The sequence below is a fragment of the Acidithiobacillus ferridurans genome (assembly GCF_003966655.1).
Lineage (GTDB): Bacteria > Pseudomonadota > Gammaproteobacteria > Acidithiobacillales > Acidithiobacillaceae > Acidithiobacillus > Acidithiobacillus ferridurans.
Map to the genome: position 1 here is coordinate 1957607 of NZ_AP018795.1, position 56042 is coordinate 2013648.

Annotated in this window: 58 protein-coding genes and 3 tRNA genes (2 of these 61 running past the window's edge); 26 read left to right on the top strand and 35 right to left on the bottom strand. The window is 56.4% G+C overall.

Annotation, left to right across the window (positions count from 1 at the left end; translation table 11 throughout):
* The 3 genes in view from fabG to AFERRID_RS10120 are tightly spaced (at most 12 nt apart) and all read right to left on the bottom strand, a layout consistent with a single transcriptional unit that may run on beyond the window.
* On the bottom strand, positions 1-587 hold the beginning of the coding sequence (gene fabG, locus AFERRID_RS15665; protein ID WP_232027509.1) for a 3-oxoacyl-ACP reductase FabG. Its footprint begins 625 nt before the window's first position; 587 of the gene's 1212 nt are visible here — the first part of the coding sequence; the start codon lies at positions 585-587; the stop codon falls past the left edge of the window.
* Positions 578-1393, bottom strand: coding sequence for a beta-ketoacyl synthase chain length factor (locus AFERRID_RS10115; RefSeq protein WP_126605140.1), 816 nt, complete (start codon positions 1391-1393; stop codon positions 578-580). The genes fabG and AFERRID_RS10115 overlap by 10 nt, the downstream gene beginning before the upstream one ends.
* 12 nt (positions 1394-1405) lie before the next feature.
* Positions 1406-2599, bottom strand: a complete 1194-nt coding sequence (locus AFERRID_RS10120; RefSeq protein WP_126605141.1) for a beta-ketoacyl-[acyl-carrier-protein] synthase family protein — start codon at positions 2597-2599, stop codon at positions 1406-1408.
* 307 nt (positions 2600-2906) lie between these two features.
* Here AFERRID_RS10120 and AFERRID_RS10125 point away from each other — a divergent pair, with 307 nt between their 5' ends.
* Positions 2907-3173, top strand: coding sequence for a phosphopantetheine-binding protein (locus AFERRID_RS10125; protein ID WP_113526985.1), 267 nt, complete (start codon positions 2907-2909; stop codon positions 3171-3173).
* Positions 3174-3246: 73 nt separating this feature from the next.
* On the opposite strand, the gene AFERRID_RS10130 is transcribed toward AFERRID_RS10125, so the two are convergent.
* The 10 genes from AFERRID_RS10130 to AFERRID_RS10180 all read right to left on the bottom strand — a co-directional run bounded on the left by AFERRID_RS10130 (position 3247) and on the right by AFERRID_RS10180 (position 12863).
* Positions 3247-5601, bottom strand: a complete 2355-nt coding sequence (locus AFERRID_RS10130) for an MMPL family transporter (protein ID WP_113526984.1) — start codon at positions 5599-5601, stop codon at positions 3247-3249.
* On the bottom strand, positions 5598-6314 hold the full coding sequence (locus AFERRID_RS10135) for a LolA-related protein (protein WP_225981959.1): 717 nt from the start codon (positions 6312-6314) through the stop codon (positions 5598-5600). The genes AFERRID_RS10130 and AFERRID_RS10135 overlap by 4 nt, the downstream gene beginning before the upstream one ends.
* Before the next feature lie 17 nt (positions 6315-6331).
* The gene (locus AFERRID_RS10140; protein ID WP_226832921.1) at positions 6332-6946 is read right to left on the bottom strand and encodes an LpxL/LpxP family acyltransferase; all 615 of its coding nucleotides are present in this window, start codon (positions 6944-6946) and stop codon (positions 6332-6334) included.
* A gap of 63 nt (positions 6947-7009) precedes the next feature.
* Positions 7010-8332, bottom strand: a complete 1323-nt coding sequence (locus AFERRID_RS10145) for an IS701 family transposase (protein WP_070807692.1) — start codon at positions 8330-8332, stop codon at positions 7010-7012.
* 480 nt (positions 8333-8812) lie between these two features.
* On the bottom strand, positions 8813-9223 hold the full coding sequence (locus AFERRID_RS16220; RefSeq protein WP_113526982.1) for a 3-hydroxyacyl-ACP dehydratase FabZ family protein: 411 nt from the start codon (positions 9221-9223) through the stop codon (positions 8813-8815).
* Positions 9120-10481, bottom strand: coding sequence for an AMP-binding protein (locus AFERRID_RS10160; RefSeq protein ID WP_126605142.1), 1362 nt, complete (start codon positions 10479-10481; stop codon positions 9120-9122). Before AFERRID_RS10160 ends, AFERRID_RS16220 begins: the two co-directional genes overlap by 104 nt.
* A 27-nt stretch (positions 10482-10508) precedes the next feature.
* The gene (locus AFERRID_RS10165) at positions 10509-11084 is read right to left on the bottom strand and encodes a COG4648 family protein (RefSeq protein ID WP_225981961.1); all 576 of its coding nucleotides are present in this window, start codon (positions 11082-11084) and stop codon (positions 10509-10511) included.
* A gap of 314 nt (positions 11085-11398) precedes the next feature.
* Positions 11399-11731 (bottom strand): hypothetical protein, encoded by a 333-nt coding sequence (locus AFERRID_RS10170; RefSeq protein ID WP_126605144.1) that lies wholly within the window; start codon positions 11729-11731, stop codon positions 11399-11401.
* Between the two features lie 126 nt (positions 11732-11857).
* On the bottom strand, positions 11858-12022 hold the full coding sequence (locus tag AFERRID_RS15670; RefSeq protein WP_232027517.1) for a GH3 family domain-containing protein: 165 nt from the start codon (positions 12020-12022) through the stop codon (positions 11858-11860).
* A gap of 202 nt (positions 12023-12224) precedes the next feature.
* A complete protein-coding gene (locus AFERRID_RS10180) occupies positions 12225-12863 on the bottom strand; it encodes a penicillin acylase family protein (protein WP_225981962.1) in 639 nt (212 codons plus the stop codon).
* Between the two features lie 343 nt (positions 12864-13206).
* Between AFERRID_RS10180 and AFERRID_RS10185 the strand changes: the two genes are divergently transcribed.
* Both AFERRID_RS10185 and AFERRID_RS15190 read left to right on the top strand, forming a co-directional pair.
* Positions 13207-13980 (top strand): DUF481 domain-containing protein, encoded by a 774-nt coding sequence (locus AFERRID_RS10185; RefSeq protein ID WP_113526978.1) that lies wholly within the window; start codon positions 13207-13209, stop codon positions 13978-13980.
* Between the two features lie 33 nt (positions 13981-14013).
* Positions 14014-14328, top strand: coding sequence for a hypothetical protein (locus tag AFERRID_RS15190; protein WP_172959365.1), 315 nt, complete (start codon positions 14014-14016; stop codon positions 14326-14328).
* Between the two features lie 201 nt (positions 14329-14529).
* On the opposite strand, the gene AFERRID_RS10195 is transcribed toward AFERRID_RS15190, so the two are convergent.
* The 3 genes from AFERRID_RS10195 to AFERRID_RS10205 form a co-directional block, all read right to left on the bottom strand.
* Positions 14530-15927: an MFS transporter gene (locus tag AFERRID_RS10195; RefSeq protein WP_126605145.1), complete on the bottom strand. Its 1398-nt coding sequence runs from the start codon at positions 15925-15927 to the stop codon at positions 14530-14532.
* 188 nt (positions 15928-16115) lie between these two features.
* Complete coding sequence (locus AFERRID_RS10200; RefSeq protein WP_126605146.1) at positions 16116-17501, bottom strand: chloride channel protein; 1386 nt, start codon at positions 17499-17501, stop codon at positions 16116-16118.
* 13 nt (positions 17502-17514) lie between these two features.
* Complete coding sequence (locus AFERRID_RS10205) at positions 17515-19362, bottom strand: chloride channel protein (RefSeq protein ID WP_113526975.1); 1848 nt, start codon at positions 19360-19362, stop codon at positions 17515-17517.
* Between the two features lie 177 nt (positions 19363-19539).
* Here AFERRID_RS10205 and AFERRID_RS10210 point away from each other — a divergent pair, with 177 nt between their 5' ends.
* The 6 genes from AFERRID_RS10210 (at position 19540) to AFERRID_RS10235 (ending at position 22247) form a co-directional block, all read left to right on the top strand.
* A complete protein-coding gene (locus AFERRID_RS10210) occupies positions 19540-20019 on the top strand; it encodes a hypothetical protein (RefSeq protein WP_226858166.1) in 480 nt (159 codons plus the stop codon).
* A 153-nt stretch (positions 20020-20172) separates the two neighbouring features.
* Positions 20173-20865: a heavy metal translocating P-type ATPase gene (locus AFERRID_RS10215; protein WP_172959366.1), complete on the top strand. Its 693-nt coding sequence runs from the start codon at positions 20173-20175 to the stop codon at positions 20863-20865.
* A 27-nt stretch (positions 20866-20892) separates the two neighbouring features.
* Complete coding sequence (locus AFERRID_RS10220) at positions 20893-21288, top strand: DUF302 domain-containing protein (RefSeq protein WP_126605148.1); 396 nt, start codon at positions 20893-20895, stop codon at positions 21286-21288.
* Between the two features lie 61 nt (positions 21289-21349).
* Positions 21350-21556, top strand: a complete 207-nt coding sequence (locus tag AFERRID_RS10225; RefSeq protein ID WP_126605149.1) for a CopZ family metallochaperone — start codon at positions 21350-21352, stop codon at positions 21554-21556.
* 4 nt (positions 21557-21560) lie between these two features.
* Complete coding sequence (locus AFERRID_RS10230) at positions 21561-21800, top strand: glutaredoxin family protein (RefSeq protein ID WP_113526971.1); 240 nt, start codon at positions 21561-21563, stop codon at positions 21798-21800.
* Positions 21801-21824: 24 nt separating this feature from the next.
* Positions 21825-22247 carry a c-type cytochrome gene (locus AFERRID_RS10235; RefSeq protein ID WP_225981964.1) on the top strand — a complete coding sequence of 141 codons (423 nt, stop codon included), beginning with the start codon at positions 21825-21827 and terminating at the stop codon, positions 22245-22247.
* 366 nt (positions 22248-22613) lie between these two features.
* Here the strand turns inward: AFERRID_RS10235 and AFERRID_RS10240 are convergent, their stop codons facing one another.
* The 5 genes from AFERRID_RS10240 to AFERRID_RS10260 form a co-directional block, all read right to left on the bottom strand.
* A complete protein-coding gene (locus tag AFERRID_RS10240) occupies positions 22614-23576 on the bottom strand; it encodes a lysylphosphatidylglycerol synthase transmembrane domain-containing protein (RefSeq protein WP_126605150.1) in 963 nt (320 codons plus the stop codon).
* A 111-nt stretch (positions 23577-23687) separates the two neighbouring features.
* The gene (locus tag AFERRID_RS10245) at positions 23688-24410 is read right to left on the bottom strand and encodes a hypothetical protein (RefSeq protein ID WP_126605151.1); all 723 of its coding nucleotides are present in this window, start codon (positions 24408-24410) and stop codon (positions 23688-23690) included.
* Positions 24411-24452: 42 nt separating this feature from the next.
* Positions 24453-26942: a plasma-membrane proton-efflux P-type ATPase gene (locus tag AFERRID_RS10250; protein ID WP_126605152.1), complete on the bottom strand. Its 2490-nt coding sequence runs from the start codon at positions 26940-26942 to the stop codon at positions 24453-24455.
* Positions 26943-27504: 562 nt separating this feature from the next.
* Positions 27505-28458 carry a sigma-70 family RNA polymerase sigma factor gene (locus AFERRID_RS10255; protein WP_126605153.1) on the bottom strand — a complete coding sequence of 318 codons (954 nt, stop codon included), beginning with the start codon at positions 28456-28458 and terminating at the stop codon, positions 27505-27507.
* Positions 28452-28751: a hypothetical protein gene (locus AFERRID_RS10260; protein ID WP_225981965.1), complete on the bottom strand. Its 300-nt coding sequence runs from the start codon at positions 28749-28751 to the stop codon at positions 28452-28454. Before AFERRID_RS10260 ends, AFERRID_RS10255 begins: the two co-directional genes overlap by 7 nt.
* Positions 28752-28841: 90 nt before the next feature.
* On the opposite strand from AFERRID_RS10260, the gene AFERRID_RS10265 reads away from it, so the two are divergent.
* Positions 28842-29735, top strand: coding sequence for a LysR family transcriptional regulator (locus AFERRID_RS10265; RefSeq protein ID WP_126605154.1), 894 nt, complete (start codon positions 28842-28844; stop codon positions 29733-29735).
* Between the two features lie 156 nt (positions 29736-29891).
* Here AFERRID_RS10265 and AFERRID_RS10270 read toward each other — a convergent pair whose 3' ends face one another.
* The 3 genes from AFERRID_RS10270 to AFERRID_RS10280 all read right to left on the bottom strand — a co-directional run bounded on the left by AFERRID_RS10270 (position 29892) and on the right by AFERRID_RS10280 (position 33305).
* Complete coding sequence (locus AFERRID_RS10270) at positions 29892-32321, bottom strand: plasma-membrane proton-efflux P-type ATPase (protein WP_126605155.1); 2430 nt, start codon at positions 32319-32321, stop codon at positions 29892-29894.
* Between the two features lie 374 nt (positions 32322-32695).
* Positions 32696-33013, bottom strand: a complete 318-nt coding sequence (locus tag AFERRID_RS10275) for a HigA family addiction module antitoxin (protein ID WP_126605156.1) — start codon at positions 33011-33013, stop codon at positions 32696-32698.
* 16 nt (positions 33014-33029) lie between these two features.
* Entirely contained in the window at positions 33030-33305 is a 276-nt protein-coding gene (locus AFERRID_RS10280; RefSeq protein ID WP_113526787.1) for a type II toxin-antitoxin system RelE/ParE family toxin, read from the bottom strand.
* Between the two features lie 389 nt (positions 33306-33694).
* On the opposite strand from AFERRID_RS10280, the gene AFERRID_RS10285 reads away from it, so the two are divergent.
* The gene (locus AFERRID_RS10285) at positions 33695-33979 is read left to right on the top strand and encodes a hypothetical protein (RefSeq protein ID WP_126605157.1); all 285 of its coding nucleotides are present in this window, start codon (positions 33695-33697) and stop codon (positions 33977-33979) included.
* On the opposite strand, the gene AFERRID_RS10290 is transcribed toward AFERRID_RS10285, so the two are convergent.
* The 8 genes from AFERRID_RS10290 to AFERRID_RS10320 form a co-directional block, all read right to left on the bottom strand.
* On the bottom strand, positions 33969-35507 hold the full coding sequence (locus AFERRID_RS10290) for a heavy metal translocating P-type ATPase (RefSeq protein ID WP_232027960.1): 1539 nt from the start codon (positions 35505-35507) through the stop codon (positions 33969-33971). The genes AFERRID_RS10285 and AFERRID_RS10290 overlap by 11 nt on opposite strands.
* Positions 35504-35962, bottom strand: a complete 459-nt coding sequence (locus AFERRID_RS15675) for a hypothetical protein (RefSeq protein ID WP_232027519.1) — start codon at positions 35960-35962, stop codon at positions 35504-35506. Before AFERRID_RS15675 ends, AFERRID_RS10290 begins: the two co-directional genes overlap by 4 nt.
* A gap of 168 nt (positions 35963-36130) precedes the next feature.
* Positions 36131-36394 carry an SHOCT domain-containing protein gene (locus AFERRID_RS10295; protein ID WP_126605158.1) on the bottom strand — a complete coding sequence of 88 codons (264 nt, stop codon included), beginning with the start codon at positions 36392-36394 and terminating at the stop codon, positions 36131-36133.
* 283 nt (positions 36395-36677) lie between these two features.
* Positions 36678-37430 (bottom strand): MBL fold metallo-hydrolase, encoded by a 753-nt coding sequence (locus AFERRID_RS10300; RefSeq protein WP_126605159.1) that lies wholly within the window; start codon positions 37428-37430, stop codon positions 36678-36680.
* Positions 37431-37483: 53 nt separating this feature from the next.
* Positions 37484-37825: a DsrE family protein gene (locus tag AFERRID_RS10305; RefSeq protein WP_113526783.1), complete on the bottom strand. Its 342-nt coding sequence runs from the start codon at positions 37823-37825 to the stop codon at positions 37484-37486.
* On the bottom strand, positions 37822-39099 hold the full coding sequence (locus AFERRID_RS10310) for an MFS transporter (protein WP_113526782.1): 1278 nt from the start codon (positions 39097-39099) through the stop codon (positions 37822-37824). The genes AFERRID_RS10305 and AFERRID_RS10310 overlap by 4 nt, the downstream gene beginning before the upstream one ends.
* On the bottom strand, positions 39096-39452 hold the full coding sequence (locus AFERRID_RS10315; RefSeq protein WP_113526781.1) for an ArsR/SmtB family transcription factor: 357 nt from the start codon (positions 39450-39452) through the stop codon (positions 39096-39098). Before AFERRID_RS10315 ends, AFERRID_RS10310 begins: the two co-directional genes overlap by 4 nt.
* Positions 39449-40189 carry an MBL fold metallo-hydrolase gene (locus AFERRID_RS10320; protein ID WP_113526780.1) on the bottom strand — a complete coding sequence of 247 codons (741 nt, stop codon included), beginning with the start codon at positions 40187-40189 and terminating at the stop codon, positions 39449-39451. The genes AFERRID_RS10315 and AFERRID_RS10320 overlap by 4 nt, the downstream gene beginning before the upstream one ends.
* A gap of 938 nt (positions 40190-41127) precedes the next feature.
* On the opposite strand from AFERRID_RS10320, the gene AFERRID_RS10325 reads away from it, so the two are divergent.
* The 3 genes from AFERRID_RS10325 (at position 41128) to AFERRID_RS10335 (ending at position 43467) form a co-directional block, all read left to right on the top strand.
* A complete protein-coding gene (locus AFERRID_RS10325; protein ID WP_226858168.1) occupies positions 41128-41361 on the top strand; it encodes a hypothetical protein in 234 nt (77 codons plus the stop codon).
* Between the two features lie 828 nt (positions 41362-42189).
* Positions 42190-42972: a sulfite exporter TauE/SafE family protein gene (locus tag AFERRID_RS10330; RefSeq protein ID WP_113526779.1), complete on the top strand. Its 783-nt coding sequence runs from the start codon at positions 42190-42192 to the stop codon at positions 42970-42972.
* Positions 42973-43137: 165 nt separating this feature from the next.
* A complete protein-coding gene (locus tag AFERRID_RS10335) occupies positions 43138-43467 on the top strand; it encodes a 4a-hydroxytetrahydrobiopterin dehydratase (RefSeq protein WP_113526778.1) in 330 nt (109 codons plus the stop codon).
* Between the two features lie 252 nt (positions 43468-43719).
* Here AFERRID_RS10335 and AFERRID_RS10340 read toward each other — a convergent pair.
* Positions 43720-43796, bottom strand: a tRNA-Arg gene (locus tag AFERRID_RS10340).
* Positions 43797-43931: 135 nt separating this feature from the next.
* Here AFERRID_RS10340 and AFERRID_RS16360 point away from each other — a divergent pair.
* From AFERRID_RS16360 to AFERRID_RS10370, 7 genes are all read left to right on the top strand, one after another.
* The gene (locus tag AFERRID_RS16360) at positions 43932-45062 is read left to right on the top strand and encodes a DEAD/DEAH box helicase family protein (protein ID WP_269149201.1); all 1131 of its coding nucleotides are present in this window, start codon (positions 43932-43934) and stop codon (positions 45060-45062) included.
* The gene (locus AFERRID_RS16365; RefSeq protein ID WP_269149202.1) at positions 45014-45958 is read left to right on the top strand and encodes a helicase-related protein; all 945 of its coding nucleotides are present in this window, start codon (positions 45014-45016) and stop codon (positions 45956-45958) included. Before AFERRID_RS16360 ends, AFERRID_RS16365 begins: the two co-directional genes overlap by 49 nt.
* 101 nt (positions 45959-46059) lie before the next feature.
* A complete protein-coding gene (locus AFERRID_RS10350; protein WP_126605708.1) occupies positions 46060-47109 on the top strand; it encodes an NAD(P)-dependent alcohol dehydrogenase in 1050 nt (349 codons plus the stop codon).
* A 166-nt stretch (positions 47110-47275) separates the two neighbouring features.
* On the top strand, positions 47276-48913 hold the full coding sequence (locus tag AFERRID_RS10355) for a CTP synthase (protein WP_113526775.1): 1638 nt from the start codon (positions 47276-47278) through the stop codon (positions 48911-48913).
* On the top strand, positions 48910-49755 hold the full coding sequence (gene kdsA, locus AFERRID_RS10360; protein ID WP_113526774.1) for a 3-deoxy-8-phosphooctulonate synthase: 846 nt from the start codon (positions 48910-48912) through the stop codon (positions 49753-49755). Before AFERRID_RS10355 ends, kdsA begins: the two co-directional genes overlap by 4 nt.
* Entirely contained in the window at positions 49752-51032 is a 1281-nt protein-coding gene (gene eno / locus AFERRID_RS10365) for a phosphopyruvate hydratase (RefSeq protein ID WP_126605161.1), read from the top strand. The genes kdsA and eno overlap by 4 nt, the downstream gene beginning before the upstream one ends.
* A complete protein-coding gene (locus AFERRID_RS10370; protein WP_225981967.1) occupies positions 50986-51453 on the top strand; it encodes an FtsB family cell division protein in 468 nt (155 codons plus the stop codon). The genes eno and AFERRID_RS10370 overlap by 47 nt, the downstream gene beginning before the upstream one ends.
* Before the next feature lie 52 nt (positions 51454-51505).
* Here the strand turns inward: AFERRID_RS10370 and efp are convergent, their stop codons facing one another.
* Positions 51506-52066, bottom strand: a complete 561-nt coding sequence (gene efp, locus AFERRID_RS10375; protein ID WP_113526773.1) for an elongation factor P — start codon at positions 52064-52066, stop codon at positions 51506-51508.
* A gap of 90 nt (positions 52067-52156) precedes the next feature.
* On the opposite strand from efp, the gene AFERRID_RS10380 reads away from it, so the two are divergent.
* From AFERRID_RS10380 to AFERRID_RS10400, 5 genes are all read left to right on the top strand, one after another.
* Complete coding sequence (locus AFERRID_RS10380) at positions 52157-52459, top strand: gamma-butyrobetaine hydroxylase-like domain-containing protein (protein WP_113526772.1); 303 nt, start codon at positions 52157-52159, stop codon at positions 52457-52459.
* Between the two features lie 32 nt (positions 52460-52491).
* The gene (uvrC, locus tag AFERRID_RS10385) at positions 52492-54363 is read left to right on the top strand and encodes an excinuclease ABC subunit UvrC (RefSeq protein ID WP_113526771.1); all 1872 of its coding nucleotides are present in this window, start codon (positions 52492-52494) and stop codon (positions 54361-54363) included.
* Between the two features lie 2 nt (positions 54364-54365).
* A complete protein-coding gene (pgsA, locus tag AFERRID_RS10390) occupies positions 54366-54956 on the top strand; it encodes a CDP-diacylglycerol--glycerol-3-phosphate 3-phosphatidyltransferase (RefSeq protein WP_113526770.1) in 591 nt (196 codons plus the stop codon).
* 22 nt (positions 54957-54978) lie between these two features.
* A tRNA-Gly gene (locus tag AFERRID_RS10395) sits at positions 54979-55053 on the top strand.
* A 40-nt stretch (positions 55054-55093) separates the two neighbouring features.
* Positions 55094-55167 (top strand) — tRNA-Cys (locus tag AFERRID_RS10400).
* A gap of 535 nt (positions 55168-55702) precedes the next feature.
* Here AFERRID_RS10400 and AFERRID_RS10410 read toward each other — a convergent pair.
* Positions 55703-56042, bottom strand: the 3' portion of a protein-coding gene (locus AFERRID_RS10410) for an ANTAR domain-containing response regulator (protein ID WP_113526769.1). The gene runs 239 nt beyond the window's last position; 340 of the gene's 579 nt are visible here — the last part of the coding sequence; the start codon falls outside the window, past its right edge; it ends in the stop codon at positions 55703-55705.

A 56042-nucleotide genomic window follows, 5' to 3' on the forward strand; every position in this document is an offset into this window, starting at 1 on the left:
GTATGGATAATGACCTGGAGACCATCTGCGGCGAGTTTTTTGCAGATGGCAGCACCAATGCCGCCGCTACCCCCAGTGACCAGGGCCCGCTTAGGCATGCGGCTCCCCCGGATCTCCGCAAGGGCGACAGGGGTATACATCGCTGCAGACGAATTGGTGTCTAATAAAAGTGCTGCGCGGCCATCCAGCAGTACGCGGCCCTGGCCTAGAACAGCGAAGCGGTATAATAGATTGTGCTGGCCGGCCAGCTTTTCTGCCGTAATCGTGAGGTCGCCGTCGATATCATCAAGGCGCGATACGCGCAGGACAACATCGCGCACGCTGATGAGATAGCCTACCTTAGCTGCGTCCCCCCTTTCCGTTGCGGGACACAATAATGCGCCATGTACGGCCATGGCCTGTGCCGCATATTCAATACCGCAGGCGGCACCGAGCCGCCCGTGGGCGCGTAGCGGCAATGTTTCCCATCGGTGGCTGGTGGCCGTGCAGGTAATGGTGCTTTCATCCCATCGCTCTACAGCATCGAGCAAATGCATGCTTCCCTGGTGCGGTATTTGTCCGGCAATCCACTGGCGGTCTAGCTGCATGGTGCTACATCCACTGCCAAATGCGGAGGATTCACGTAATCCAAGACGATGCGCCTGGCCTCGCTTCTCGCTATGGCCTGAAGCAGAGGGAGGCAGCGTGCGGCAGGAATGGATTGGCGCAAGGCTTCCAGGGCGATGTCATCCATGGCTTGCACTGCAGAGTCCGTAAATAAGTCATCTCCGCAAAAACGGAGTTGCGCGATCGTTTTCCCGGGATGAGGGGTAGCCGTCAGTAACAGCGCCACGGCAAAAGTATCCGGAACGGGGCGGGCGTCGTACAGAGGTTGGGGATAGTCGCTATCGCAGGCGATCAATAAGACGGGACGCTGCTCGCTCACCAGCAGCGTCATCGCTTCCAATAACCCGGCGGAGAAGCTCCCATCATAGGCGCTGACCACGGAGGAGGGCGTCATGGCGCCTGCCGCAATGCCCCAATACCCGGAAATGGCGTTGTGTACGGAATTATGAAACTGAGTGGGAGAAATCATGGTATCTCCTGACGCCAGTGCCGAACAGATGGCGTGGCAGATGCGGCCATCCCCTCCCGAGGAGGCAAATACCGATGCCGGATCTGCGGGGTGAACACCGGCCATGGCGCAGGCTTCAAGGCCCACCTGAAGGGCCGCCATGACTCCCGGACTGGCACGGCGCCGCTCCGCGGGTGGCAACGACGCAGGCGGCGATAATACGGTTTTCTGCTGTTGGTAGGGTGCTTGCCCGGCAAGTATGGCTAAGCCTTGCGGCCAGTTGGTGACGCCAGGGCCGAGCAGCCCCACACCTTCAAGGTATGCATTTAGCAAAGTCATGGCCTCGATTCGCTAGGTGGAACGGCCAAAGACCAGACTGCAGTTGCTGCCACCAAAGCCGAAGGAATTGCTTAATATATGGGAAACCCTTTGCCGTTGGTTTGACATGAGATATTGAATGCCAGTCGTGGTATCTCTCTGGCCGGCTTCCGGACCTGCCGGCATCAGGTCATGTTGGATGGCGATGGCACAAATGACGGCCTCCAGCGCTCCGGCGGCACCCAAGGTGTGGCCGGTAGCACCTTTGGTAGAGCTGCACGGTGTTGTGGCACCGAAGACTCCGACTACTGCTTTGGCCTCGGACGAATCATTGTTGAGAGTGGCGGTGCCGTGCAGATTGATATAGTCAATACTTGCAGGGCTCAACCCGGCCGAGGACAGCGCCTGCTCCATGGCTATACGCGCTCCCAGTCCCTCGGGATGGGGCGATGACATATGATAGGCATCGCTGGATTCACCCACACCCAACAAAAGCACCGCATCGCCGTCGGGACTGTCCGGCATGCGCTCTAGCAGCAGATAGGCGGCGGCCTCACCGAGGGAGATACCCTTACGATCGTCGCTGAACGGTCGACAGGGGCCGTCGGCCAGCAGCCCCAGCGAATGAAAACCGTAGAGGGTGGTAGCGCATAAGGAATCTACCCCACCGACCACAGCGGCATCAATCAGCCCGGCGTCCAGCATACGTTTTGCCGAAGCGAGGGCCTTGGCGCTGGAGGAGCAGGCGGAAGACACCGACATGGCGGGACCTTCGAGCCGCAATTTGCGGCGGATGAAGTCGCTTAGAGAGTATGGACTATGGGTTGCGGCATAGACAAAATCCGCTGGCAGGCATCCACTAACGGGGTCGCGGCGCCGAAACGCCCACTCGGTCTGCAGAATGCCCGCGGTGCTGGTCCCCAGAAAAACGCCGATCCGCTTCCGGCCCCATCTGCTGGCGGCAGCATCCACTGCCTCGGCAAATCCGTCCTGGCGCAGGGCTAACTGCGCCAACCTATTGTTACGACAGTTGAAATCTTGCAGACCCGGTTCCATTTCCTCATCGTCAACCGCATCCACTTCGCCGACCCAGGTGTTGATGTCGATTCCCTGGAAGGCGCACTGCTTCAGCCCGCTTTGGCGATCAAGCAGTGCAGCAAAGGTTTGGTCCAGACCGCGTCCGATACAGCTTGTCGCGGTGAAACGTGATACGAGCACCGGTGGCATGTGTCTTATAAATCATAATAATAGATGATATGAACATTGTGATTGGGCGACCGATGAATGTCAAACCGAGCTCAACGGCTGCCTATAGGGATGGTAGGGAGGCACAGCAGCGCGGATGGATGGGCTGCCTCGCTTGGGGGCAGTATCCACCGATTGTGAACCAAGTAGCAATCTGGGGTAGAATTATAAATAAAAGTGGAACCGAGCGGGCACCTCTGTCCTCCTGCCGGAGGCGCTGGATCGTATCGCCCGGGGCGTATCGTTACCTGGTGCGCTGTTAAACATAACGCAATGGAGACTATCAAATATGTACAGCCTTACTCCCCAGGAACTGGAATTAAGTGCTTTAATAATAGCGGCACTGAATCTTCCCGTGGATCCGCAGGACATTGATCCTGAAGCGCCATTATATGGTGGAGCATTGGGGCTTGATTCCATTGATATTCTGGAGATATCCATGGTCATAGGAAAAAAATACGGATTAATGATATCAAGCGACAACGACAACAAGGTGGAAATATTTAGTTGTTTGCGCAACCTCTGCACTTATGTGCAGGCGCATAGGTCCAACTAGAAAATCCTTTCCGCGCCCGCCGTAAGCGGGGAGCATCTGGCGTTTGGTCCGGAGCGCTTTGGGAAGCTAGGGATCAAACGGTCGTGTGTTGGGAAAAACTGGCAGAGAATAACAACGCTAGAACGACACCGGGTGCAACGGTGGCACCGATGGCCTGTAGTACAGGAACCCCGGAAAAAGCGAGCGGCCCAAATCCCATGACGGTGGCAATATTGGCGATGACCAGGGAGGCCAGCGTACGCGGGGCGATCTCCCCATGGACCTGCCTGTCACCTTGATCAAAAAAGAGTGCATAGTTTGATCCGACAGCGACGATCAGCATAAGCCCAATCAGGTTCATAATATTTAGCTCATATCCAAGCAAGACAAGCCCGGCGGCCACCGTCAGGACGGCTGCAATTAAAGGTAGCAGTATCCTCGTGACCCGCATCGGGGAGCGCAATACGAGCAATAATAGTAAGGCAATGGAAACGACTCCCGCCAATGATAGCTTAATCCCATTTATCAGATAACTTTTATACAATTGATTCGATGCGCCGGACAAGTCGACGAGCATGGCACCTGTGATATGGTGCCGGGCAAGGCTGGCACGCACGCGCTGCGCGTCCACTATGCCCGAAGCGGGTGCTTTGAGTGGTAGAATGGCGTCCCACCCGTGGCCGTGGCGGATAAGCATGCTGTTTACCACCATCCCGATACTGGTGCCGCGCAGGTCGGCAAGGGTTAGGGGCGTGAGTGTGCGCTGCACCTCGGATTCCTTGATGAACGGCGTGAACAGCGAAGCTTTTACTGGTAGACCAAGCAGGGCTTTACGCAAACGCCTTTCCAGCACGTCTTTTGGTGGGATCGCCGCTTGCCGCTCCTGTTGCAATGTGACGCTCGGCAGGTACCGGGCGGGACTCTCATAGCCGGCAATGACGTGATTTTCTACCAACCCCTGTAGCGCATTGCCGGTCTTTTCGGCCACAGCCAGCGTAGCGTTGACGGTGGGTGCAGAAACGACGACCAGATAACCGCCCTCGGATACGCCCAGGTCAGCGCGCATTTGCGTATAGAGTCGTTGCGCTGCCGCCGGGACGGGGCTCAGCGCAGACAGGTTGTAGTTCCAAATCTTGTCGCGATGGCTGACGAGGACAGCGCTCGCCGCGATCAGTAGCAACACGACGCCAGACCGCAGGGTGAAAAGGGTTCGTGTCAAGCGCAGCAGATGTTCGCCAATACTGCTTAAATCCCGTGATTTAAAATTGCCGGGTAGCAGAGTTGGTAGTACCAGCCGGGTAACAATTGCCGCAGTGAGAAGCCCGGCAATTGCGTAAAGGCCGAGTTGTGCCAGTCCCGGTAAATTTGAAAACAGCAGACTGGCAAATCCGATGATCGAGGTAAGTACCCCTAATCTGATGGTCGGCCAGTACTTGCGTATCCATTCGTCATTTCCTGTTGCAGATTGTCCGGACTGCACAAAAAAATAAATGGAATAATCTACCGCTTCGCCAATTAACGCCGTTCCAAAACCCAGAGTGATATCGTAGACAACAGAGAAACCAAGCGCTACTGCGGAAATTCCGACGATTATTCCGGAAAATACTGGTAAGAGACCCAGAATAAGCACTATTCCGGAGCGGTATACGAGCAATAGCAGTATAATTATAAGCGTTATACTGATGGTGGACATCCACTCGGCTGCATGGACGATGGCGTCGCGAGAGGCTACCGAAATCACCCCGACGCCGGTCATCATCAAGGTGGTGTTCGCGGCTACGGACCCCGCTTCCGACTTCGCGACGGCGAATGCCGTCTGTATGTCGTTGATTGCTGCCTGCTGGGCATTCATAGCGGAACCGGAAGCTCGGGTTTGTGCCAATATCAAGACACTTTTGCCGGAACGCGAGGACCACACTCCGTCGCGGGTCACTGGTCTCACCCCGCTTCCCATGGACCGGATCATCTGCACAGTGGCCCCGGTAGGATCACTAGGGAGCAACGACTGAACCATCTCTCCGCCTGGAGTGGCCAACATGTCAATGGAATCGGCAATGGCATTGTGTAGTCCGGCAACTGTAAAAAGTGTCGGGTTGACGGTGGGGCTCAACAAGTAACGATGAGAAAAAATATAATGAAATATTTTGGTATCACCATTGCTGCTGCCGTTGTTGAGGGACAAAAAGGCGGTGTTACCCTGAAGCTTCCGGACCATCTCATTGGAGAGCTTGGCGCGTATGGCAGCATCACCGCCATCAATGCGGATCATGATTTGGCGTGATAGGATGCCCTGACGTAATTGTTCGTTCAGGACCGCTTGCTGCGTGGTGGGCGACCGAGGCAGAAATTCCGAAAGATTTGCTGTGAATTTGGTGGTGCTGATCAATAAGCCACCGGCAAGCAAAATAGCCAGCCATGTTGCAATGATGAAAACGCGGTTTTTCCTCACGGCGAAGGTGACTTGGTGATGGTGATCAGGGAACGATCGCGATTCGTTTTCAATGTTTCGATGCTGGTTACCGAATTGTTGCTACCGTTGACCTGAATATATTGAACCAGATCCGCCAACTTTTTTTGTCTGGGCAGCATCGTCAGAGTCCAGTTTCCCTCGCTGCCGCTCAAAGAAAGACGAAAGAATTGCTTCAGCATCTGCTGGTTCCCGGTCAACGTGCCACGTATGCTATCGATAAATGCCAATAATTCCGGATGATCCTGCAGATGGATATCCTGGTGGTCGATGGTGAGCACGTCGCCTTGTATGAGCATAAGCTCATTTTTTGGCTTGAGGGTGTGCATCTCCAAGCTGTCCGGGGCTATGAAACGTAGCCTACCAGATGATTCTATGGGTTTCTCCAGCATGGTCAGGAATTTTTTCTCGACGAATGTGGCGCGGCCGGGTTTGGTATGTGCCAAGGACTGCATCAGATGATCGATATTCCATTCCGATGCCTGAGCTGCAGCCGTCGTCAGCATCGTACTTAGGCCCAGGAGCATCAGCAGGGTCACCGCCCCGAAATGGAAGGAGGTCCGGCCAGAAGCTGCCGCGAGTGGGGGTGTACTGCGTAACGTCTCCTGGTCCTTGAGAACGCCCTTTCCCAGGTGCGCCACGAGTATTCCTAGCCGGGTGTCCGGCAGTTGCCGGAGCACTTTAGATATGGCCATCAGACTGCTCCCTAATCTTATTGCCAGAAGTCAAAAAAATTAAACCAGTTATAAGGTGCCATATGACAGTACTTCTCCAACAGGCTGACGTACTTTTCCATCGCGCGATGCACGACTGCTTCCCGTTCGTCTCGTTCGACCTCAGTGAAATCAGCCAATTGTTCAAGAAAAATTTCATATTTCCCCGGTCCGGTATGCAGCCCGACCATAAAGAAAATCGGTCTGCGCAAGATCACCGCCATCCGGAAGGGCCCGCTGGGCCAAAGGGCGGGCTTGCCCAGGAAGGTGATGGACTGCACCTTCTCCTTACCAAAAGAGCGATCACCCAGCAGACCAACCAATGCGCCGTTTTCCAGTTCTTCTTGAACGCGGATCATCGAATCCATACGGCCAGGGGGTATGATATTTTGTTCGGCCATCGGATTGATGGCTGAAAGCATCGCATTTAAACGCTGGGCGTTTTGCTCATACATCACCATGACCACGCGGGGACCAGGAGGGTGCCGCTGGCCAACCCCCCTTAGCACCTCAAAACTGCCGAGATGTGCCCCAAGAAGCAATACCCCTTGTCCGGCGGCAACGGCCGTGTCGATAGCCTCTAGCTGATGTACATGTATCTGAAGTTTAGACATGCAGCCTCCTCGCCAGCTTCTATGTGTGGCGATATGGCGTAGTAAATGTGGAGCAGGATTGAGTCAGGCGACCTTTTTGCGGGGTGGGTCATCGGTATCGGCCCAAAAGGCGGGGGCGGGGCACTGGAATTTCCCGGACTTCGGGTCGTAGCCCTTCCAGAATGGAACCCGCAGAAATTGCAGATGAAGCCATTGGGCCATGAGTCCTGCGGTGACAGGAGTAGCGATACGCCAGGGCGCTACTGCAGTCATGGGGAAATCTTCGGATAGGGTTTCGGCGAGGAGTTGCACCATGGACCAAGCGATGCAGCGGATTTGCATCCAGCGTTCCAAGACGGTGCGTTTTTGCTGCCAGAGGTTATGGATGCCCCACCAGCGTTTGAGATTGTGGAAGATCGGTTCGATCTGCCAGCGGTTGCTGTAGAGGACGACGATTTCGCTGGCGGTGAGATCCGTCTCGGAAGCGAGATAGAGGCGGGTGGGAGACCACCGATGATGCTTTTCATCGTAGATCGCACTCCATACGGCACGGACCGGATGGCCGTTCAGGAATCGTGCATTGGCGATGATGGATTGAAGACGGACCTTCTGCCGTTTCCCATAGAGATCCAGAGAGACGATCTCGGTGGGCAGCGCAGCCATGTCTTCCACGGTGTACTTGTTTCCATATATCCGAGGACGCCCGCGTTGGGATGTCCTCGGCGGTGGGTCGCGGAGCAGTACAGTATCTTTGCGCACCTGGCCGATGAACTGGCCTGCCGGCTGCAGGCCGTGCTGACGCAACAGGGGCAAGAGCAGGCGCCGCCGCATGAACCAAGCATCGGTGAGCAACCGGACGGGTACGGGGATGTGGGGTATAAAGGCGCGCAGCAATGCTCCGGCGATTTTCAGCTTGTGGGTGTTGCCGGTACTGGGCACCAGGCGCAAGCGGATGGGAAAGGAAATGGCTTTGCCGGAACGGGTACGCAGGGTCAACGCCAGACCCACCCAATTCTGGGCGAGGACATAACTGGGGCGGTTGTGCTTATGACTGTGGTCGAAGCGGATGGCCGCGCCTGGGGCCTTGGTAGAGTGCCGCAGGACCATCGTGTCGTCGACGACTAACTCGACGATCAGGGGCTTGGGCAAGGACTGCAGGAGCCAGCGTACCTGGGTTATGGCCAACGCCTGTGTACGCAAGGACGCACGCTCCAGGAGTTTGTAATAGGTGGTCCAGTGGCAGCGGAGGGAGATGCTGCTGAGGGCGCGGGTGACCCAGCCTTCGGGCGAGATCAGGCAACCGCAAAGCAGCTCCACAAAACTGCGCCGCGAGCGGGGCGGCACGACCGTCAGAAAGTAGGAAATCCACTCCGAGAGGCGGAGGGCAACGAGACGATGAAAGGGCATGACAGTGATTCCGAGAAGCCTAAAACGCTTCTCATTGGCCGACCCTTTTTTACAAGGGTCGGCCGCACGGCACTATCACTGTGTCAAGCACTTTCGTAGCAAAAATAGAAAAAACCCGGCGGAGCCGGGCTGTATGTCTAAACTTCAGTACATGTATGTCAAAGAGATCGAAACGATTGTTGAGCAAATCAACGCGATCATGGATCGTTGCAGAGAATGTTAGAAAATGGCGATATATTTGCCAGATATGTGCGGGTCGGCCGAGCACCCGCGTGAGGTACGCTCGAGATGATCGCCTGGCCGTTGGCGCAAACAAGAGAAAGTATCCGGCGATCAGATGCAATATGACGCGGGCCTGGCGGCGGCCCAGCTTCATGGAAATCCAGGTGATTACCCGTAACATGGCCGTGCTTCCGCGCTCCGGATACTGTGCCCAGGATGGCTGGTTCGGGGGTATGGACGCCTGGTCTGTGGGGAGCATCAGCAGGTTGAGGTCTTTGCGGCAGGAGATAGATCACCAGCGGCTATCCTGCGGTTGTTCGCGCGGATCTCAAAGGCGATGGACGCATCTGCTCCCGTATCGAAACATAGTGTCAGCACCTCCCCGGGAGATGCAGGGCTGTAAAATTTGGCCATGGTAATATGGCCCCCTGTCATCATCGCTTGCCCAGTCGTAGACTCCACCGTATGAATGACCTCGTCAATAAGCATTACGCCGGGAACGATGGGATGCCCCGGGAAATGACCAGCAAAGACCGGATGTTGCGCGGGGATGCTGAATAAAACTTCATGGTGTGCCAGGATTGTTCTCCTCTTTATGATGGAGCGCAGTGACCAGCAACTGAAGCGCTTCGTGCGGTAATTTTCCGGTATTGTTACGCGGTAGCGCATCTACAATCTGTAGTGGCCGGGGAAGAAATGCCGGATCGATGCGCTCACGCAGCCTGGCGTAAATCGAATGAGCATCTACTCCCGGTGCCACAACAAATGCAATCAAGCGCTTTACGCTGCCCGCAGCGCCGTCGTCGGGCATAAAAAATACACCATCTTGCACCTCTGGGATGGAATTAAGCTGATGGTTTAGATAAGCCAGAGAGCTGCGTTTGCCCGCTATATTGACAAGGTCAGCGGTTCGACCATGAAGAAGAAAACGCTCATCGTTAATAATCTCCAGTCTGTCGCTGAGTTCCGTTGCTTGTTCCACATGCCCACCGCTTGCCCACACGCGCCCAAGTTGCGACGTCAAGCGCAGTTCTGGCAATAACGACCATTCATCGGTTTCCGCACTGCGCCGGGTGGCAATCTGGCCCGTTTCAGTGGATCCGTAGATTTCCTGCAGAGGGGCATCGAAGCGGGTTTCCGCCTCTCTGGCCAGGTCTTGAGTCAATGGAGCCGTAGCGGAAATCAGCAAGTCGGCAGGTGGCAAAGGAGAATCCATACCCAATAAAGCGCGGAGGTGAATTGGTGTGCTCACCAGTAATCGTGGTCGTGGCAGCAATGAAAGTTCAGCGCAAATATCCGCAGGGTAAAAATATTGCGGCGCACTGAGCGCACCTCCGCATTGTAAAACGATCAGTATGGTTGATTCGAAGCCGTACATATGTTGTGGTGGAACGGTACCAAGCACCGCATGTGTACGGCCATCAAGTAAGCCCAGACGCTGGGCTTCGGCGCGGACGCTTCCTACCAGTGCGCCCCAGGTTTTCAGATGGGGAACCGGGCTTCCGGTGGATCCGGAAGTGAATACATAACTTACCGGTAGGGTTTCCGGAAGGAGGGGGATCGGCAGATTGTGATTTGCCGCCGATACGGGCGGGTCTTCAGGTAAGGAAAGTTGAGGTAGATCTATATCGTTATCACCATCGCTGAGGCAAAACACATCCGGAGCGAAGCGGACCATCTGACGGATGGTTTCGTCTGTATATGTAGACGGCAACAGGCTTATTTTGTTGGCAGTCATGGCCGCAGCAAGACCTACCATGAAGCGGTAACGGTCACGGCAAACGTTAAGAACATGTTTCCCCGGAAGAAGTATGGCACGAAGCTGTGCTACGTCCGCTAAGAATTGATGTACGGTAATTGCTTCGCCATGACGAAATGCTACGACATCGCTCGCGGATTGATGGGTCATCAAGGGGAGGCGGTTCATGGCCGGAGGTTGCCCATTGACTGAATATTACCGTAGTGGACTGGGTTTGTTATTGCGCGATTGCTGTTTGCTCATCGCGCTCTTGCTGGAATAATGGAAATAGGCACGAAGTCCTTCCACCATTCCGGAACGCTCCCCTGCAGGGATGGTGCAACAGCGAACGATGTACTCAACCAACAACATGGATACCACCAGCGTCAGGGAAATGGTATTAGTCAATATGAATAATAATTGATGTGGCGAAAATATAAAAATAATCGGGGGCAGGGCTGTCATCGTGGCGAAGAGAAATGTCCAGGCCATGGTCACATGTCGAGTATAGCGCGCCACCTGTTCACTCAGGGGTCCATGAACCAGGTCGGCAATTCGCGATATCATGGGGGTGCGCCCGGGAAGCAAAGTGACACCGAATACCATAGCGAATAGTGCGAAAATGCCACTCCTTTGAATCAGGTACGTCCAGTTTAAGTAGTGCACAAGAATGGTTTGGTAATGCCACAATGCCATACATCCAGCAATGACAGAGATGAGGCCGATAACTCTGTAACGCATGCGCCACGATATAAATAAAAAAACAATAATGACGGGTGCGAAGGTGGACACCACTACCAATCCACCCGGGTGGGCCGAAGAGATCCCCCGGTAAGTGAGTATTTGGTAGCCGACAAAAACAAATAAGGAGAGCGCTACGCTCCCGTACTTTGCCAACCTGCTGGTTGTCAAATTCCGACAAAATAGTTTAACGGTTTGGTTGCGCAGAGGTTTCACCTATCTTGATTTCTCGATCGTAAAAATAAATGTCCGCTACCAGAATCTACCGTTATTGGTTTTTTGAATTTGGTTGTTGGCTGCTCAATGGATGTATCCCCAGGGAAATGGATGAAGCGCAACCCGGAGCCGGATCTATCTTGAAGCTGTTATTTTTGACTCTGTGTACTTCCTGTAACGGATGGCTTACCCCCCTTGGCTGCTTCCCAAAATCCGATGGCTCCTGCCTTCACCGCGTGACCGATATCAACCGCCTCATGGGCGATGCCAAGCCCCACCGCCTTTCCCGCCTGGCCGATCTTGTGGACGGTTGAACCAACTGTCTGGCCCGCCTGCTCAGCTCCTTGTTTGAGACCTGTATTTTCTGCATATGCTGTGTCCGGCGCCAGGAGCGAAACCAGAAATACGCAGGCGTACGCCGGAATCACTGCGTTTACCATCTTTGCCTTGAGGCTGTTGTCCGTCACCTTGTGTCCATGCATCGCATGCACCTCCTTACCACCCCCGTAATCCTACCCTAGAATTAGAGTCGCTTCCAACCGAAGTGGTTCAGAAACTTACCAGCTTAACGGCCAGCTATTCACAGGAAATTACGAATACCTCCAAAATCACTCCTTCTGGGCTGCCAACGCATGGCGTTTCAAATCCGCAAGCGCCTGGTCATTGATCACCCGCGGCACCTTGTTCTGATCGCCCAGTCTGCCGCGGGTGCGCAGCCAATTCGCAAAGGTCCCAGGGTCGACGAGGATGATCCGTGGGGCATCCAGTTGCACATCGTTTCGCCGATGTTCCCGGTAGTCGGCATTCCGTCCCCATGCTGAAATCGGTGACCTGCATTTTCAGGTTCCATGCCGCTTCAGCGACCGCTCCCTCGATTTCCTCGCCGATCAGATGTTCGTCAAAGGCGGACATCATGTTGGAAAGACGCCCGGTGATCAGGAGGCGGGGCGAAGGCCATCCCGCCGTGAGCGGGTTTTATGGGGGTTTCCCGGGAACCGTCCGCGGGGAATCAGGCCAAGCGGAAGGCCTTGCCCAGAAAGGAAGTCCCCCCAGCCAATGAGCCGCACCCAGGCGGTGCATATCACCCCAGACCGCATAACGCCCCGCCCGTCTTGCCGTTTTACGCAACACCTGGCGGAAAAGCCTTGCCCGCCGCGTCGGCGACAACGCCTCCAGATCAGGGATCAGGTATTTCGTGAGGAAACCCCACTGACCGAGCAGGGCGCTCGCCTGCCGCCGTTCGTCGGTGTATAGGGCAGGGACGAGATAATACAGCAGGATCTCGAAGGTGGCCGCGGCAGCGGAATCCGGCCGGTAGTCATCGTCCCAGGTGTCGAGGCGTCCGGATGATCCCCATCCAGTGGGTGCGCGGGTCCGCGGGATCGCGCAGTTGGTCGTGATAGCTCGTCTCCTCCCGCGCCGGGATGGCCGTAGCGAGAATCTGGAGGATGTCCCCCGGCTACCGGCGCAGAGCAGATTTTGCCCGGGAACGCCGAATTCGGTGAAACTCGCGCGGAATTCTCCGTAATGGCGGGCGCGGGCCGCCGCCAAAAGGGCGCTGATTTCGTCGCTGGGATGATGCCCTACCGCAGGAGAGGGAATTAGACGAGCCAATTCACGTCGGCCCCCATGAGGCGGCGATGGTGAGCACGTCCGCCACCGTCCAGGATTCATGCCGCAGCCCGTTTGGGTCTGCTATCGGCCATTTCATTATCCTTGGTATTCATGGGTAAGATTGTAAGCGAAATGCCACTTGACCCAGATCGCCGAATAGCTCAATAATCGACCTATTTGCGAGATCTTCAGTCCTATTGGCTGCTAGGAAACTGCTGGGATTTCGTAGCACCAGCAGGAGTGGTGACCCCGCTAACCGTAGGGAATCGGCAACGGAACTGCCCGCTGCGGCATTTGGTTCCACGATTCAACCAGACAGCTTCCGCCATTGATTGAGGAACCCATGGCATTTTTATCCAAGAATTTTTTTGTGTGCAGCATTCTGGCGGCTTTTTTCGGAGTTTCTTTGTCTGCCATGGCGGATGAGCCCAATATTGCTCCTGCGGTGATCTCGCTGGATAAGTTCGCTAAAAAACCCGAATGGTCGGGGACCGTCGGATTGGGTTTCAGCAGCAGTACCGGCACCAGTCAGGCGCTGAACCTCAATACCGATGATACCTTGCTTTGGCATCGTGGACCCTGGTTGAATCAAAGCCTGTTACTATACAACTATGCGACATCTCAGGGTACAGTCAATGCGGATCGCCTGGATGTCAGTAATCAAACCCGTTACGATATTGCCATTCAGCAATATCTATTTGGCCATTTGAGTTATCATCGCAATCACTTTGACGGCTACTATTTTCGTGCGGACGAAACTGTAGGTTATGGCCATTATTTTAATCTGAGCCGAGCTTCATTGCTGACCTTGGAAGCCGGTGTCGGTGCGCGGCAATCTCATCCGATTGGCGGTGACTATTCCACCCGTCCTATTGCTCGTCTTTATGGAAAGTACCTCTGGAAATTTTCTCCACATGCGCATTTGTCGGAAGCAATAGCGGCTATCCTCGCGAATAATGGGGCCAACACCTACAACTCAATTCTTTCTGTGGTAAGTCCATTATATGGTGCATTCAACTTGCATCTTGCCTTTATCGCCACCTATAATACGAAAGTTCAGTACGGTTATCAGCCATTGAATACATTAACTACGATCAATCTGGATTACGACTTTTAGATCATCACGCGGGAAAAGTGGTATGTAAATTCCATGATTGAAAAGAGCTTCCGCTTCCCGGACGCGGTTGGCGACGCGGATCAGACCAGCGCCCACAACTTATATGGAAATCAGCCTTCTTTAGCCTTTTTAAGGACGGTGATAACTACTCCGCCAACAATAATCTTCACAAAGAGAATCAATATCAACAAATATATAATGTATTTAAAAGCGATATCTATCCCAAAAAATTTAAATGAAAAGTATACGAGTATTCCGACTGCTGGCGTGATGCTAAAAAATAAAAAATACTTTATTGCCTTTATCATGGATTTTGACATTTTCAAGTTTCCCCCAATTATCTGCTGAGTGACAACGCTCATATGGTCATTGGTGGCACTCATTTAACGACCGCAACAAAACTTCTAATGTCTATCATCTGGGTGACCTGATTGCTCCAAAAAAATCGGGCGACAGCCAGGATCACCTCGTACCTGATGTAGGATGGCAGCTGAAACGTGAGTGACCAATCCAATAAACCCATGCTCCGTCTTTCGTTATTCGTCTCATCTATGTTTGGCTTGCATATCCAATAATGGATCGCACCCGCTCGTCATCGTATATTTTGCTCTCTACCTTGCAATACACTGCATTCTCATCCGGAAAAATCGCCACTTCCACCACTCCAGGCAATTGCAGAAGTTGCCGGGTGAGTTGACTGTTGTCCTGGCTATCGGCAGGAAGAGGAAATATCCTGGTGGCGACATAGCGTGGCTGCTGCATCGTGAGTGCCACTATCAACCAGACCAAATAGATGGCCGCTACGGCCCAAAAGACATCACTGTAGTTGTGTTGACCGGGCAGATAAAGTAATCCTCCCAACAAACCGCCACTAAATGCCCCTAGAAACTCCGCCGTGGTATATACGCCAGTGGCCGTTCCCTTGGCGCCAGGATGGCAGAACTTGGCCACCAGAGAAGGTAAGCTTGCCTCCAGCACGTTGAAACCCACAAAAAACAGAAACAGCGCGATGGCAATGGACCAGATGCTGTGATTGGAGAGCGCCATCCAGACGACAGCAGCCAACAGAATCGCGATCGCCAGCACAAAGACTTCTCGGAGGCGATGCTTGGCCTCACCGACGATGATAAAGGGGATCATTGCCACGAAAGAAAGCAGCATGACGGGGAGGTACAACATCCACTGATCCGCCTCAGAGAGGAGCGGATGCTGCGGATCAATAAGTACCAAGGGTAGCACTACGAAGAGCGCCGTTAGCCCTGTATGGAGTGAAAATATACCAAAGTCCAAACGGAGCAGGTTGGGATTCCTCAGTACGTCCTTCAGCGCCGCAGGATTCATTTCGGCATCGCGATGAAAGCGTGCTGGGACCGCCGGGATCACCTTGTAGAGCACGCCGATGGCGAGGATGGACAGCGCCGCCGTCAACCAAAAGATCCCTTGCACCCCGATCCATTGTGCTAACGGCGCGGATAACACCAGCGACACGCTAAAGCTGATGCCAATGGTAATGCCAATAGTGGCCATAGCCTTGGTCCAGCGTTCTTCGCGCACCAGATCCGCGGTGAGCGCGATAATGGCGGCGGCCACGGCACCTGCACCTTGTATGATTCGCCCTACCAGCAACCATTCGATGCTGGTGGCCTGTGCGGCGATAACGCTGCCAATGGCAAAAATGAGGAGCCCCACCGCAATGACGGGTTTCCTGCCCCACTTATCTGACAGTCTGCCGAAGGGGATTTGAAAAATGGCCTGAGTCAGACCGTAAGCACCCAGAGCAATGCCAATGAGTACTGGATGGCGCATTGCCCCATGCAATCCGTGGGCATAGACGGAAAACACCGGTAATACCAGAAACAACCCGAGCAGGCGTAAACCAAATATTCCGGCCAAGGCAATAATGGATCGGCGTTCGCGTCCGTCCAGGGCGTTTTGTGAGGTAGTCATACTCATCCTTATCTAGGGTTATTTAGGCCATTATTAATAAATTATCGGTTACTTATTGATTGAATTTAAAACATTATCATGGTTCCCATCCCAATCTATGGACAAGATATGAGGTTGTTGGTTCCATTGTCATCTCAATGCGGTAATTTATTTCACCAAATGAAGCTTGGATGTATGGGATGTGCGGATTATTTGTCATCCATTTTCTCTTCGACGATATAATGGTTCTCAGGAACGGGAAGCCCCTCGCGATGCAATGGCAGGGTATAAATGCTGTCCTGCAAAAACACACGGCGTACGGCAAAAGCAGTCAGGGCCGTCACCATGGCCGGCAGCAGAACATGGTAGTTTCCAGTTAACTCCACCACCATCACGGGCGCACTGAGCAAAGCCCCGGTGGTGGCCGCCACCATGCCGGCCATTCCACACAGGGCGAACAAGGCCGCCAGATGCGGAACACCGATAACAGGTTCCAGAAGCATTCCTAAACAACTGCCAAGTGCGGCCCCCATAAACAGGGAAGGCGAGAAAATCCCCCCGGAACCACCGGTACCGATCGTCAAACTGGTAGCCACCGCCTTCAGGACCAGCAAAATCAGCAGAAGCAGTGGCCATTGAATCTGCTGGACCAGCACATCGGATATCCCCGCATAACTGCCGCCGATCAAATAGTAATGACCCGTAAGACGATCGGTCAGATAAATCAGAATACCGACCAGCAGCATGCCGGACATGTGCCGTGTGTAAGGATTTTGCAGTAGTTGCCGACTATAGGCGTCAACACCATCCATCAGCCGGATAAAACCGATACTCATCAGCGCCATGAAGCTGCCCAGCACGGCGAAGGTCGGCAACATGAGGCTGCCATTCCAATGGCTGATGTCGGCGTGGGCAAAGAGATGACCGTTCCCGAACACCTCCTGTGTCACCCAACTGGCAGAGGCTGTTGCCACGAGTGTGGATAGAACGGTCCAGGGCCGCCAGTCGGGCACGATCACTTCCATAGCCAGAAACCATCCACCCAGAGGTGCATTGAAGACGGCAGCGATACCGGCACCGACACCACAACCCAACAAATGGATGCGCCGGTGATCCGGCACCCGAAAAAGATGCCCTACCATGGCACCGATAGCGGCACCGAACTGCATGGCCGGGCCCTCGCGGCCAGCAGAACCGCCCGTGCCAATGGTGATGGCTGTCGCCACCGGCCGCATGATCGCAATCACCGGCCGCATCTGGCCCCGATCGGCATGCACCGCACGTAGTACCTGGCTGACACCGGCACCCTGTGCTTCCGGTGCGAAGTTGCGCACCAGCACCGTTACCAGCAGGGCGCCGACCACCGGCACAAGAATAATCCATGCGCCCCACGGGGAGACGGGAGTATGTTCCCGTGCGTTTTGCACGATACCGTAACTGCCTAAAATCGCTGCATTATGAATGCCCGCAATTAAATAATGGAAAAGTACGGCACCCAGCCCGGCCAATAAACCCACTCCGGCGCCCAGCAAAATCAAACCAGGACCTTCGTGATGCGGCCCAAAACTGCGATGAAACCATGCGGAAGGTTTCAATCAACACGCTCCATCATTGCGCCGCATGAGGGCGTAGCAAGCGCATGGGCAGGGAGGTGTAGGCCAGCACATCCTCAATCGTCACAATAGCGATAACATCTTCGTGATGTAGCGGGGGATCGATCCGGCAGAGTAGCGCACATTCCTGATGGGTGGCACGGAATCTGGCGACCAAGTCATATATTTGGCAATCCACAGGAACACTAAACCAATCCTCGCTGGCAAAATTCTCTATGGGGGTGGAGGTTTGTCGGTGTCGCAGCAGCTCACGCACGCGCGGGGCGGTCAGTACCGCACGGGGTTGTGTCCCTTCGAGGACCAGGATATGTGGTATTTCACGGCCGCGATGGAGCAGTACCGCGATATCTGCCAGCGTTCGGTTACCTTTTACCCGGATCAGCGGAGTCTCCATAAACTCTCCGGCCGGACGCATCAGGTAGAGGTTGCTGTGCCGCGCCTCAGGGATAAAATGACCGCGGCGGATCAGTTTGCGCGTGTAAATCGTCTCCCTGGTGATCAATCGACGGACTCCAAAGGCCAGAGAGGCAACGATAATCAAGGGGATGATAATGTGGTAGTCGCTGGTCATTTCAAAAATCATCACGGCACCAGTGACGGCGGCACCGGTAGATGCGGCGACCATCCCGGCCATCCCCAAGGCGGCCGCGATGGTCATGCTGATCCCGATTCCCGGCAGTAAATGATTGGCGATGACGGCATATAGCCCGCCCAGGACTGCCCCGACATACAGTGAGGGAGAGAATACACCACCCGACCCTCCGGAACCCAGTGTAACGGAAAAAGTCAGGATCTTCAGTAAAAGCAGGAGCAGGAGAAAACCGGGCTGTGTAATGACGCCGTCGAGAATATCCTGAACCGTCGCATAACCCACGCCTTCAACGTAGTAATGACCGGTAAAGGTGATCATGAAATAAATGACCAGGCCTACGCCCAGCATGCCCGCGGCGTGTCGTGCGTAGGGATTTTTGATCCAGCGCTCGAAGCGAGCCTCCGTCCAATATAGACTGCTTGTAAACAGCAAACCGGCCCCGCCCGCCAAAAGACCGAGCAGAACATAGGCGGCATAGGCACCGGCGCTTTGGTGCATGGTCCGGTTGATGATGTGCTGAGAGATGATAAACGACGGATAATCACCCAGAAACAGGCGTGATACGAAGGCGGCGGTGCCTGTGGCGATCATGACCGGAACAAGGGTTCGCGCACTGACTTCCACCAGCATGAGCTCGATCGCAAACAATATGCCGCCCACCGGTGTGTTGAACGTCGCGGCAATACCGGCGCCCGCTCCCGCCGCAATCAGCCCCAGTCTCTGCCATTCTTGCAACCGCAGCCACTGGGCCAGGCTGGAGCCGAAGGCGGCTCCAATCTGAATAATCGGCCCCTCCCGTCCTACCGATCCGCCACTGCCGATACTGATGGAAGACGCGAGCGCCTTCACCAGAACCACCACGGGCCGAATAACGCCGCTCCCATAATAAATGGCATCCATAACTTCGGGTACGCCGTGCCCTTTGGCTTCTGGCGCAAAAGTCCGGACGAGCCAGACCACCACCAGTCCGCCGAGAACAGGGACCAGCACTACCCCTAAACCCCAGAAGCTGGCTGCGGAATGCTGCAAGTCATCAAAGCTTGAGGAAATCTGACCGAAGAAGAAGGCATTATGCATCAGACCGATCAGGCGCCGGAAAGCGACCGCACCCAAGCCCGCGACAATCCCCACAAAGAACGCCAGCACCAGATGAAAGGCCGGGTTCGTCCGAAACACCCCCTGCCATCCCTGGACGTTGCGTTCCATAACGAGGGTATCCATGTTGGCAGGCAGGGAAGCATCGTTGACCATCACTACACTCCGGGGACTCTTTTTTTGAAACTATGCTATTCTTGTTGCCAAAGCAAATCGAGTTAATCGAAAACAATATCGGAGGACCCGATGAAGATAGATGCCGAGCAGTTGCTCACCCTCCTCGCGGTTGCAGAAACAGGCAGTGTCAGCGAAGCCGCACTATGAACCGCCGTTTTGGTATGGTGCGCCCGGCAGGGCGCACGCAACCGCAAAGAGCCGGGCGTGGCGAAGGACTCGGACGTCGAGACATTCTGCGCCTTGCGGCTGTTCATCGACTCGTGGCGCTGGCAAGGGGTGCCGTGGTACCTGCGTTCCGGCAAATGTCTGGCAGCAACAGCGGCGGAGGTTCTGGTGGAACTGAAACCGCCACCGCAAAGACTGTTCGACGATTCGGCGCCGGTGGACGGCCGGGCCAATTATCTGCGCTTCCGGCTCTCTCCTAACTCAGCCGTTGCCCTCGCCGTGCGCGTCAAGCGCGCAGGCAAGGAGTTCGTCGGCGAGCAGCGCGAACTCTACCTACTGAATGAACAGCCAGGAGAGGAAGCCCCCTATGAGCGACTGTTGAGTGACGCCATGGCAGGCAATGGAGCACTGTTCACCAGTGAGGAGGCGGTTGAGGCCGCTTGGGTGGTGGTCGATCCTGTGCCCGGCTAGTCCGGGAGGAAGCGACCTAAGCACAAAAAATCGCTCTTGACATTACCCTTGGCTTCAATGTTTATCATGGACATATGGTCGGTTATAGCTAGGCTGTCAGCAGCCTCCGTAAACGTGACCTATAGCTGGCTGTGCCGCGAAGAGGTGCATTTAATGGACGACAAAACCGGTGGACACCTAGAGATTGGCATAGACGGGATGACCTGCGCCTCTTGTAGCACGCGGGTGGAGCGGGCGCTGGGCAAACTGCCCGGCGTGACCTCGGCCAATGTGAACCTGGCGACCGAGCGCGCCGAGGTGCTTTTCGACCCACAGCAACTCGATGCCGCACGCATCGCCGAGGCGATCCGCGAGTCTGGCTACACACCGGCCGAGGTGCTGCCCCAGGATAAGGCGAAAGTCGTCACCCAATTGCAGGAACAGTGCCGCCGGGTCGCCTTCATCGGCGATGGCATCAATGACGCTCCAGCGCTCGCACAGGCTAATGTCGGCATTGCACTCGCTTCAGGCACGGACATCGTCATCGAAGCAGCAGAGGTGACCCTCTCACGCAGACAACTCGGCGAGGTGGTCACGGCACTGACGGCGGCACGGCGCACCCTGAGCAATATCCGCGGCAATCTGTTCTGGGCCTTTTTCTACAATATTCTACTGATCCCTGTTGCGGCTGGCGTGGCCGCGCCTATCGGCATCCATCTGAATCCGATGGTGGCTGGCGTAGCCATGGGGCTGTCCTCCGTCTTCGTGCTCAGCAACAGTTTGCCCCTTAAACGGCTCAAGGCTTATGTACCAACGGTAACGCCGGGTGCTGTACAGAATACCGCACTCGAACCTGCTCATTCCTGAGCGATCGTTCAAACGAGGAGAATCCTAATGAGTCAGTTCGTTTTCAGCGTACCCGCCAAGGGCGATTTTGAAACCACCGTGGCGCAGGTCACTGCGGCCCTCAAGGTGGAAGGCTTCGGTGTGCTCACCACGATTGACGTGGCCGCGACGCTCAAGGCCAAACTGGGCATTGAGGGACAGCCCTATGTCATTCTCGGGGCTTGCAACCCGCACTACGCTCATCAGGCGTTGGAGGCCGATCCCGACATCGGTGCCTTGCTGCCCTGCAACGTGGTGGTGCGCACCGAGGCCGATGGCAGCGTGAGCGTGGTGTTCATGGATCCCGCAGCTGTACTCGGCATGGTGGACAGGCCGCAAATTACCGCCCTCGGCATCGAGGTGCGCGACAAACTCCAGCGTGTGGCTGATGCCGTGCGCGGTTGAATAATACCTATACGAGCGTATTGAATATCCCTTTTACTTCATTCCCAACAGGAGAAAACCCATGAGCGAGACCCATCTGAAGATCACCGGCATGACCTGTGGGCATTGCGTGCGGGCCGTGACGAAGGCGCTGGAAGGCGTATCTTGCGTTGAAAAGGCCGATGTCGCCCTCACGCCAGGAGAAGCTGTAGTGCATGGTCAGGCGAGCGCTGCCGCATTGATCGCAGCGGTCAAGGAAGAAGGCTACGACGCGGCTGTGCAGGACTGAAGCCATGGCGAAGGTGCTACTCTACACCAGTCCCGGCTGTCCGGACTGCGCCGCTGTCAAGCGCTACCTCGAAATGCACGGTGTCGCTTTTGACGAACGCGACGTCACCGCGCCGGGCGTGGCCGAAGAAGCGAAATCCCGCTACGGCGTGCGCGTCGCGCCGATCACCGTGATCGACGGCGGGGCGCTGTACGGTACTTTTGCCGAACAGAAATCGCGGCTCGATGCTGCATTCGGTGGTTGAATGCAGTGTATCAGGAGGCTTGAAATGGACCGGAAAACCATCAGGCGTTTGGGTCTTGCCGCAGCGTGCGCGGCATTTATTGTTTCGCCCGCCTTCGCACAGGGCATGATGGGCGGCCCCGGCATGATGCCACACATGCCGATGGTGGCGGTTCAGCATAGTCTTCCACGCCAAGCACCCGCAGCGATTTCCCGCTACGGCTGCATGAGTTGTCATGCGGTGGGGCATGGTGTCGTCGGACCTGCCTTCGAATGGGTGGCCTGGAAATATCAAAAGCAGCCCGATGCCCTGGCGCGGGTTTCCTCCTTCATAGAGCACGGCGGAACATCCACATGGGGCGGCATGATGCCTGATCTAAACGTACCCGATGCAACCGCCCGGGATATTGCGCAATGGATACTTAAACTCAAACCCGTACAGCCGCCGCAGACGCAGGGAGAGCACTGAACTGGGTTGACATGAAGGTTCGCATGTATTTTTCGGCGCCTCGGGTTGGGGGCCAGTCGTGGTATTCTTGGTTATGCTGGCGGTGCTGCTCACCGTGGCACGCTCGGCCTGGGGATAACGCACCATGCAACCTCCGGGGCGGGCTCATTAATAGGGCGGTTAGAATTCTCGAAAACCATTCTCAAAAACTAATGGGTTATAGCCATAATAATTTCGAGGACATGGTGGCCAAGCTGCCGAACGGTCGCTTACGCTGTCCTGCCGCTGTTTGAGCCCAGATGGCTGGTAGCAGTAGAGGATTGTTTGATGCCTGACTGTGCCCTGGTATGCAACTGCCGACGTGCTCCGTTCCGGGCGATTGCCGCTTCAGCCCTGAAAACCCGATTTTAACTCCAGGAAAAACCATGGGGCTCCCACCAACAGATACCAGTAATAGGTAAAAAAACGCCAGCCCAAGAGGCTGAATCCCACGTCGCCCCTTGCCATGGTGCTGCCAAACAAAAGTGCGTAAGCTGCGCCTACAGTTCCGGCACCGCCCGGCAGGATGCTAAGTTGTACGGTTAGGTTGAGCAGGGTTTGGCTTACAATCAGGTAAGGGACGCTCACTACGACACCGGCGTAGGCCATGAGTATCCATAAGATCAGATACCGGGGGAGCCAATAGCCTGCGGTGCTGCCAAAGATCAACCAGCGGTGGCGCCAATTCATGGTTTTGATCAGCCCCGCCGCTCGGGCGAAACGATGAACGGAACGTGCAACGGAAAACCGGTGACGACGATACCAGCGTACCTGCCGCAGCAGATAGTCGATCCATAACAATAAGCGCCGATGCTCGATGTGCCAGGCCAAGATCGCGATGATGAAAGTAGATAATACCGTAATAAGCAGCGTGACAAAGGCGCTCAGATTGGGAACATGGCGTGACGCAGAAACCATGATGAGGGTGGCGCCGGAGAATAATAGGATAATGAACAATAGGTCGAAAATGATGATGAGCACCAACAATCCGCCGGAATGGCCTATATCCACTCCCCGGCGGCGCAAAAACAGGATATAGGCGACGCCCATACCGGATGCCGCCGGTGTGGCCGCTCCGGCAAATTCCGCAGCCATGACGATACCCATGGACCTGTGCAAGGCCAGACCGATATGTAAAAGGCTGCAGAGAATGCGCAGTCGCGCTCCCTCAAAAATCCAGCTGATCAACATCAGTGTCACCATTACTAACAAAATCAGTGGTGGAATATTCAACAAGAGCTGCAGGGTCTGTCTGTTGATGAAGAGGAACAAGGGTATCAGAGATACCCCAAGCGCAATGACGAGAATTATCCAGAATTACCGGTGCATGGAGGTAGGTCCTGTTGGTGAGGTGCTTGGGGGCTGCGCTATGCAATCAACACTCTCTATTTCAATCATCGGTTCGGCAGTGGGCGATTTCGGTCAACGGAGATCCTTGGCGACGCAGATATTGAATACCTCTTCGCTAACGCTACCTGCAAATATCGTTGTCTTTATCCGATCATGGACCCCCAGACCGTAGCGTTGGTATGCGTGTTCCGGATGATGGTTTTTGCAGGAGAACAATTTGCCATAATAGCGCGGATGATCTGTTTTTCTCAGGCGCTCTTCGAAAGCCCGCCACAGGCAGCGGACAAGGCCATAACCGCGAAACCCGGGTAATACATTAAAATGCATGTGGGCGGCCTGCCGGGGGCGGCGGGGCCGTTCGCGAAAGCTGTGGGTAAGTAGCCATTCCACGAATTGCGAACTGCGCGGGTGATGCGCATAGGCCCCGGATACGGATTTGAGCAGCATGCGCAATGTGGCTGCCGAACCCGCATAGACCAGATAGCGATCAAAAGAAGGCGGCGCTCCCAGCAAATAACCGACAACCCGGCCGTTATGCGTGGCCACATAGGCCCAATCCTCGGCATAATCCAGATAGGGATTGACCATAAGATCGGCGAAAAGCTCGCGATCGCAGAATATGGCATCTATTGGGTTGCCGAGGAATCCCGTTTCGCAACAGATATGTCTGATTTTCGCTCTGTCGGCATTCCGATAGGGGCGGATGCTGAACCCGGCAGATTTCCCTAACCAAAAGCCGTTCGTAATGATCGAATCTTCGGGCATGTCGGCATAAGCGGGGTGAGATCCTGCCATAATTGCTTTTTCCTCAGAGAATGCAGCGAATATCTCTCCCTGTCATCGGCTGGAAATCGGCCCCATCAGAGGTTGGTTTAGGCGATCCACGAAATCGCGATGTCTCGGTGTATCGAACTCCAAGTGCTTATAGACCCTGATCTTGGCCCAATCCTCAATGAATATCCAAAGAATGCAATAGATCCATACTGCACCGGCCTCCCCCCAGGTGATAGAGGGCACCAGCCCCATGGGATAGACTACAAACAATGTCGCCGCGGCTTTGGTCAGAATGGCAGACCAAAGGAGTATCGCTGAGGGATAGGGTTTCTTCAAAAAAGAGCTACGCGTCCGCGCAATGAACAACGTCAAATGCCCGGCAACGGCAAGCTTGAGGAAAATCAGGGTTTGCAGATGCGGGATGCCCATGTGAAAGTAATCTTTGGCGATGAGCAGCATGCCAAAGGTTTCCACGACGCCGATGAGCCCCAGTACGGTGGACACCGTTAGGACGCGGTGCATGTCCCAGCGCACTGGTTTGGGATCCAGCCAGGTGTTATCGGTGGCGATAGCCATGATCGGCACATCATTAAAGAACGCCAGCAGGATGATCATGATGGCGGTGATCGGATAAAAGTCGAAAATCAGCATGGCCAGCACGACGAAGACCATGATTCGGATGGTTTCTACGATACGGTAAATCGCGTAGCTGTTCATGCGCTCGAAGATGCGGCGAGCCTCCTCCACAGCCCTGATGATGACATTCAGGCCTGGTGCCATCAGTACCAGAGCGGCGGCAGCCCTGGCGGCATCCGTGGCACCGGACACTGCGATACCCACGTCCGCTTGCTTGAGTGCCGGGGCATCGTTGACGCCGTCTCCGGTCATGGCCACCAAATAACCGTCGCTTTGCAACGCCTTGACGATGTCATACTTGTGTTCCGGAAAGACCTGGGCAAAGCCATCGGCGTCGGCGATTCTCTGCCGCAGTTGCGGTGGAAGATGGCCCCCATCCATCCTTTTGCCAAAAACCTCGTCGGCCGGAAGGATGTTCGTACCTAACCCCAATTGTCCGGCGATCTCCTTGGCAATGGCTCCGTTATCACCGGTAACCATCTTGACGTGAATGCCGTGGGCCTCGGCTTGGGCGATGGTGTCCCGGGAGTCCTCCCGGGGTGGATCGAAGAGCGGAACGATACCGAGGAACTGCCAGTCCTCCGACCCTGATTTGCGGGCCACACCCAAGGTGCGGTAACCCTTCCCGGCCAGGGCCTGCACACGCCCTTGCGTTTGCTGGAGCAAAGGTTTGGACAGATGGCAGAGGCCTAGGATCACCTGGGGCGCCCCCTTGGTCACGGTCCACTCCTGGCCGGAGGAGTCCTTCACCTGAGCTTCGGTGCGTTTGCCTACTGGATCAAAGGGGGTGAAGTGCGTTTGTTCCCAGCCCGCGAGAAGTTGGGGATCCTGGACCGCGCCGAGCACCGCCAGATCGATAGTGTCCTGATCTTCCGCCTTGGAGGCCAGTGCCGCCGCGCGCAAGACGTCTTCTTCTCCAATACCGGCGGTCGGCTCCAGGGGGCCGAGGGTGAGTTTATTCTGTGTAAGGGTCCCGGTTTTGTCCGAGCATAGTATCTGCGCCCCGGCCATTTCCTCGATGGACTGTAGACGGGTGACGATGGCTTTCATGCGTGAGAGCCTTAAGGCGCCCAGGGCCATGGTCACGGACAGTACCGCAGGCATGGCCACCGGGATGGAGGCTACCGTCAAAATGAGGGCGAATTGCAGCAAGGTGAGGAAGGCTTGACCGCGGAACATCTCCACAGTAATGAGCACGGCTACCAAGCCCAGAGCGATATAAATAAGGTAATCGCCGATCCGCAAGACGGCCTTCTGGAAATGGGATACGGCGCCGGCTTTTTGGACAAGGCCCGCCGTCTTGCCAAAAAAGGTATTCATCCCGGTGGCGGTGATCACGGCCACCATCTCGCCTTGCTTGACGATGGTGCCGGAATACGCCACGTCGGCCACCTTCTTGCTCACTGGCAGGGATTCTCCGGTCAGCGCCGACTGGTCTGCGCTGAGATAATCTCCTTCCAGCAATTGTACATCCGCAGGGATGATGTCTCCCAGGCGGATACGGATGACGTCGCCAGGTACCAGATCCGCTGCCAGAATCTCTTGCCATTGGTTGTCCCGTAACACACGGGCTTTGAGGGCCAACTGACTCTTGAGCGCCTCCAGGGCGCTACTGGCCTTGTATTCCTGCCAAAAGCCAATGCCTGCGTTAAAGAGTAGCAGCAATGAAATAATAGTCAGGTCGGCCCAGTGGCCCACCGCGGCGGACAGAATGGCCGCCACCTCGATCATCCAGGGTATCGGGCCCCAGAAGTAATGCAGAAAGCGCATGAGAGGACTGACTTTCTTTTCCTGGAGGGCGTTTGGTCCGTATTGCTGCAAACGCTGTTGTGCTTCGTTGCTTGTCAGCCCGGCTGGACTGGCGTGCAAATCGGCCAGAGTCTTTTCGATAGGCGGGGTCTTATCCGGATCGGTCACGGCGTTCTCCTGTGAAGATGGTGCAGATACATTCGGCAAATTTTAAATTGTCCGAAAAATTTTCATCGTTCTGTGATGCCTCGGTTAGCCCATCGCGGCAATGACTTGGAAGGAGGCCACTGAGCCGTGTCGGGGAAAATGATCTCCTCGTATAGCACAAGGGAACCTTGGGGCGGATGCTTCCGCCACTGCGTCCCAGTCGACTAACGCTATGGAAATAATGGCCATTATGTGCCTTCCGGTCGATGGATATCGATGTTCTTCCCCTGGACGCGCGCCAGATCATCAGCTGATATGATGTGGTTGGCCAGTACAATAAAAAACTTGCGCAGGAACCGGATGGACATCGAATTAATTGCCCAGGCTGCAAACCAAGAAGGATTGTGTGGTCTGATCTGGTCCGGGTCTGGGGTCTGGGGTCTGGGCGATGAGAAAACTACGATTATCTAGAGCCTGCGAGGCACATGCCATGTAAGGGTTCGCAGAGTCCGGGGCCGGGTGATGTGCTAGTCTGTTTATGACAGACGCGTCGATGGTTTCCATAAAAATTCTCCCGGAGGATTTACTGCAACTCAGCATATTGGCGCAACAGCTCCAATGCCTCCTCCTGAAGCTGTCTGACCCGTTCGTGACTTACGCCCAACTCTTTGCTGATTGCGGATAATGTCTCCCCTTCTTCGCCGTCCATACCAAAACGGCGGATCAGGACGGTACGATGTCGCATGTCCAAACGCAGGAGGGCTCGCTGAATCTGTCTCTGGACGTCCTGTTCCTCCAGGGAGGTCTCCAGGCCCGACTGATCGGCATCCACCAATGTCTGAGCCAAAGATGGGCTACCCTCCCATCGGGAGGGCGCATCCAGACTGACCATATGGCGGTCCTGCTGGAGACAGTCTTTTACATGGGCGACGGACTTGCCCATGACCTGCGCCACTTCCTCTACGCGAGGTTCGCCCTGCATCGTTTGTGCGATTTGCCGGGAACTGCGCAGCACCGCGCTGAGATTTTTGATGATATGGATCGGCAAACGTACCACCCGCGACTGGTTCATGATGCCGCGCTCGATTCCCTCGCGAATCCACCAGGCGGCATAGGTGGAAAACCGAAATCCCCGCGCCGGATCAAATAATTCCGCAGCACGGATCAGTCCGAGATTCCCCTCTTCAATGAGATCGAGGAGCGGAAGGGTGTGCTGCCGTTGGTAGCGGCGCGCAATGCGGACGACGAGACGGAGGTTGCATTCCACCAGGCGATTGCGTGCCGCGAGATCGCCTTGTTGTATCTTGAGGCCCAGGGAGACCTCCTCCTCCGCCGTGAGCAGGGGGTTGTGGCCGATTTCCTGCAGATAGAGTCTTATGGCGTCAACATGATCGGGAGGTCCGGCTTCCCAGGCAAGGTCGGCTGTTGAGTCGAATTCCGGTGTTTCAGGCCTGAGGCAGGCTTCGCCCTGTCCAACCTCGGTTATTTCTTCTTCAAGAGTGTCCGGAATGTCCCAGTCGGTATCCCCTGTCAACATGGCCAATCCTTTGCGCTGGATTCAGGCCGTCGTTGAGGAAGACACCGTGATGCGCGCGATATTCGACCCGCGCTCCAGACCGAAGAGGAAATCTGACCGAAGAAGAAGGCATTATGCATCAGACCGATCAGGCGCCGGAAAGCGACCGCACCCAAGCCCGCGACAATCCCCACAAAGAACGCCAGCACCAGATGAAAGGCCGGGTTCGTCCGAAACACCCCCTGCCATCCCTGGACGTTGCGTTCCATAACGAGGGTATCCATGTTGGCAGGCAGGGAAGCATCGTTGACCATCACTACACTCCCGGGACTTGTTTTTTGAAACTATGCTATTCTTGTTGCCAAAGCAAATCGAGTTAATCGAAAACAATATCGGAGGACCCGATGAAGATAGATGCCGAGCAGTTGCTCACCCTCCTCGCGGTTGCAGAAACCGGCAGTGTCAGCGAAGCCGCGCTACGCCTGGAGCGAGGACAACCGGCCATCTCGGAACGCCTGCATAAACTGACGCGGGAAATTGGCGAGCCTTTATATGTCCGTGAGGGCGGTGGCATTCAGCTGACGCCCGTCGGCCAAGCATTGATTCCCGATATCCGGCAGTTGCGCGCCAAGTTACAAGATATTGAGAATCTGCTCCTGCGCCAAAAATCCTTGCAAGCGGGAGAACTTCACATCGCTTCTACCAGCCTGATTGCTAATTATTTACTACCGCAATATTTGCAAAGTTTTCAAAGCCAGAATCCAGGAGTCAATCTCTACATAAAGAGCGGCGTGACCTATTGGGGAGACATCAATCTTTCCAAACTGGACGTCTTCTTTTTTGAAGGAGAGATGGATATACCGCATCTACCCGATAGTTATGAAATACAACCGTGGTTGACCGGAGAAATCGTTGCGGTCATGCCCAAAACCCATCCGCTGGCGTCAGTGTCGGTGCTGAGCTTGGAAGACATACAACCTTTTCCTGTGGTATGGAGAGAACCTTCTTCCGGAGTTCGAAGGAGACTGGAGAAGGCGTTCAGACAAAAGAACATTGTGCCCGCGCACTTCATTGAGGTGGCCGATGTGGAATCCGTGGGGGCCATGGTAAAGGCTGGCTTGGGAATAGGCTTTATGACCCATACGGTTTTTGAACAGAGACCGGACTGGGATCTGCTGTATAAACCCCTCTCATCCTCCCAACTGATCTGGAGGAGTTTCATGGCTATTCCCAACCCGGCAAGGCGTTCCCGCGCCTTGTCGGTTTTTTTGGACCTTATGGGTTCTATACCGTTCTGATAAGCCTTAATACGGTAGACGCCGTGAGAACATGATGCATGTCCCAATGTACACAGTACAGGTTGGGGATCCAGCCAGGTGTTGTCGGTGGTGATGGTCATGATCGGCACATCATTGGCGCCGTCTCCGGTCATACTCAGCAGTTAGCCATCTGTTTCAATGTGTTGGCGACTTGCGATAGGCCTCCAGTGTCCGGTAAGCGATGATCTTGGCCCCGCTATTGACGAAGAACCATGCCAGGGAGTAGGCCCATACCAGCAGGGCATAGCCCCAGCCGATGGGGGGAATGAGCCAGCCGTAGACGGCGGCGAAGGTACCGATGATCTTCGTAGCAATCGTGACGTTGAAGAAACTCCAGCTCGGCCAGGGCCGCTGCCAGATGGCGCCGGTGTTGCGGGTCAGGAAGATGGTCAGGTGGCCGGCCACCAGCAGCTTCAGGAAAATCAGGGTGCGGATGACGCCCGCCGGTAAATGCAGGTAGGTTTCGGCAATCCAGAACAGGAAAAATGAGGCGACGACGCCCAGTACGCCGAGAAGGATGGAGATGATCAGCACCCGTGTCATATCCCAGCGTACCGGCTGGGGCGCCGTGGGGGCGTTGTCGTAAGCGATCATCATGATGGGAAAATCATTGAGCAGGGCGATCATGACGATCATCACGGCGGTGACTGGATAGAAGTCGAACACCAGGATCGACAGGGTCATGAAGAGCAGGACCCGGATCGTCTCGGCGATCCGGTAGATGGCGTAGCTGTTCATCCGGGCGAAGATCCGGCGCGCCTCCTGGACGGCGCCGACGATGACCGTCAGGCCGGGTGCGGTGAGCACCAGATCGGCCGCAGCGCGGGCGGCGTCGGTGGCGCCGCTGACGGCGATGCCGACATCGGCCTGCTTCAATGCGGGGGCGTCGTTGACGCCGTCTCCGGTCATGCCGACGATATGGCCCCTGGCCTGTAACGCCTTGACGATGGCGAACTTATGCTCCGGAAAGACCTGGGCGAAACCGTCGGCCTTTTCGGCCTGGACCTGTGCGGCGTTGGCATCCGTAGAGAGGGCTTCAGCCGGAACGATGCTTTGCCCCAGATGCAGCAGCATGGAGACCTGTTTGGCGATGGCCAGATGATCGCCGGTGACCATCTTGATTTCGATCCCCATCCGCTGGCCCGCGGCGATGGTTTGCGCCGAATCTTCCCGCGGTGGGTCGAACAAGGGCAAGAGGCCGAGGAAGCGCCAGGCACCATCCTCATCCTTTCGGGCCACTCCCAGGGTGCGGTAGCCCTTTCCCGCCAGGGCATCGATCTGGCGGGTGACTGTCTGCCTGATGCCGACATCCGGCTGCGCCAGATCCAGGATGACCTGCGGAGCGCCCTTGGCTACGCGAAAGCGCTCGACGCCTGCCGCCACCTCCGCCTCACTGCGCTTGCTTACCGGATCAAAGGGTTGATATTTCAGGACGGAATAGGAAGCCAACGGGGCGGAGACGGGCAAGCCGCCCAGCACAGCGGTGTCGATGGGGTCGCCGGTATCCCGCTCGGAGGCTAAAGCGGCGGCGAGGATCAGTTCCTCCGCATCGCGGGCCCCGATCACTACGGGTTCACCGAGGGTGAGGCGGTTCTGGGTGAGGGTGCCGGTCTTGTCGGCGCAGAGCACATCCATGCCGGCCATCTCCTCGATGGCCACCAGACGCGAGACGATGGCCTTCAGCCGCGCCAACCGCTCCGCCCCGACGGCCATGGTCACCGACAAGACGGCGGGAAGGGCGACGGGGATGGCGGCCACGGTCAGGACCAGGGCAAAGAGGATCGTCCGGATCATGGGTTCATGACGGATCGCCAGAGCCACGAAGAGGATCACCGCGATCAGAACCAGCGCCGAAACGATCAGGAAGTTTCCGATGGCGAGCACTGCCTTGCGGAAATGGGAGACGCTCTCCGCCCGCTCCACCAGTTGCGCGGTCTTGCCGAAAAAGGTCTGCAGACCCGTCGCGGTCACCAAGCCCTGCATCTCGCCCTTGCCGACGATGGAACCGGAATAGGCGCTATCTCCCCGGCCCTTGTCCACCGGCAGGGATTCCCCCGTCAGGACCGATTGATCGACACTGAGGTAATCGCCGCTCAGCAGCAGCACATCGGCCGGAACGATGTTTCCCAGCTTCAGCAGGATGATGTCGCCCGGCACCAGGTCCTGCGCGGCGATCTCCTGCCACAGGCCGTCGCGCAGGACCCGCGCCCGCAACGCCAGCTTCCGTTGGAGCATGGCGATGGCGTTGCCGGCCTTGTGTTCCTGCCAGAAGCCCACGCCAGCGTTTACCAGCAGGAGGGTCATGATGATGGCGAAGTCCGCCCAATGTGCCACCACGGCGGAAAGCACCGCGGCGATTTCGATCATCCAGGGAATGGGACCCCAGAAATAGCCCAGAAACTGGCAGATCGGGCTGAGGCGCTTTTCGGGGATGGCGTTTGCCCCATATTGGGCCAGGCGACGGGAGGCCTCCGCTGCTGACAAACCGCGCCGGGTATCGCTCTGCAATTGCCGGACGACCGCCGGAATGTCGGGAGCACTTGTCGGGTCAGGATTGATTGTCATAAGGACCGCCTCCTGGTCGGCTCTGGCATTTGCACCACCTTCCAGGTAGTCGTTGTGCCGCAAGTATTAAATATACGGCATGCCTGTCCTTAAGTATCTTTCGACGTCTCACGTGGTCGAGCCGCATCAAACGTATCATGGCGCCACCGTCACCGGCGTACCTCAATGATCTGATCCAAGTTTACTTTCTTCCATTACCCAGCGGTGCGAGAAGCCCTGCCTGAAATCCTGTTTGTTCACCTGAAATAGCTATTACAATGGACGCACTCATCAACCCAAGGCTGAGGGAGTTGGGCCAAGGCCATGCGCGTTGGCCTTTTCGTTTTCGGGCAGCTATAACTGTCTATCGTATTTTTGTGCGCTCGGGTTGTCGGTCAGGCGGCTTGCTCGGGCTTGTGAATGGCCGCCAGTTCTTCGGCCAACCGACGTTCCGCAATGGTCAAATCGTAAGCCTGTTGCATGCGTAGCCATATCCCCGGCCCGTTACCCAGATACTTGCCGATACGCAAGGCCATCTCTGGGGTAATGCCTTTGCGCTCGGACAGGATGCCGTGAACGGTCTGGCGCGAGACCCGCAGGCCACGGGCAAACTCTGCTACAGAGATATCCAGTGCAGGCAGTACCTCCTCCCGCAATATCTCGCCCGGATGCGTCGGTGTCCGGTCCACCTGCTCAACGGTCATTTCGTCCATCGGACACCCCCTGTCCTTAATGGTAATTCTCCAGATCAACGCGCCAGGCATCTCCTTCACGCCACTCGAAGGTGATGCAATAGGGTCCATTCACATAAACCGTGTACCGCTTCGGTTTCCCCTCCAAAGCATGGAAGTCGAAACCTGGCACGTTCAACTCCTCCGGGGATACTGCAGCGTTTATGGCATCGAGTCTGCGCTTGCAGCGGGTCACCAAATCCGCACCGACTTTCGCCGATTGACCCGTCTCGAAAACCTGCTTGAGGCCCTTATGCACAAAACTTCGTATCAAGTGGAACCCTCGGAGAGGTTGTTACCGCCCTGTTGAAAATTACACCGCAGTGTCATAGGTGTCAATCATCTGTTGACAGTCGCTGGCGCACGCCTTGCCCACAAACTTCATCGCCTTGGCTCAGCCAGGGGAAATGCGGGGAGTGAGGGAAGCGGAAGACGTCGGTCATGATGGTATGGAAACAGTGAATTTTATCCCTATTCCCGCGATTGGATGGGGACGAAAACAGTTGAAGGCCCCTATCTGTAAGGGTTTCCGTATAATGGTCTCGACGAAAAGACTCACCTACAGGGAGATTTACAGGAGGGCCGATGCAGAAAATGGCACGAACCGTGCTGCCTTTCCAGCTTGCCGCGACGGAAGAATCCATGACGGCATAATCGGGGCTGGTGTTATTGGGCGAGTTTGCCCAAGGTGCGGGTCTGCATCGCTGGCTGGAGCGGGAGATGCCCAAACCCGGCCTGAGTCTGATCATTGCCGCTGTTATTATTGGGTCATCCCTGAACATGGCCGTTCACTCCGGTCCCCATTATCTGGGGATTCCTCTTCAGGGGCTCATCGGCTACTCGGTGGCCAGCGCACTCGGCCTGTGGTGGGTGACAGCGATCCTACGTTCGGGAAGTTCTGAACAAGCGACATGCTGGCTGCTTGTCGATCCATGCGCTAGGTGGTGAGCCGAACCCTCTGGAGGAGCTTGGCGTTGATGGCGACGATCACGGTGGAAATGGACATCAGGGCCGCCCCCACCGCCGGGGAAAGCACCAGACCAACGCTGTAAGCCACCCCGGCAGCAAGGGGGATCGCCACGATGTTGTAGCCGGCACCCCACCACAGGTTCTGGATCATCTTGCGATAGGTCGCCCGGGAAAGTTCCAGGATAGCCGCCACATCCCGGGGATCGGAGCGGACCAGCACAATGTCCGCCGACTCGATGGCGACGTCCGTGCCCGCTCCGATGGCGATCCCGACATCCGCCTCCACCAGGGCAGGCGCATCGTTGACACCGTCGCCGACCATGGCCACGCGCAATCCCCGCGCCTTTACCTCCTTGATCTTCTCCGCCTTTTGTCCAGGGAGCACTTCGGCGAAATAGTCGTCCAGCCCCATTTCCTGGGCCACCCAACGGGCCACCGCTGCGGAGTCGCCGGTCAACATCATCACCTGTACGCCCATCCCCTTCAGCCGCGCGAGGGCTTCCCGCGACTCCGCTCGAATGATGTCGGCCAGCGCGACAGCCCCCTCCGGTTTCTCGTCGACGAGCAGGTATATCACCGTTTTGCCCTGGGATGCCAAGGCCGCGATCCGCTTATCGCTGACATCGAGACCGCTCTCCTTGAGATAGCCGGGGCTTACGACCTTCACATTGCGCCCATTTACAACGGCTTGCGCGCCCTTACCGGGGATGGCCTTGAATTCCTTGGGAGGCTCGAAGCCGATGCCCTTCGCTTTGGCATATGCCACGATGCCAGCGGCGATGGGGTGCTCCGACTGGCTTTCGAGGGCCGCGGCGAGCCGTACGACCTCATCTTCGGCGTATCCGCCGAGCACGACTACATCCGTGACGCCGAACCGTCCCTCCGTCAAGGTCCCGGTCTTGTCAAACACCACCGCCTGCAGTTGGCGCGCCCGCTCAAAAGCAGACCGGTCCCGGATAAGCAGCCCATGCTGCGCCGCCATGGCGGTGGACACGGCGACGACCAGTGGAATCGCCAGGCCTAGGGCATGGGGACAGGCAATCACCATGACGGTGACCATGCGGGCCAGGGCAAACTCGAAGTGCTGGCCAAGGACCAGCCAAATGGCAAGGGTAAGTCCGCCGACGCTCAACGCGGTAAGGGTCAGCACCAGGGCCGCGCGGTCGGCAAGATCCTGGGTCCGGGAGCGGGACTCCTGCGCCCGGCGCACCATCTCGATGACCTGTGAAAGATAGGTTTCACTGCCGGTCTTGTGGACCTCGACGGTGATACTCGACTCCCCGTTAACCGAACCACCGATCACTTCGTCGCCGTCCCCCTTCTCCACGGGCTGGCTTTCGCCAGTGAGCATGGCCTGGTTGATGGTGGTCTGTCCCTCGATGACACGTCCGTCCGTAGGGATTTTTTCGCCAGGCTTCACCAACACCCGGTCACCGCGCTGCAGATTGGCGACCGGCACGTCTTTCATGCCCTCCGGGGTTACGAGATGGGCCTCGGATGGCATCATTTGCACCAGTTTTTCCAGTGCGCCAGAAGCCCCAGGACTGATTTCATCTCGATCCAGTGGCCGAGCAGCATCACATCGATCAGCGTGGCGAGCTCCCAGAAGAACACTTCCCCCTGCACCCCGAACACGACAGCGCTCGAGTAAAAATAGGCCACGCTGATGGCCAGAGCGATCAGCGTCATCATGGCTGGCTTGCGGGTCTCAAGCTCGGCAAACAATCCCTTCAGGAAGGGCCAGCCACCGTAGAAATACACTCCACTCGACAACGCGAAAAGCACATAGGATGACCCTGTGAAGGCGAGCGCCGCCTCCAGCCCCAGCAGCCGCTGGATAAGCGGCGACAAAAGGAGGATAGGGATCGTCAGGGCCAGCGAGACCCAAAACCGTCGCCGGAAATCGGCGATCATGGCACCATGGTTGTGACCGCCGTGCGCGCCGGGATGAGCGTTACCCATCCCATGTTCCTGATGTCCCGAATGGTCCATAGAATCCTCTCTATTTTACCGCAGCAGGAACCTCAGCGCCGGTTGCCGACATTGGCTCTTAACCAACGAGACCAGATGTCTACCACAGTTCCACCTGTTGGTGGCGCATCCGGACCCGCTTTGGTGGATGGAGACACGTTATTGTTCCAGGTCGCGACGTCTTTCCAGGTATTCATCCCTTCCTATTTCCCCGCGGGCATAGCGTTCATGGAGCACATCCAGCGCGGTGTTTTTCTTGCCACCCCGAATCCCGCGACCCGTGAAGGCCTGCATCAGCAACATGACGCCAGCAACGATGGCAAAAATCAGCAAAAGGCAAAGCAAACCCCAAAACAGGACCATGAATACCGACCCTGTCCAATCATAACCGTTGCCAAAACCACCCATCATGTAAGGCCACATTTTCTGTTCCTCGTCGTTCACTCGCTACGCCACGGACCCAGAACAAACGCTCGTTGATGACCATTCAACGCCACTTCAGTGTAGTAGGCGGTGTCCACTTGTTCCATCTTCTTTCAGACTATCCCATGGATGGGGACCACCTCAGCCATCAGTGTCCTGGCGACTGAGGATATGGTCCATGGTCCCCCGTTGGCCAAAGCGGACAGCCACGATAAATCACCTAGCAAGTGGTGAAGAAGGGCTTCTCGCCCTCAGGGTAGGGGTTTCGCCAGCCGGAAAGTACTCACCCTCCCTGGAAGGATGGGTCGCAAAGACGGCGAAGCGTTTCTGGAATGTCCTCCGGACATTGCCCGCAGGCAAGATTGGCAGGGACGGCGTATGCCATCTTTTGCGGATGGGCCAGTTTCAGATCAGCCATGATGGCCTGGAACTCCGCCGAGCTTTTGCCGGCCAGGCGCGGGTTCCGCTCCTTTTCCTGGGCAATGGACGAGACATGCCGGTGCTGATAATCATGGGCCGGATAAACCAGTGTGGCGTCGGGCAGAACAAACAGCTTTTCCTGAACGGAGCGGTATAGGGTGGCGGCGTCGCCATTCTGGAAATCGGTGCGCCCGCAGCCATCAATGAGCAGGGCATCTCCGGTGAAGACCCGCCAAGTGTCGCCGTCCACCACCAGATAAGCGTGGTGGGTATCCGTATGTCCAGGGGTAAAAAGGGCTTGAAAATGGAGCGAACCCAGGCTCAGGGGCCGTTCTTCGGCCACCCCGAAATCGGTGCAGGGCAGATCGTCCATGGCCGGCCCTGCAATCCGGCTGCCGACGCGGGCCTTGAGCTTGCAGGCGCTACTCACATGGTCGGCATGGATATGCGTTTCCAGCGTATAGCTCAGGCGCAGCCCGAGATCATGCAGGACTTGCAGGTCCCGCTCCATGGTCTCCAGCACCGGATCGAGGAGCACTGCCTGCCCTGTCTGGGTACAGCCGAAGAGATAGGTATAGGTAGCGGATTCTGCTTCAAAGAGCTGACGGAAGATCATCGGATTGCACTCCTTCGTGATGGCAGGTGAATCGGCGGCGCACAGGCGATACTTCAGAAACAGACGACCTCATCCGCGGCGCTGATCCAGTCGGACAGGCCCTTCATGGAACTTTTTGTAACACCGTCTGGTAAAGACCCTGCCCATCCCTGGCTTTTGAGGGAAGTGCTACAACACTGCACGGTCAAACCCAGATCCAGCAGTTCCAGAAAGAGCGCATGGGTAGACTTCGCGAATTCCCTTGCGGGCGCCAGCAGCCCAATCCCCTGTCCAGCCAGAAAAAGGCGCACCTCCTTGCCCTCGGCCAGCATGGCGCCGGCAAGACGCACCGCCGTATCGGCGCGGGGATTATCCGCCTCGGGAGCGGCATGCAAAACAATCAACGCGATGGTCATACATTACCCTTTTTTTGAACAGGACGAGGATGGGTTTCTTTCACGGCCAGGGCCACCCACAGCCCCGACAGGGCGACAATACCGGCCGTAGCCCAGATGGCGGGGAGAATTTCGTTACTCCATTGCGCCACCAGGCCCAGCAGCAATCCGCCGATGGCATAACCCGTATCGCGCCAGTACCGATAGACACCGAGGATACGCCCTCGCTCCAGCGGTGGGGCCGTATCGGACATGGCGGCGACCAGGTTCGGGTACAGGAGCGCCATGCCCAGACCCATGATGAGCGCCGTCGACATCCACAAAACAAAGCCTTGCACCAAGGCAGTGGCCGCCAAGCCCGCAGACAACAGAAAAAAGCCGCTGACAATGGGGATCTTGCGGCCGATGCGATCGGCCAGATAGCCGGTCCAGAGTTGCGAAAGCCCCCAGACGGCACCGTAAACGCCGGTGATCCAACCGATAGCCACCACTCCCATGGCGTGCTCCAGGAAGTAGAGCGGAAAGAGCACCCAGACGAGGGTATCGGCCACCTTGTTGGCCACCCCCGCCTGGCAAAAGGCGCGGTAGCGCGGATTCTGGAAAGAGACTTCGAGAAAGCTCTGCATCCAGCTCCGCTTTGACGGGGGGGAGGATACGGGGTGGGCGCCATGCTCGGCGTGAACCCAGGCGATGGTATCGCGCACGCGTAACAGCAGCACCAGGGCCAGCAGGACTACCCCCAGGCCGAAGAGCAGCAACGTCCAACGGGGGCCATAGAGCACGGCCAGATAGCCCGTGGCCAGCCCCGCCACGCCCATGCCCAAATAACCCACCGCCTCATTGATCCCCACTGCCAGCCCGCGCTGTCGGCTGCCTGCCAGGTCGATCTGACTGGTCACCGTCATGGTCCAGGTGAAGGCCTGGTTGATGCCGAGAAAGACGTTGGCAGCGATGATCCACCACCAGTTGGGGGCAAAGAAAATCAGCAATGGAATGGGAATGCCGGCAATCCAGCCGATCAACAAGACCCGCTTACGCCCGACACGATCGGAAAGGGAGCCCGCCACCAGGTTGAGGGCCCCTTTCACCAGACCGAAGGAAATGACAAAGGAGGCTAGGAAGAGAAAAGCCCCCTTGGCCACCCCAAAGTCCTGGGCGAGGGATGGCAAGACCGTGCGCTCCATGCCGATGACCAAACCGACAAAAAAGACCTGCGAGGTTTGCAGCAGAAACTGGCCACTATTGCGGGCAATTCCCCGCTGATACGCCCCGGCGGCTGCCTGCACCGGGCTCATGAAGTCGTCTTGCGTAGCGGTACGACTTCCGCCAGTTGCTGACGGCAGGCGGTGGTGATATCCATCTGGTCAAGAATCAACTTCCGCACGATCTCGCAGGTCTCCAGCACCGCAGGGCTGGTGAGACGGTAATGGCAGAAGGTGCCGCACTTGTCGCAATGGACCAAGCCACGTGCCTTGAGCACGTTGAGGTGTTGCGAGACATTGGCCTTGGACAGTCCGGTCAGCTCAGTCAACTCCCCCGCCGTATGCTGCCGTTCTCCCAGGTAGTGGATCATCTCCAGGCGCTTGGGATGGGCCAGCGCCGCAAAGACCTCGGCGAAGAGGGCGAAGCGCACCGTCTCCGCGCTCATGCCGCCGCCCCCAGATTGGCCGCCACCATGCGCGCCATCTCCGCCGGCCGCTCCGGGATGTTGGCCGTGAGTTCGCGGATAAAGGCGTCCCGGTCGGTCATAGACAGATAGGGATCCCAGCGCTTCTCGAAGCCGATGGTGGAAGAGGGCTTGCCGGACAACCCCGCACCACAGACACTGCCCGCCGCATGGCCGGGGAAGATCTCAAGGTCGTCGGGCAGGGTGAGGAGTTTGGCGTGGATGCTGTCGAAGATCCGGCCCGCCATCTCCTCCGGAGTTCCCCCCAAATCGGGCCTGCCGACGCCGCTGACGAAGAGGGTGTCGCCAGTGAGCACGAACCAGGGATCGGCGCTGCGCCGCAGGTCGCTGACCAGGAGACAGATGCTGTCGGAGGTATGGCCGGGGGTATGCAGGACTTTGGTGGTGACATTACCCGTTTCCAGCACCTCGCCGTCCTGTAGGCCGCGGATCGGGAAATGCACCTTGCCCACATCGCTTTCGTGCAGGCAGTAGGGTGCATCCGCCAGCTCCGCCAGTTTCCGGCCGCCGGAAAAATGATCGGCATGGATGTGGGTGTCGATGACAAAGGCGATGCGCACCGCCGCCTTTTGCGCCTCCTCCACGAACCACGCTTCGTCGCCAGCCACGACATCCACTGCCACCGCCGAACCCTTGCTGCCGCATCCATAGAAGTAGGACAAGGTCCCGTCGGCGCTACTCCGTTGTTTGAAAAACATAGACCATCCCACTAATCGTTAGTTAAGAAATAAATTAACTATAAAATATCGGGACCTTTCCTGCTTGTCAATAAGATCCAATTGCTTTTCTCTCCAGGAGGGACGCATGGTCGATGCCTACCGAGGCTAGGCTGCCCCCTCCGCAACGAGCCGTAGGGCATCGCTTTCCCGGATGTCCGTGACACCCGGGGCAAGCTTCTGGTCGTGCTCGTGGGTCAGAAAAAGGCTGCGGCCATGGCGGCGCGGAATGGATCCGGGGAACGGCGATGGTCAAAACTGCGGGAATGGATGCAGTAGCTTGGGACGTGTGGGACCAACGGTCGCAGTATCTGGAAGCAGACGTAGGACTCGGATAAAACGGCTGGATTCGCATACGATCTAAAAGTTAAGAAATTCATTATGTTTCCTGATTTCTGGTCACAAATGGAAACTAATCAAAAACAATATTATGGATTATTTTGTCAGCACGAATGTGAGACATGCATGGTCTACTTTTTTGTCTTAACGACGCAACCCTAAAGGCATCGTTCTGGGACGCCCCACTCAATCTGATGACGAACCAAATTCCAAGCGAACCTTCTTGATGGCCGTCCTACGCGCAATCGTCTCCGCCAAACCTCCTATAATTCGTAACTCTCATATTTTATCCGATCAGACTATATCTGCGGAGTTTTTCGAGGAGAACTATTGTTTCATTAAAATTACAGTTTCTGTATAGTAATTGTTACACATTAGAAAATTATAAGCATATAAGTATATAAACATAATTTATGTTGCATTGGAAAACTATTTATAGGGTCAATAAAAATAATCTTGCTTGACAAGAAAGCAAGTTTTTAATTAACCTATGTTAGGTGCCAATTACATGGGAGCTAACCATAACATGGATACATCATACAATGATGTTGACACACATCTCTCCGCATTGTGACATTACCATGGATTTCACCACTACTTCGGGTAAACACCTGCGTATTCGTGTGCCCCTCACCCTCTTCGATGATCTAAGCCTGAAAATCGGTAACGGCTACAAGGCTGGTTGTTGGGTAGTGGCACGCTGCAACGAAGTAGAAAGGCTTTCGCACGAAACTATTGAGCAATATGTCAATATCATGGCGCGTCAGATATGCCAGCAGGTCACTATGCCACGCATTGAGGTACAAGCCGCCTAGCTGTAGCAGTTTTCGTTCAAAACGGCATGCTTATACTAACTGAGTCAGTGACTTGGTAACCGGGCGGCCACCAAATGGCCTGAGTGGGCCGTGAGGCCAAGGGAAGAGGTCATTCCGAGAAAGGAAAAGAAAGGACGAACTCCTTTGGTTATGATGTTGCGAGTATTTTGAGGAGGTTTTTTCATCGGGAAAACGATAGTCCGCCCCCCTCCGTGGCTGGGCTCTGGAAAAGGCGGGTGTGAGGAATCCATACCGGATTTCAGGGCGCCCACCCAGGCCGCATAGAGGTGTTGGAAAGGAGCAAAGGCCAGGGTATGAACCGGAAAAGACAGAATCTGCCGGCGGGCAAGATGTAGTCAGTGAGCCGCCAGGGTCATGATTTCCTGGATGACGGTTTTTACCCGGCGGCGCTTGGCGCTATGGCGCGGTGCGTATTGTCTCAATATCGGCCAGTTATGTTGTGATGTTGCGTTTCAATATTGAAACCCGCTGTAAATCTATGGTATTCCGTTTCAGCGCATTTCCGGCTGTTTCCGGACCTTTGATTGGGGCAACCGCCTTTCTGCACGATCCGATCCTGTTTGGAAACCCAGCGCAAGCAGGGCGTTGATCTGCTGCACGCCTTGGTTTAACCTGTTCAGGGAGAACCCCCACAACCCGCCATGGGATAACTTACCCTTGGTGAATAGTCACATGGACAAAGTTCTACCACGTATGGCTTACCTAATCCTGGGCAAGCTTAATCTCAGGCTACTTGTCTAAAATGACGCGGAACCTATATTCTAATCTGAAAAATTTATTTTTTACTGTTAGCTTGGATAACGCTTTATGATTACATTGACTTTTAGTCAAGATATCGATTGCATTCTGGCTGGTGTAATAGTAGGATTTTCCTTGGGACTGATTGGCGGCGGTGGCTCCATTCTTGCGGTTCCATTGTTGCTCTATTGGGTCGGCGTACACGATCCTCATCTGGTTATCGGCACGACAGCGCTAGCTGTGGGTATCAATGCTTTCATAAATCTGATTCCGCATGCGCGTGCCGGTAATGTACGCTGGGCAGTCGCTATACATTTTACTATCGCTGGTGTTATTGGAGCTTTTGCCGGTGCTGAGTTGGGGAAAGTGATCAATGGAAAATATCTACTCATTCTCTTTGCACTGCTCATGTTTTGGATTGCCGTAAGTATGTACCAGACACGAGAAAATCAGCCAGTTGTTCATAGAACATGCAAACGGCATGCTTGTGTATATTTTTATGGCGGCGGTACTGGTATTTTATCAGGATTTTTTGGCATTGGTGGTGGTTTCCTCATTGTTCCTGCACTGATGCGTTCTGGGCGGTTGCCTATTTTGAATGCCGTCGCTTCCTCATTATTAGCTGTGGGAGCCCTAGGCACAGCCACTGCCATCAGCTATTCACTGGAGGGCCTCGTAGACTGGCGTATTGCTGCAGAATACATAGCTGGTGGAATCTTGGGAGGATGGTTGGGGGCATTTAGTGCCAACAAACTGGGACAGCGCAAAGCGGCGTTGAATGATATCTTTATCGGCGTCATAGTTTTGGTCGCTATTTATATGTTATACAAAGAAATTGGATATTTTATATAGGGCAGTTCAAAAAATTAGCCATTTCCAGTAAAATGTAGCGGGCCGATTGGAAGGGAGAACGCTTCCGCCCCATTCTGGAAGGTGTGCAGAAGGCCAAGCCCAAAGGGCCGGGAGGGAGAAAGCCCTACCGTTTTTTGCAGGACCTGAAAGCAAAAGGAGATAGCCATGGACCAAGATCTTCAACATGCGCATTGCGTACCCTGTGAGGGTGGGGTTGCGCCCCTGGACGCGGAACGGGTAGGACTTCTATTACGCTCCCTACCCCAATGGCAAGTGGTCGGGCAGGCGATCCGCCGGGAGTTTCGTTTCAAAAACTTTTACGAGACTATGGCCTTTGTGAATGCCGTGGCATGGATCTCGCACCGGGAGGACCATCACCCGGACCTGGAGCTGGGTTATAACCGCTGTGTCGTCCATTACAGTACCCACGCCATTAGCGGCCTTTCAGAAAATGACTTCATCTGCGCCGCCCGGGTGGATGCGCTGCTGACATGACGGGGGCGGAAAAGCGCGTCCGTGCGGTGGGCTGGTTGCGGGATGACTTGATCGCCTGGATGGAAGCCCGTAAAAAATGACACTGCTGAATGATCCAGCGTCAGTCTTCTCGCCGGAGCGTGTCCCAACTGTCGATGGTGACCGCCTAGGGCTAGGAGATTGTAGGGTTCGCGCAATGGATACCATATGGATACCAGTCACCGAAAATGCGAGAATCGCCCACATGAAAATGTTATAACGCCATGTTTTATATGGTACGCCTGGAGGGACTCGAACCCCCGACCTACGGCTTAGAAGGCCGTTGCTCTATCCAGTTGAGCTACAGGCGCATAGGGATGATCGGACAATAAATCGATGGCGCCATTGTAGAGGACCTGTGGCGGTCAGGGAAGCAGGAGCGTGCCTCTTTTCGCTGATGGCTGCCAGCGTGTATGGTTGGTGGTATCAGCCGATCGGAGCAGGGCATGGACAAGCGCTTTATCCTGGAGAGCAGTTTTTCGCCGCAGGGCGACCAGCCGGAGGCTATTCGTCTGTTGGTGAACGGCCTTGCCGCTGGTGAATATTTCCAAACCCTGTTGGGGGTGACTGGTTCGGGCAAGACCTTCACCATGGCCAACGTCATCGCCATCACTCACCGTCCCGCCGTCATCATGGCGCCCAACAAGACCCTTGCAGCGCAACTCTATGCGGAAATGCGCGCGTTCTTTCCCCACAATGCCGTGGAGTATTTTGTCAGTTATTACGATTACTACCAGCCGGAGGCCTACGTTCCTTCCTCCGACACCTTCATCGAAAAAGACGCCGCCATCAATGACCACATCGAGCAGATGCGCCTCTCCGCTACCAAGGCCCTGCTGGAACGGCCGGATGTCATCATCGTGGCCACCGTTTCGGCTATCTACGGTCTGGGTGATCCGGCCTCCTACCATGGCATGATTCTGCATCTGCGCGAGTCCTCCACCATGGATCAGCGCGCCATCCTCAAGCGTCTGGCGGAGATGCAATACAGCCGCAATCCTTTGGAAATGAAGCGCGGCACCTTTCGCGTCAACGGCGATGTCATCGATATATGGCCCGCGGAAAGCGAAGACGAAGCCGTTCGGATCGAGCTTTTTGGCGACGAACTGGAGCGCATCTCGCTCTTCGATCCCCTGACCGGCAAGACCATCACCCGTTTACCGCGCTACACCATCTACCCCAAAAGCCACTATGTCACCCCGCGCGAGACCATTCTCGCGGCGCTGGATGCTATCAAAGATGAGCTTCGCTCGCGTCTGGAGGACCTGCGCCGCGCCAACAAGCTGGTCGAAGCGCAACGGTTGGAGCAACGCACCCGCTTTGATCTGGAGATGATGGCTGAGCTGGGGTACTGCTCTGGGATCGAGAACTACTCCCGCTACCTCTCGGGACGGGTGCCCGGTCAGGCACCGCCGACCCTGATGGACTACCTCCCCAAGGATGCCCTGCTATTCATGGACGAATCCCATGTAACGGTCCCGCAGTTCGGGGGATGTACAAGGGCGACCGTTCGCGCAAGGAAACGCTGGTGGAATATGGTTTTCGTCTGCCCTCGGCGCTGGACAACCGGCCCCTGATGTTTCCCGAGTTCGAGTCACTGATGCCGCAGACCGTGTTTATTTCCGCCACGCCCGGTCCCTACGAACTGGAGCACTCCGGGCAGGTGGTGGAGCAGGTGGTACGGCCCACCGGCCTGGTCGATCCCGCTGTGGATATTCGTCCGGCGAAAGGGCAGGTCGACGATCTGATCAGCGAAATCAACATCGTTGTACGTAACGGTTGGCGCATTCTGGTGACGACGTTGACCAAGCGGATGGCCGAAGATCTGACCGATTATCTCCACGAACTGGGTATCAAATGCCGCTATCTCCATTCAGATATCGAGACGGTGGAGCGGGTGGAGATCATTCGCGATCTGCGCGCCGGGGTGTTCGACGTGCTGATCGGGATTAACCTGTTGCGGGAGGGCCTGGATATGCCGGAGGTGGCATTGGTCGCCATTCTGGATGCGGATAAGGAGGGCTTCCTGCGCTCGGAGCGGTCGCTGATTCAGACCATCGGGCGCGCGGCGCGCAACCTGCACGGGCGGGCCATTCTCTATGCCGACGGCATCACCAAATCCATGGCCCGCGCCATAGCCGAAACCGACCGCCGCCGGGAGAAGCAGTTGCAGTTCAACGCCCAGCATGGCGTCACCCCGCGCGGCATCGTCAAGCCGGTATCCGACATGATTGAGGGAGTCTATCGCCGCAATGCACAACCTGCCGCGCATGCTGCGGAAAAAAATGCGGATTATCGCGTGCTCAGTGATCCCCAAGCCGTTGCCAAGAAAATCAAGGAACTGGAGGAAGCCATGTACCGACACGCCCGCAACCTGGAGTTTGAGCAGGCAGCGGCGCTGCGGGACGATATCAAAAAACTGGAAAACCGCCTTCTGGGGACCGACCTGCCGGTATCTCTGGAGGAGGACTGAAGGGGCAATCCTTGGGAAGTTGCGGGCGGCGCCTTGACGCCAACTTGAGCATTGCCTATCCTGTAAACCAACCGGACGGTATGTAATGACAGGAGAACATGATGATCAAGGCTAAAGCCTATGCTGCGCAGACTGCCCGCAGCCCGTTGGCGCCCTACGAAGTACTGCGCCGCGAGCCGGGTCCCGATGATGTCCAGATAGATATACTCTTTTGCGGTGTCTGCCATTCCGATTTGCACACCGCCCGCAATGAGTGGAAAAACACGCTGTATCCCACTGTTCCTGGCCACGAAATCGTGGGTCGTGTCGTTGCCGTCGGTAAGGATGTCAAAAATTTTAATGTTGGTGATTTTGCCGGTGTCGGTTGCATGGTGGACAGTTGTGGGCACTGTCCGTCCTGTGATGAGGGTGAGGAGCAGTACTGCGATAACGGATTTACCGGAACCTACAACGGCCCGGTATTTGGCGGCGAAAATACCTACGGTGGCTATTCCCAGAGCGTGGTGGTCAAAGAATCCTTTGTGTTGAAGATTCGGCATGATGAAAAAGATCTGGCGAGTGTGGCGCCGCTGCTCTGCGCCGGTATCACCACGTACTCGCCCTTACGCCACTGGGGTGCCGGACCGGGTAAAAAGGTCGGCATTGTGGGTCTGGGCGGCCTTGGTCATATGGGCGTCAAATTGGCGCACGCCATGGGCGCCCATGTGGTGCTGTTCACCACCTCCCCCGGCAAAGTGGAGGATGGTAAGCGGCTGGGGGCGGATGAGGTCTGCATCTCCAGAGATGACGCGCAAATGGCCTCCCATGCCAACAGCTTCGATTTTATCCTCAATACGGTGGCCGCGTCCCATGATCTGGACGCCTTCCTGAATCTGCTCAAGCGGGACGGTACGATGACACTGGTGGGTGCGCCGGCTGAGCCCCATCCGTCACCAGAAGTCTTCAACCTGATTTTTAAGCGTCGGCAGCTCGCAGGCTCCCTTATCGGTGGTATTCGGGAAACGCAGGAGATGCTGGATTTCTGCGCACAGCGCGGGATCGGTTCGGATATCGAGATGATCCCCATGGACTACATCAATACCGCCTACGAAAGAATGCTGAAGAGCGATGTGAAGTATCGCTTTGTGATTGACATGGCGACACTGAAGTAGGCCCTCTGGGGCGGCGGTTTACAGCCCCCCACCCGCTCTTTGGTTTCAAGGCAAAATGTCAAGGCAGCAGGAAGCCCGTCCGGGCTGCCGCAGAAAGGTGATTTTGCGTTGTGCCGCACGTCTGAATTGGCTACCATGCGCAGGTTAAACGCGCGCTGCGAGTCCTATGAGCAAATACATTTTCGTAACAGGTGGGGTGGTTTCTTCTCTGGGCAAGGGCGCCGCTGGCGCAGCTCTTGGTGCACTGCTGGAGGCCCGTGGGCTGAAGGTCACCATGCTCAAGCTGGACCCCTATATCAACGTCGATCCGGGCACCATGAGCCCCTTTCAGCACGGTGAGGTTTTCGTCACCGCCGATGGCGCGGAAACGGATCTGGATTTGGGGCATTACGAACGATTCCTCGCGACGCGGATGGGTAAGCGTAACAATTTCACCACCGGCCTGGTTTATCAGACCGTTATTGAAAAAGAACGGCGCGGCGACTATCTGGGACGTACGGTGCAGGTCATTCCCCATGTCACCGATGAGATCAAGCGGCGCATCCGGTTGGGTGCGGCGGACGCGGATGTGGCGCTGGTGGAGATCGGTGGCACCGTCGGCGACATCGAATCGCAGCCCTTTCTGGAGGCGATCCGCCAGATGGCGGTAGAGGAGGAACGGGGTGACACCCTCTTCATGCATCTGACGCTGGTACCCTATCTGGCGTCCGCCGGGGAGATGAAGACCAAACCGACCCAGCACTCGGTGCGTGAACTGCGTGCCATCGGTATCCAGCCGGATGTGTTGCTTTGTCGTGCTGACCGGCCCATACCTGCCGACCACCGGGCCAAAATCGGGCTTTTTTCCAATCTGCCGGAAAAGGCGGTCATTTCGGCGATCGACACCGACAGTATCTATCGCATTCCGTTGCTGTTCCATGCTCAGGGTCTGGATGATCTGGTGGTGCAGAATCTCGGGCTACATCTGCCAGCCCCGGACCTTTCCGTTTGGAAGGGTATCATAAACGCCCTCGAACACCCGGAAGGCGAGGTGGTGGTTGCCTTGGTGGGCAAATATGTGGGGCTTACCGAATCTTACAAGTCTCTGGCGGAGGCATTGCTTCACGCGGGATTGCGGGCGCGACGGAGTGTGCGCTTCCTGTATGTGGATGCGGAAGAAGTCGAAACGCAGGGAACGGAGATACTCGCGGAAGCGGATGCCATTCTGGTACCGGGTGGTTTCGGCGGGCGGGGCACCGAGGGTAAAATTGCCAGCATCCGCCACGCACGGGAGCGGAAGGTGCCTTATCTCGGCATTTGCCTCGGCATGCAACTCGCGGTTGTCGAGTTTGCGCGGCATTGTGCTGGTCTGATGAACGCCAACAGTACCGAACTGGACCCTCAGACTCCGGCCCCAGTCATTACGCTGATGACCGAGTGGTCCGACCCGGAAGGCCACAAGGCGTACCGGGAGGAGGGGGGAAATCTCGGCGGTACCATGCGGCTGGGAGAGCAGGAATGTCGCCTTGAACCCGACAGTCTGGCAATGCAAGCTTACGGGCAGGAGCGGATTCACGAGCGCCATCGCCATCGCTTCGAGTTCAACAACCGTTACCGTGAACCGTTGGCTGTGGCAGGGTTGCGTTACACGGGGTTCTCCGCGGACAGTGAACTGGTGGAAGTGGTGGAGTTGCCGGACCATCCCTGGTTTCTGGGCTGCCAGTTTCACCCGGAGTTCACCAGTAACCCGCGTGAGGGGCATCCATTATTTGACGCCTTTATGCGCGCCGCCATCGCCCAGCGGGAACGGGACGGTTCGGCATGAAGCTCTGTGGCTTTGAAGCAGGTCTGCAGCATCCATTCTTTCTGATGGCAGGCCCCTGTGCGATCGAGAGTGAATCCCTGGCGTTGCGCACGGCGGAAGATCTGCGCGATATCTGCGCACGCCTCGGCATACCTTTTATTTATAAAAGTTCCTACGATAAAGCGAACCGTTCTTCGGGACAGAGTTTCCGTGGGCCGGGTATGGACGAGGGACTGCGTATTCTCGAAAAGGTCCGCCGGGAAGTCGGGGTGCCGATCATTACGGATGTTCATGAAAAAGAAGACGTGTCTGCCGTGGCGGAGGTGGTCGATGTGCTGCAGACGCCCGCCTTCCTCTGCCGACAGACCGATTTCATTCAGGCTGTCGCTGCTGCCGGAAAGCCGGTCAACATCAAAAAAGGCCAGTTTCTTGCGCCCTGGGATATGCTGCACGTCGCCAGCAAGGCCAAGGCTACCGGCAATGAGCAGATCATGGTCTGCGAGCGCGGCGCCTCCTTCGGATACAACAACCTGGTATCGGATATGCGCTCCCTTGCGGTGATGCGTCAGACAGGATGCCCGGTGGTCTTTGATGCGACCCATTCCGTACAGCTCCCCGGTGGTCAGGGCGACCGATCCGGAGGCCAGCGCGAATTTATCCCGGTGCTGGCGCGGGCCGCCGTGGCGGCGGGCGTGTCCGGGCTCTTCATGGAGACTCATCCGAATCCTGCGGATGCTTTGTCTGATGGTCCCAACGCCTGGCCGCTGGGACGTATGGAGAACCTGTTGCGCATTCTCCAGCATATTGATCATCTTGTAAAAAACCAGGATTTCCCTGAAAACCACCCTGAGGAGTTAGTATGAGTGCCATTGTCCGCATCCAAGCCCATGAAGTTCTCGATTCGCGTGGCAATCCCACCGTGGAGGCCGAGGTCTATCTGGATAACGGCGGCATGGGCCGTGCGATCGTCCCTAGTGGCGCTTCCACCGGAGAGCGCGAGGCCGTGGAGTTGCGCGATGGTGGCCAGCGCTACGGCGGCAAAGGAGTGCGCAAGGCCGTTGAACACGTCAACGGCGAGATTCAGGATGCGCTTCTTGGCATGGAGGCCGAAGAGCAGGAGCATATTGATGCGGCTCTTTGTGCCTTGGATGGCACCGAAAATAAGGCACGCCTCGGCGCCAACGCGATCCTGAGCGTCTCATTGGCGACGGCCCATGCGGCTGCCCACGCGGCTGGCCAGCCCTTGTACCGCTACATCGGAGGCTTGGGTCCGCTGCAGTTGCCCGTTCCCATGATGAATGTCATCAATGGCGGTGCCCATGCCGATAACGACGTGGACATGCAGGAATTCATGCTGATCCCGGCGGGCGCGGAGTCGTTTTCTGAGGCGTTGCAGATGGGGGTGGAGGTGTTCCACAGCCTGAAAGCCGTGCTGCAATCGCGCGGACTGGCAACGACAGTCGGCGACGAGGGCGGCTTCGCCCCGAATCTGCCCTCCAACGAGGCTGCCCTGGAGCTGCTCATGGACGCCATCAACAAGGCGGGTTATCAGCCGGGCAAAGATATCTGGCTGGGCATGGACGTCGCTTCCAGTGAATTTTATCGGGATGGACGTTATCACCTGGCGAGCGAAAGGCGTGAACTCGATAGTGCCCAGTTCGTGGATTATCTGGCGGCGCTGGCTGATCGTTATCCACTGATCAGCATTGAAGATGGCATGGATCAGAATGACTGGGAAGGCTGGATCACCCTCACCGACCGCCTTGGTGACCGTTTGCAGTTGGTGGGTGATGATATTTTCGTAACGAATACGACGATCCTGCGTGAGGGCATCGAGCGCGGTGTCGCCAATAGCATCCTTATTAAACTGAATCAGATCGGTACGTTATCCGAAACCCTGGCGGCCATCGAGATGGCAAAAGTCCATAGTTATACGGCTATCGTGTCGCACCGATCCGGAGAAACCGAGGATACCACACTGGCCGATGTAGCCGTGGCTACGGGTTGCGGCCAGATTAAAACAGGTTCTTTGTCGCGTACCGATCGGGTGGCGAAATACAACCGCCTATTGCGTATCGAGGAAGATTTGGGGGATGCTGCCCGTTATCCCGGCCTTGCAACTTTTTACAATCTCGACTAAAAAGATATTTAATGGAATATTTGCTGGGCCATTAAATTTTCGAGGATTTTGCGGCATGGGTTACCGGGCGCGCGTAAAAAACTGGATGGATACTGCCAAGGCAGAGATGCGCCTTGTGGATTTCATGCTTTTTGCCGTGTTATGTGCCCTGCAATATCCGCTTTGGTTCGGTGCGGGTAGCTGGTGGAATATGGCGAACCTGCACCGGAAACTGGAAGTCAAGCAGGTGATTTTGAAGCAATTGGAAGCCCGCAATGACCTTCTGGCAGCGCAGGTGACGAGCCTGCAAACGGGAAGCCGTGCCGTCGAAGAACTGGCCCGCCGTCATCTCGGAATGGTTAGCAAGGGAGAGGTGTTTGTCTGGGTGATACCCGCCAAAGGTGCCTTCGACGGCGCACGGACCAGCACTCAGGCGTCGTGAACTGCGCCGGGCGTCTTGCAGGTCGGTGGTATAGCCGTCCAGTTATGCTCCGTCAGGCGCGGTCAATGTAACTGCCATCCACCGTATTCACCCGAATTTTTTCACCCGCGTTCACAAACTGCGGCACCATAACCGTAATGCCGGTCTCCATCTGTGCGGATTTGTAGGAACCGGTAGCGGTTTGCCCCTTGATGGAAGGCTCGGCTTCACGCACCTCTAAAATAACCACAGGCGGCAATTCAACGCCGATAGGTCGTTCATTGTGGAGGTTGACCTGAATCTCAGTGTTGGGAAGGAGATAACCTGTCTGTCCTTCGAGCAGGTCCTCACTGAGGATGAGTTGCTCGAAGTTCTCATTGTCCATGAAGACATACCCGGTGGCATCGGTATAGAGATACTGCATGGTACGGGGTTCGACGACGGCTTTCTCCATGGTTTCTCCCGAGCGGAAGCGCGTATTGGACTTGGTGCCTGTCTCGATATTTTTCATCTCGACCTGCACGAAGGCGCCGCCTTTGCCAGGCTTGACGAAATCGGTTTTGAGTACGCGCCAGAGCCCCTTTTCATATTCGAGAATATTGCCGGGGCGGATATCAAAGGCGGAAATCTTCATACTATAGTCCTTCTGGGCATTCCCTTTAGAGGGCGTGGATTGTACCCTAGAGGCATATTTCTGACCAGCCCGGTCCCTTGAGAGGTAATCATGTCCGATCCCCGTACCCAGCCCCTGGAGATTCGCCCCCTCATGATCAGCCGCGTCATGGAAGTCGACTGGGCCGACGGACATACCAGCCGCCTGACCTTCGAACACCTGCGGGTAGAGTGTCCCTGCGCGGAGTGCAAAGGGCACACGCCCGATCAGGCGCAGATCATCACCGGCAAGGAGCATGTGAGTGTTGTGGAGGTGGTGCCGGTAGGCCATTACGCGGTGCAGTTGCATTTCAGTGATGGCCACAATACCGGGATTTTCACATGGGAGTATCTGCGCAGGCTGGACGCTGAATGAGTACCGCGGGGATTGAGCAGCCCTGAGATTTTATGGATTCTGAACAGGTAGAGCAATTTGAGAACACTGACGGTGCCGTGGACACACCCTTCGTTCCCGGAGAGTTTCTGCGGACGTTGACCAGCCAGCCCGGTATTTATCAGATGTTCGGCCAGGGCAGTCGCCTGCTCTATGTGGGTAAAGCCCGCAATCTCCGGCGCCGCGTGAGTTCCTATTTTCAGAAGCAGCGCCATACGCCAAAAACGCTGGCGATGTTGGCGCAGGTAACACGGGTGGAGGTGGTGGTCACCCACACAGAGACGGAAGCGCTGGTGCTGGAGGCCAATCTCATCAAGCGCCACCACCCGCCATACAATATCCTGCTGCGCGATGACAAGAGTTACCCCTATCTGTTCATAGAAACCGGTCACGACACGCCGCGCATGAGTTTGCACCGGGGTGCGCAGAAGGGCAAAGGGCACTACTTCGGTCCGTATCCGGCCGTTACTGCGTTACGTGAGAGTATGGTGCTGCTACAGAAAGCCTTTCGATTGCGGACCTGCGAGGATCATACTTTTCATCACCGCAGCCGGGCTTGTTTGCAGTACCAGATTCGTCGTTGCAGCGGCCCCTGTGTTGGGCATATCAGCGGCGAGGACTACGCGCGGGATGTGGCGGACACGATTCGCTTTCTGGAAGGAAAGAGCGACGAAGCGATTCGCAGTCTGGGGGCGCGTATGCAAGCGGCGGCTGAGCGACTGGATTTCGAGGAGGCAGCGCGACGCCGTGACCAGATCGCCGCGTTGTCCAAGATTCAGGAGCGTCAGTATGTGGCGCAGGCGGGTGGCGGCGATTTTGATGTGCTGGCGGCAGCACAAGAGAATGGGCAGTGGGTGGTGTACGTCAGTTTTATCCGCAATGGACGGCAGTTGGGCGGGCGCTCCGTTTTTCCGCGGCATACCGAAGAAGTGCGCGCGCCGGACGTACTCGCAGCCTTTCTCATGCAGTTCTACAGCGATAAAGAGGTGCCGGGGAATCTGCTGGTCAATGTGCTGCCGCGTTCACCAGCCTCCCTGGCGGAGGCGCTGGGCAGCGAAGCCGGGCACAGGGTCATGATCGATCAGCCCCAGCGCGGTCCACGCAAGCGCTGGATGGCGTTAGCGCTGACCAACGCCATGGGGGCGTTGCGCCAGAGGGCGCAGACGGCCAGCGCGGGACGGCGGCGCATGCTCCTGTTGCAGAAGCTCCTTGAACTCCCGGAGACGCCGCAGCGAGTAGAGTGTTTTGACATCAGTCATACCCGGGGCGAGGTGGCTGTGGCATCTTGTGTGGTTTTCGGTGAAGATGGGGCACTGAAGAACGAATATCGCCGCTTCAATATTCGCGATATCCGGGGCGGTGACGATTACGCGGCTATGGAGCAGGCCGTCCACCGCCGCTATGGGCGACTGCAGAAAGAGGGCCTGGTCTTGCCGGAGATCGTCTTCATTGACGGTGGTGCTGGACAGGTGGCTCGTGCGCAGGCGGCTCTGGACGCATTGGAGATCGGTTGCATCCAGTTGTGCGGGGTGGCGAAGGGGACGGCGCGGCGTCCAGGGCTGGAGATGCTGCATATCCCCGGATGGGCGGTCCCGCGACAATTGGACGATGATGATCCGGCACTGCTGGTCATTCAGGAAATCCGCGACGAAGCCCATCGTTTTGCTATTACTGGTCACCGCGCGCGCCGCGGCAAAGCACGGCAGGAATCCGATCTGGACGGCATCTCCGGGATCGGGCCGAAACGGCGGGTGGCGTTGTTACGCGCATTTGGCGGCTTACGCGGTATTCGTGACGCCGGTATGGAGGATTTGCAGCGCGTAGAGGGTATCCATCTGGAGCTCGCGCAGCGGATATATGATTTCTTTCACGTAGGACGTGCCTGATTGTGATAAAACGGCTGCCCAATTTCCTGACCATTCTGCGCATCGGGCTGGTGCCTATTTTCGTGGCGCTCTTCTACTGGGGGGGCGACATGCGCACTTTCGGTGCCACCGGAGTTTTTGCGGTGGCGGCGATTACCGATTGGGCCGATGGCTACCTCGCCCGGCGTTATCAGGGGGTATCGCCTTTCGGTACCTTTCTCGACCCGGTTGCAGATAAGGTCATGGTGGCTACCGCACTGGTGCTCATTGCCTCCTCCGGAGAGATACCGGCACTCCTGGCTGGTATCCTGATCAGCATCATCGTCGGCCGGGAAATTACCGTGTCAGCGTTGCGTGAGTGGATGGCCGAGGTGGGTGAGCGCAAAAAGGTGGCCGTCTCCTGGCTGGGTAAGGCGAAGGCAGCCACGCAGATGATTTCGATCCTGCTGCTGGTCTACGAGCGCCCGGTGCGGGGATTGTCCGCACGCACTCTGGGGACCGCTCTCCTGATCGTCGCGGCGGCGATGACACTCTGGAGTATGGTGGGCTACTTGCGCGCCGCCTGGCCCAGCCTACAGGGCAGTAGCGGGGCTCATCTTGACAGGGAGCGGTGACCCCGGTAACCTCTGTGGCCATGCGGGAATAGCTCAGTGGTAGAGCACAACCTTGCCAAGGTTGGGGTCGCGAGTTCGAGCCTCGTTTCCCGCTCCATAATCGAGGGAAAGCGTTCGGTCTTTCCCTTTTCTTTTAAGGCTGGGTGGCAGAATGGTCATGCAGCGGCCTGCAAAGCCGTGGAAGCCGGTTCGATTCCGGCCCCAGCCTCCAAACAAAAACAACAAACGGATTCGGCATTGAGCAGCAAGGAGGCATTGGATGCCGCCGCGCCTTGCAGTCCGAACATGAGCAGCACCGGAGCGATGACACCTCCGGCCAGTACGGAGGCCCCAAACCAGAGGGTGTCTGCACGCGATAAATGGGCGCGCGGACTGCGGCGCAGTAGTCGATATAAACTCAGTCACAGACCTGACCCCAAATAAAGAAGGGCCGCGAGCATCCAGGGACTGACTGAGGTTAGAAGAATTTTGACCAGAGGGGTGCTGGCACCAAAAAGGAGGCGGAGAAAATAGCTGCCGGGATTCCGGGACGCAGCAACTTTTGGAGAAAATTCATGGGATTATGCACGTGTCATGACCCAGTGTGAAATGAAAAGGAATCATAAAGAGCATTGTTATTGCAGGCAAGATCAATAATGCTGGCCAACTGTCTATTTGATCCTGAAAACGGCAGTCACTGTGGATGATTTGTCGTGATTAAGGGCGGATTGGGGTGAAATGTGATCCAGTGGATCTCTGCTAAGAGATCAAGAACTGCCTGCTTCGCCCACCGTAATTACCATTTCTGCAATTTCTCCTAGTTTTTTACCCTTGTCCATGGCGAGCCGCCGCATGCGCCGATAGGCTTCGGCTTCGTCAATCTGCAAGTCGCGCATGAGGATGCCCTTGGCTTTTTCAATTTGCTTGCGCTCGGCGAGGGCATTTTGGGTGTCTTTGAGTTCTTTGCGTAATTGCCGATATTCGGCATAGCGGAGCGCCGCCACCTTGAGAATAGGGGCAATATCCTGGGCGGAAATGCCGTGGGCAACATAGGCGGCAACACCAGCACGAATAGCCCGGCGCATGGTGTCTTCATCTTCAGGGGCG

What these genes read in the sequence shown, in the direction of transcription:
- AFERRID_RS10115 (WP_126605140.1), bottom strand. Translation starts at nt 1,393, where the DNA reads ATGACTTTGCTAAATGCATACCTTGAAGGTGTGGGGCTGCTCGGCCCT.
- AFERRID_RS10120 (WP_126605141.1), bottom strand. Translation starts at nt 2,599, where the DNA reads ATGCCACCGGTGCTCGTATCACGTTTCACCGCGACAAGCTGTATCGGA.
- AFERRID_RS10125 (WP_113526985.1), top strand. Translation starts at nt 2,907, where the DNA reads ATGTACAGCCTTACTCCCCAGGAACTGGAATTAAGTGCTTTAATAATA.
- AFERRID_RS10135 (WP_225981959.1), bottom strand. Translation starts at nt 6,314, where the DNA reads ATGGCCATATCTAAAGTGCTCCGGCAACTGCCGGACACCCGGCTAGGA.
- AFERRID_RS10140 (WP_226832921.1), bottom strand. Translation starts at nt 6,946, where the DNA reads ATGTCTAAACTTCAGATACATGTACATCAGCTAGAGGCTATCGACACG.
- AFERRID_RS10145 (WP_070807692.1), bottom strand. Translation starts at nt 8,332, where the DNA reads ATGCCCTTTCATCGTCTCGTTGCCCTCCGCCTCTCGGAGTGGATTTCC.
- AFERRID_RS16220 (WP_113526982.1), bottom strand. Translation starts at nt 9,223, where the DNA reads ATGCGCTACCGCGTAACAATACCGGAAAATTACCGCACGAAGCGCTTC.
- AFERRID_RS10160 (WP_126605142.1), bottom strand. Translation starts at nt 10,481, where the DNA reads ATGAACCGCCTCCCCTTGATGACCCATCAATCCGCGAGCGATGTCGTA.
- AFERRID_RS10170 (WP_126605144.1), bottom strand. Translation starts at nt 11,731, where the DNA reads ATGCATGGACACAAGGTGACGGACAACAGCCTCAAGGCAAAGATGGTA.
- AFERRID_RS10185 (WP_113526978.1), top strand. Translation starts at nt 13,207, where the DNA reads ATGGCATTTTTATCCAAGAATTTTTTTGTGTGCAGCATTCTGGCGGCT.
- AFERRID_RS15190 (WP_172959365.1), top strand. Translation starts at nt 14,014, where the DNA reads ATGATTGAAAAGAGCTTCCGCTTCCCGGACGCGGTTGGCGACGCGGAT.
- AFERRID_RS10195 (WP_126605145.1), bottom strand. Translation starts at nt 15,927, where the DNA reads ATGACTACCTCACAAAACGCCCTGGACGGACGCGAACGCCGATCCATT.
- AFERRID_RS10205 (WP_113526975.1), bottom strand. Translation starts at nt 19,362, where the DNA reads ATGGTCAACGATGCTTCCCTGCCTGCCAACATGGATACCCTCGTTATG.
- AFERRID_RS10215 (WP_172959366.1), top strand. Translation starts at nt 20,173, where the DNA reads ATGGACGACAAAACCGGTGGACACCTAGAGATTGGCATAGACGGGATG.
- AFERRID_RS10220 (WP_126605148.1), top strand. Translation starts at nt 20,893, where the DNA reads ATGAGTCAGTTCGTTTTCAGCGTACCCGCCAAGGGCGATTTTGAAACC.
- AFERRID_RS10225 (WP_126605149.1), top strand. Translation starts at nt 21,350, where the DNA reads ATGAGCGAGACCCATCTGAAGATCACCGGCATGACCTGTGGGCATTGC.
- AFERRID_RS10230 (WP_113526971.1), top strand. Translation starts at nt 21,561, where the DNA reads ATGGCGAAGGTGCTACTCTACACCAGTCCCGGCTGTCCGGACTGCGCC.
- AFERRID_RS10235 (WP_225981964.1), top strand. Translation starts at nt 21,825, where the DNA reads ATGGACCGGAAAACCATCAGGCGTTTGGGTCTTGCCGCAGCGTGCGCG.
- AFERRID_RS10245 (WP_126605151.1), bottom strand. Translation starts at nt 24,410, where the DNA reads ATGGCAGGATCTCACCCCGCTTATGCCGACATGCCCGAAGATTCGATC.
- AFERRID_RS10255 (WP_126605153.1), bottom strand. Translation starts at nt 28,458, where the DNA reads ATGTTGACAGGGGATACCGACTGGGACATTCCGGACACTCTTGAAGAA.
- AFERRID_RS10260 (WP_225981965.1), bottom strand. Translation starts at nt 28,751, where the DNA reads ATGGTCAACGATGCTTCCCTGCCTGCCAACATGGATACCCTCGTTATG.
- AFERRID_RS10265 (WP_126605154.1), top strand. Translation starts at nt 28,842, where the DNA reads ATGAAGATAGATGCCGAGCAGTTGCTCACCCTCCTCGCGGTTGCAGAA.
- AFERRID_RS10270 (WP_126605155.1), bottom strand. Translation starts at nt 32,321, where the DNA reads ATGACAATCAATCCTGACCCGACAAGTGCTCCCGACATTCCGGCGGTC.
- AFERRID_RS10275 (WP_126605156.1), bottom strand. Translation starts at nt 33,013, where the DNA reads ATGGACGAAATGACCGTTGAGCAGGTGGACCGGACACCGACGCATCCG.
- AFERRID_RS10290 (WP_232027960.1), bottom strand. Translation starts at nt 35,507, where the DNA reads ATGATGCCATCCGAGGCCCATCTCGTAACCCCGGAGGGCATGAAAGAC.
- AFERRID_RS15675 (WP_232027519.1), bottom strand. Translation starts at nt 35,962, where the DNA reads ATGGGTAACGCTCATCCCGGCGCGCACGGCGGTCACAACCATGGTGCC.
- AFERRID_RS10295 (WP_126605158.1), bottom strand. Translation starts at nt 36,394, where the DNA reads ATGTGGCCTTACATGATGGGTGGTTTTGGCAACGGTTATGATTGGACA.
- AFERRID_RS10300 (WP_126605159.1), bottom strand. Translation starts at nt 37,430, where the DNA reads ATGATCTTCCGTCAGCTCTTTGAAGCAGAATCCGCTACCTATACCTAT.
- AFERRID_RS10305 (WP_113526783.1), bottom strand. Translation starts at nt 37,825, where the DNA reads ATGACCATCGCGTTGATTGTTTTGCATGCCGCTCCCGAGGCGGATAAT.
- AFERRID_RS10310 (WP_113526782.1), bottom strand. Translation starts at nt 39,099, where the DNA reads ATGAGCCCGGTGCAGGCAGCCGCCGGGGCGTATCAGCGGGGAATTGCC.
- AFERRID_RS10315 (WP_113526781.1), bottom strand. Translation starts at nt 39,452, where the DNA reads ATGAGCGCGGAGACGGTGCGCTTCGCCCTCTTCGCCGAGGTCTTTGCG.
- AFERRID_RS10320 (WP_113526780.1), bottom strand. Translation starts at nt 40,189, where the DNA reads ATGTTTTTCAAACAACGGAGTAGCGCCGACGGGACCTTGTCCTACTTC.
- AFERRID_RS10325 (WP_226858168.1), top strand. Translation starts at nt 41,128, where the DNA reads ATGGATTTCACCACTACTTCGGGTAAACACCTGCGTATTCGTGTGCCC.
- AFERRID_RS10330 (WP_113526779.1), top strand. Translation starts at nt 42,190, where the DNA reads ATGATTACATTGACTTTTAGTCAAGATATCGATTGCATTCTGGCTGGT.
- AFERRID_RS10335 (WP_113526778.1), top strand. Translation starts at nt 43,138, where the DNA reads ATGGACCAAGATCTTCAACATGCGCATTGCGTACCCTGTGAGGGTGGG.
- AFERRID_RS16360 (WP_269149201.1), top strand. Translation starts at nt 43,932, where the DNA reads ATGGACAAGCGCTTTATCCTGGAGAGCAGTTTTTCGCCGCAGGGCGAC.
- AFERRID_RS10350 (WP_126605708.1), top strand. Translation starts at nt 46,060, where the DNA reads ATGATCAAGGCTAAAGCCTATGCTGCGCAGACTGCCCGCAGCCCGTTG.
- AFERRID_RS10355 (WP_113526775.1), top strand. Translation starts at nt 47,276, where the DNA reads ATGAGCAAATACATTTTCGTAACAGGTGGGGTGGTTTCTTCTCTGGGC.
- kdsA (WP_113526774.1), top strand. Translation starts at nt 48,910, where the DNA reads ATGAAGCTCTGTGGCTTTGAAGCAGGTCTGCAGCATCCATTCTTTCTG.
- eno (WP_126605161.1), top strand. Translation starts at nt 49,752, where the DNA reads ATGAGTGCCATTGTCCGCATCCAAGCCCATGAAGTTCTCGATTCGCGT.
- AFERRID_RS10370 (WP_225981967.1), top strand. Translation starts at nt 50,986, where the DNA reads ATGCTGCCCGTTATCCCGGCCTTGCAACTTTTTACAATCTCGACTAAA.
- efp (WP_113526773.1), bottom strand. Translation starts at nt 52,066, where the DNA reads ATGAAGATTTCCGCCTTTGATATCCGCCCCGGCAATATTCTCGAATAT.
- AFERRID_RS10380 (WP_113526772.1), top strand. Translation starts at nt 52,157, where the DNA reads ATGTCCGATCCCCGTACCCAGCCCCTGGAGATTCGCCCCCTCATGATC.
- uvrC (WP_113526771.1), top strand. Translation starts at nt 52,492, where the DNA reads ATGGATTCTGAACAGGTAGAGCAATTTGAGAACACTGACGGTGCCGTG.